Below are 56962 nucleotides of genomic sequence, written 5' to 3'. Positions count from 1 at the left end.
GAACGCATCGCGCGCCGCTCGTTCGAACTGGCACTCAAACGCCGCAGCAAAGTGACGGCTATCCATAAGGCCAACAGCTTCTACATGACGGATGGCTTGTTCCTGCAAGCCGTACGTCAGGTTGCTAAAGAGTTCCCACAAGTGGCCTATGACGAGCTGTTGGTAGACGCATCGACCGCCCATCTGGTGCGCACGCCGGAGCGCTTCGATGTACTGGTCACCACCAATTTCTATGGCGATATCCTCAGCGATCTGGCCAGCGAACTCTCGGGTAGCCTCGGACTGGCCGGTTCCATCATGGCCGGCGACTGTCAGTGCTGCGCTCAGGCCCAGCACGGCTCGGCACCGGACATTCAAGGGCTGGACAAGGCCAACCCGACCTCGATGATCCTGTCGGCCGGCATGCTGTTGCGCTGGCTGGGCGAGCATCACCAGCGTCCGGCTCTGCAGCGAGCAGGCGATGCGATTGAAACCGCCGTCGATAACGTGCTGCGCAATCCGGCCACCCGTACCGCCGACCTTGGCGGCAACATGGGGACACGTGCCTTCAGCGCAGCCGTCGCCGCCGAGGTGCGTCAGGCCAGCGCCGCCTGATTGCACTGGCGTACGCAGAATACAGGGTGGCCTAAACGCCGCCCTGTCAGCGGCACAACATCCCGATATACCCAAGCTCACCGTGGCTGGCGCACTTAGCCGCGTTGGCGTCGCTCGACTATACATAACAGACAAGGAGACATTCATGCATTCCCTCAACCAGCCCAGTACGTCCGACTACCATGACGCACCACCAGCCAAGCAGCACCGAATCCCCACCTTACTGACCGCCGCCGTCGCGATGCTGGCGAATCACGGCGCAGCACACGCGCAATCAAATGTCCAGATCTATGGACTGATCGACAGCGCTGTTGTGGTCGAAAGTGGCGGTCCTAAAGGCCGTATCACAAAGCTGGAGAGCGGCGTCTCGAATGGCAGCCGGCTCGGCTTCAAAGGTGAGGAAGATCTCGGCGGCGGCACATCAGCCTTCTTCCTGCTCGAAAGCGGTATGCTGGTCGATACCGGCGGCATGGATCAGGGCGGACTGCTGTTTGGTCGTCAGGGCTACGTGGGGCTGCGTCAAAAGGATATCGGTGCTTTGTATATGGGACGGGTGTACGTGCCTATCTATCAGACCCTGACCACGATCGACCCCATGGCCAACCAGTATGCTGGCGCCGCAGGTCAGCTGATGTCGGGTGCCAAAGCGGGCGCACGTCAGAACAACACCGTCATGTTTATCTCCGAAGAGATGCAAGGCTGGACCACACAACTGGCCTATGGCGCCGGTGAAGTCGCCGGTAATGCAGCTGCATCGCGCCAACTCGGCGGTAGCCTGACATACAGCCGCGGCGATTTTACTGCTCGCATAGGCTACAACCAGACTAACAATGCCACCGCTACAGACAGCGCGCACAATACGCTGATGATCGCGAAATACAACTTCGGCCCAGTGATTGCCGGCCTCGGCTACGCCATCAATCACGGTATCGGCAGCATCGATAGCCGCGACAGCATCGCCGCGCTAACTATTCCGCTAGGCAAACATACACTGATGGCCACGTATATCGATAAGAACGATCGCGCCACTAGCCATAAATATCGTGCGCACCAGTACGCCGGCGCATATTCGTACGCGCTCAGCAAACGTACCGCCTTATACGCCTCCTTTGCCTACCTAAGTAACACCAACTTTACCACCACCCGCTTCGGCTCAGGTAATCGCGAATACGACCTCGGCATGCGCTTCTCGTTCTAAGACGAACCAAGCCACCCATTTGCGCGACAATTTGAGTACGCCGTCCTTCTTTGATCCATGTGCTCATGGAATGGACGGCTTTGCAGGCCAGACACATCTTGAATCACCATGAATTTTACATGCAGCCGCAAACTAAATTGTCACCAGTGTCATCACCTTGCCGGTTAGCCTGATGAAATGCCTGTAATTGCTTTAAGAGCTACGGCAACGCCAATTGCACGGTATCCCACACCACATCCAGATTGATGTCGGAATAGCCGTGGGCTATCCGGTTACGCATCCCCCGCGTAGCACACCATGGTATTTACGGATGCGCTAGTGAAAATTCAACAAAACCATTCATAACCTTGGTCGCTGCTTCACTCGTTATGATGACGCTCATAATGACAGCCTGCTGCGTCCGCTTATCGGCCAGAAACCCATCTTTACTCATGCCGTCAACAAAACTACAGGCATCGGATGCGGCCTCCCACATGTGTTCCAAATAGTCAGAAAGCCTATTTTCGCTCATACCGGCAATGCTTCAGCGAGCACGCTGTCACGGAATTTGACGGGCAAGTCAGCTGGCGTCAGCAGATCAACCTGAATACCCAACAAGGATTCCAGCTCGTCCTGCAATCCGCCCAGATCAAACAAGGTCACACCGGGCAAAGCGTCTACCAGTAAATCCAGGTCACTGCCATCCATATCCGTGCCGTGCAGTACCGATCCGAATACGCGCGGATTTACCGTACGGAAGCGGCTTGCGGATTGGCGTACAGCGATTCGGTGCAGTTCAAGTGCGGTAGATGGTCGCATGGCTTTGTTCACAGCGTTGGGAATTGTCACGGCCATTTTAGCGCAAGTAAAAGGACGTCTTGCACAATTGGGCTTTCGATATCCTGACGGACTTAATTCGGTCCTACAAGGCCAGATAAACTACATGAGCCCGCAACCCTCAAATTGACCCTCAAAAGTGTTTGCTAGGCCTATCCCTCAAAGGGAGACATCATCTGGAAAGGGAGAATTCGGGATACCTATTGGCGACACAAATTTTCCGAACCAAAACAAAAAAGCCCGCAGCTTCATAGCTAGCGGGCTTCTTTGATTGTTAAAGATTCTCTCTAACAAAGTTTCCTGGCGGAGACGGTGGGATTCGAACCCACGATACAGGTTTTGCCCGTATGCTTCCTTAGCAGGGAAGTGCCTTCGGCCACTCGGCCACGTCTCCTAGTCGATTACTCAACTATGTCTGCTTTGCTAACTGCGCTACAGCAGACGACCGCTATAGTATAGACCGCACTGGGTTTGGTCAAGGCTACTAGGCGATTTTTTTGAAAAAATTATGCTTTTTCCAGTTCGAACGCTTTGTGCAGTGCGCGCACAGCCAGTTCCATGTATTTCTCGTCGATCAGCACCGAGATTTTGATCTCAGAAGTCGAGATCATCATGATGTTGATGCCCTCTTCCGAAAGGGTACGGAACATCTGCGATGCCACGCCCACGTGGCTGCGCATGCCCACGCCCACCACCGAGATCTTCGACACTTTGGCGTCGCCAGTGATGCTGGCTGCGCCCAGTTCGGCCTTGGTGCTGTTCAGCACGTCCACAGCGCGCTGGTAGTCATTGCGCGAAACGGTGAAGGTGAAATCGGTTTTACCGTCAACCGACTGATTCTGTATGATCATGTCGACTTCGATATTGGCATCGGCCACCGGGCCCAGAATGTGGTAGGCCACGCCCGGACGATCCGGTACGCCCAGCACGGTGATTTTGGCCTCATCGCGGTTAAACGCGATACCGGAGATGACTGCTTGTTCCATGTTTGTATCTTCCTCAAACGAAATCAGGGTACCCGAGTTAGCTTCGACATTGATGTCCAGCATAGGGTCGGTCAGTGACGACAGCACGCGGGTCGGCACGCGATAGTTACCGGCGAATTCCACCGAACGGGTCTGCAGGACTTTCGAGCCCAGCGACGCCAGTTCCAGCATCTCTTCGAAGGTAATCGCCTTCAGGCGACGCGCTTCCGACACCACGCGCGGGTCGGTGGTGTAGACGCCATCGACGTCGGTGAAGATCAGGCATTCGTCGGCCTTCATCGCGGCCGCAATCGCCACGGCCGAAGTATCCGAACCACCGCGACCCAGCGTCGAGATGTTGCCGCCCTCGTCCACGCCCTGGAAGCCGGTGATGATGACGATCTTGCCGTCATCCAGATCACGGTTCACCTTCTCGTTGTCGATCGATTGAATACGGGCTTTAGTGAAAGCGGAATCGGTTTTAATCGCAACTTGCCAGCCGGCGTAGGACACCGCCTTCTTGCCAATAGCCAGCAGGGCCATCGACAGCAGGCCCACCGACACCTGTTCGCCGGTCGAGGCGATCATGTCGAGTTCACGTGGGTCAGGCTGCTCTTGAATTTCTTTCGCCAGCGCGATCAGGCGATTCGTTTCGCCGGACATAGCCGAAGGCACCACAACAATGCGGTGACCTGCGTCATGCCACTTGGCGACACGCCGCGCCACGTTCTTGATACGGTCCGTCGAACCCATCGACGTACCGCCGTATTTGTGCACGATTAAAGCCATAACAGTGAGTTTTTCCGCTCAAATAAAGGTAAATGGAACCCTAAACTCTACATGCCGCACTGCAAAATAACAAGTCAAAAAACAGATAAAGTCATACCGAATAAGCATATCTACATACAAAATTCGGCAGAAACAGACAAATGTCTATACTGCTTGCCAGCGCAGACGGATACGATCAGTGCCTGTAGTCAACTTATTGCAATCCATGCCTATGCCCGCCGCGAATAGCAACTGTTGCGGCGCGCTCACAACGGGCAGGCGGCCACGTTCCCACGCGGGGATGTTCAGCGCCTGATAGTGGTATTTGATGCCGCGCGTAGGCCGGTTCTCGGCCAGTTTCAAGCGCTCACCGCCGCGGCGGAACTCGATCACCAGCGCCTGCTGCTGCAGCCATTGTGGGTCCAGCCCCTGCTCGGCGCGATCGAAATGCAGCACGCCGCCGTACGCAGGAAACGCCAGTTCCGTCTCGCCGTTCCAGCTAAACGTGGTGCCGGGCGACTGGTCGAATTGATCTTCCCGCTCTCCTTCCAGTGCTGCCAGCTTGGGCGTCAGATATAAGCGGTCGCGATGACGGCGCACATGGCAGTCCGGATGAGTCACCAGCAACTGAGCGTCGTAACGGGCTTCCAGCAGCTGGGTCAGCATTTCGCTCAGCCATGCCGAACTCGGCATGCGCAACTGGCGCACCTTGAACCAGTGGCGCAGCAGATTGGCACAACGGTCGGCGCTCAGGCTGCGCAGTTTGGTCACATCCAGACTGTCGCCGTCCAGGCACTGGGCCAGATCCTGCTCGGCCAGTTCGGTCAGCAGGCGCTGGGCCGACTGGGCGTGCTGGGCGCTGCGCGCGAAGCGTTCCTGAAAACCGGGGAAGGCCGCGTCCAGCGCCGGCATCACCTTGTGGCGCAGCGCATTGCGGGCAAAACGCGCATCGTCATTCGATTCGTCGTGTATATGGCTGATCTGCTGCACTGCCACATATGCGTCGAGCTGCTTGCGCGACACAGGCAGCAAGGGACGCGCCATGACCAGCACCGGATTGGCCAGCAATTCCGGCGCCGCATTGGCCGCATCCATGCCGGACAGGCCGGCAGTGCCGGAACCGCGCAGCAGTTGCAGTAGCACGGTTTCAGCCTGATCGTCGAGGTGGTGTGCGGTCAGCAGCAAACGGACGTCGTGGCGCGCGCACAGGCCGCCTAAAGCTGCGTAGCGCACTTTGCGCGCGGCGGCCTCGGTGCCCGTCTTGCCCTGCTCCGTCAATTGCACCCGCTGCGCCTCGAACGTTACGCCTAGCGCGGCACAGGCCTGCTCACAGTGCGTCAGCCAGTGATCCGCATTCGGGCTCAGACCATGGTGGATGTGGAACGCAAACAGTTCTAAGCCATGCTCGCGCGCGTAGCCGTGCGCCAGATGCAGCAAGGCGGACGAATCGAGGCCGCCGCTGAGCGCGACCGCCATGCGCGGCCTTGCGCTGCTGCCATCGGCCTGTACGCGCGCCAGTGCAGCGCTGGTGGCCTGAGCAAAGATGCTGCTCAGGGTAGGAATCTGTTGCTTCTTCAATGCCTGCTCCAAAAATGCAAATCGGGGGCAGCGCCCCCGACTCTTGTTGATGCCGCGCCCGCTTATTCCTGCGGCGTGGTCTCTTTGAACTTACCGTAGCTCATCAGCTTCTCGTGACGCGCTTCCAGCAGGTCCTTGGTCTTCATGCCGTGGAACTGACGCAGCGAATCAGCCAGCGCACGCTTGAGCAGCGTGGCCATCTGTTTCGGATCGCGGTGTGCACCACCCAGTGGCTCGTTGACGATCTTGTCGATCAGGCCCATGGCTTTCAGACGGTGGGCCGTCAGACCCAGTGCTTCGGCCGCATCGGCTGCACGCTCCGATGTCTTCCACAGAATCGAGGCGCAGCCTTCCGGCGAAATCACCGAATAGGTCGCATATTGCAACATCAGCACGGCATCGCCCACGGCAATCGCCAGTGCACCGCCAGAACCGCCTTCACCGATGATGGTGGCGATCAGTGGCACTTTCAGTTCGGCCATCACGTACAGATTGTGGCCGATGGCTTCCGATTGGCCGCGCTCTTCCGCGTCGATGCCGGGGAATGCACCCGGGGTGTCGACGAAGGTGAAGATGGGAATACCAAATTTTTCCGCCAGCTTCATCAGGCGCATCGCTTTGCGGTAGCCCTCAGGCTTAGGCATGCCGAAGTTGCGCATCGCGCGTTCCTTGGTGTCACGGCCCTTCTGGTGGCCGATGACCATACAGGCCTGACCGTTGAAACGGGCCAGACCGCCGACCACGGACAGGTCGTCCGCATAGGTGCGGTCGCCGTGCAGTTCGTGGAAGTCGGTGAAGATTTCGTTCACATAGTCCATGGTATATGGACGCTGCGGATGGCGCGCAATCTGCGCGACCTGCCATGGGGTCAGCTTGGCGTAGATATCTTTGGTCAGTTGCTGGCTCTTTTTGGCCAGACGGTCGATCTCCTCAGAGATATCGACCGCCGAATCGTCCTGGACGAAACGCAGTTCTTCGATTTTGCCATCAAGTTCGGCGATCGGTTGCTCAAAGTTGAGGAAAGTCGTTTTAGTCATTGTACCTCCGTGTTTATTCTCCGCCGTGGGGTCTTGCAGACAAGCATGATAAGACCTCGCTCAGCGATTAGAGTGTCTATTCTACAGCAAGCGGATCGAGACTACGCCATAAATACCATGTCGCCACCGTACGCCAGGGCTCCCAGTTGGCCGAAACTTCGCGTGCATCGCTGCGCGAAACCGGCTCGCCGGAGAAGTAATTCTGGCTGATGCCCTGGATCAGACCGGGGTCGTCGAGCGGCAGAACATTAGGCCGCAGCAGGTTAAAAATCAAAAACATCTCGGCCGTCCAGCGGCCGATGCCACGAATTTGCGTGAGTTCCGCAATCACCGCTTCATCGTCCATCTGGTCCCACTGGGCAGTATGAACGCGCTTGTTTTTGAAGTGGTCGGCAAGATCAAGGATGTACTCGGTCTTGCGCTTGGACAAACCGCAAGCAGCCAACTGCTCGGCACCAGCCTTGATGATCTGAGCCGGCGTGCATTTCGGGCTCAGCAGCAATAGCTTGGCCCAGGCAGCATCGGCCACCTTGGCCGTCACCTGCTGCCCTACAACGGAACGGGCCAAGGTCGTGAACGGGTCGCTATGGCCGACCAGATACAGGTCGCCAAATTGCGGAATCAGCTTTTTCATGATGCGATCACGCTTCATGAGCTCGATTTTGGCCTGCTCCCAGTACGGCGGTACTGCCGTGACCGGGCCTGCGCCCCCGTTATCCTTGGCCGTGACCATTATGCGCGGCGCCAGTTGGTCGTGCCGTCAGGCTTGTCTTCGAGGATGATGCCAGCAGCCAGCAGTTCGGCACGAATCCGGTCGGATTCGGCGAAATTGCGGGCCTTCTTGGCCGCAGCGCGCTGTGCGATCGCATCAGCAATCGCTGCATCGCCTGCGCCGCCCGCTTCGCCTACCGAAGCCTGCAGGAAGGCTTGCGGGCTGCGTTGCAGCAAGCCCAGCACACCGGCCAGCGCTTTGAGCTGAGCCGCCACGCGCGGCGATTTCGACTTGTTCAGCTCGGTTGCGAGTTCGAACAGGGCCGCTACGGCCAGCGGGGTATTGAAGTCATCGTCCATCGCTTCGGCGAAGCGGCGGGCCTGCTCGCCCTGCCAGTCCAGCGCCGAACCATCGTCGGCCACGCCATCCAGCGCCGTGTACAAACGGGTCAGTGCGCCACGCGCGTCGTCGAGGTGAGCGTCCGAGTAATTGAGCGGGCTGCGGTAGTGGGCGCGCAGAATGAAGAAACGCACTACTTCGGCATCGTATTTTTTCAGCACATCGCGGATGGTGAAAAAATTGCCCAGCGATTTGGACATTTTCTCGTTATCCACGCGCACAAAGCCGTTATGCACCCAGTAGTTCACGGGAGGACGGCCAAACGCGCCTTCCGACTGCGCGATTTCGTTTTCGTGGTGCGGGAACTGCAGGTCGGCACCGCCACCATGGATGTCGAAGTGTTCACCGAGCAGTGCCGAGCACATGGCCGAGCACTCGATGTGCCAGCCCGGACGGCCCTTGCCCCACTTGGAATCCCATTTCACTTCTTCCGGTTCGGATTCTTTCGAGGCTTTCCACAGCACGAAGTCGAGCGGATCACGCTTGCCCGTGTTGACATCCACGCGCTCGCCCGCGCGCAGATCGTCCAGCGATTTGCCGGACAGGCGGCCATAGTTATGGAAGTTACGCACGGCATAGTTCACATCGCCGTCTTCACCCTGATAGGCCAGATTCTTGGCCTCGAGTTTTTCGATCAGGGCCAGCATCTGCGGCACATACTGGGTCGCGCGCGGCACCAGCGTCGGCGGCAATATGCCCAGCGCCTGGGTATCTTCATCCATGTACTGGGTGAAGCGGGTGGTCAGCTGCGAGATAGTTTCGCCGTTTTCTACGGCGCGCTTGATGATCTTGTCATCGATATCGGTAATGTTACGGGCGTAAGTCACCTCGTAGCCGGAAGCCATCAGCCAGCGGTACATCACGTCGAACGCCATCATCATGCGCGCATGGCCGATGTGGCAGTAATCATAGATGGTCATACCGCATACATACATGCGGACTTTGCCAGCTTGAATCGGTACGAAAGTCTGCTTGTCACGCGCTAGCGTGTTGTAAATCTTTAAATTGCTCATCGGCTCTTGCTATGTTCTCTTTATCGGCGCGACCGGCAGGTACACCCGTTTAATCTTTCCACTCTGAAGGAGTAGAATGGGCAAGTATAGCATTGATAAAAACCGCATAGTCCCGATATGCCTTATGATTTTTTGGCAATTCGATCTACACAACACCGCCTATAACTAGACAAGGAAGTAACAATGCAAGTATCCCAGCCTACCCTGTTCGGCAAACTGATGTCCCTGTTCGCAGGCGTGGCCCTGTCCGGCGCCGCACTGGCTGCTACGCCAGCGGCCGCTCCAGCCACCCCGCAGGTAGAAATCAAAACTACCATGGGGGATATCGTGGTGGAACTGAACGGTGAAAAAGCCCCTAAAACCGTGGATAACTTCATCAACTATGTGAAGGCAGGTTTCTATAAAGGCACGATTTTCCACCGCGTCATCGATGGTTTCATGATTCAGGGCGGCGGCTTCGACGAGAAGCTGGTGCAGAAAAAAACCAACAAACCCGTGCCCATCGAATCGCAGAACGGCTTGACCAATAACACCTATACCATCGCCATGGCGCGCACCGGCGACCCGAACTCGGCCACTTCGCAGTTCTTCATCAACGTGGCCAATAACGACGCCCTCAACTACCCGGGCCGCGACGGCTTCGGCTACACCGTGTTCGGCAAGGTGGTGAAGGGTCAGGAAGTGGTGGACCGCATCAAAGCCGTGCTGGTGGACGACAAGGGCAGCTTCCAGAACATCCCTGTGGTACCCGTCGTGATCAAGTCGGCCACAATTTTAAAGACGCCTATCGCGCCAAAACAGTAAAATAGCGCCCTTATGGCTATTTCAAAATGCGCGCAGCGAGGCGCGGCGACGAAGACAGTGCACTTGCACGGCGAGGAGCCGCAACGAAGCTGCGGGCCTTTTGAAGTAGCCTATTAGCTTCATTGTTCACTCAGGATAAACATATGACCAACGTAATCATCACCACCAATCTGGGCAACATCACCGTTGAACTGAACGCGGAAAAAGCCCCTAAAACCGTTGCCAACTTCCTCGCCTACATGGAAGCCGGCCACTACAGCAACACCATCTTCCACCGCGTGATCGACGGTTTCATGATCCAGGGCGGCGGTTTTGAACCAGGCATGAAACAGAAGCCGACCGAAACCACGGTAGAGAATGAAGCCAAGAACGGCCTGAAAAACGAGCCGTACACGCTGGCCATGGCCCGTACCTCGGCACCGCACTCGGCTTCGGCACAGTTCTTCATCAACGTGAAGAACAACAGCTTCCTGGACTACCCAGGCCAGGACGGCTGGGGCTACGCTGTGTTCGGCAAAGTTACCGCCGGCACCGAAGTGGTTGACCAGATTAAGAAAGTCAAAACCACCCGCGCCGGCATGTTCGCTGACGTGCCAGTGGAAGACATCATCATCGAGAAAATCGAACTGGCTGCCTAATTCACTAGGCTGACAAGTCGGATTCCTTATGACGACTCACAACACGCGCGCCGGCCAGACCGGCGCGCTGTTTATCTCCGATCTGCATCTGCAGTCCGGCCAGCCCGCCACCACGGCGGCGTTTCTGCGCTTTCTGGAGCAGCAGGCTAGGCACACGCAACAACTCTATCTGCTGGGCGACCTGTTCGAATATTGGGCCGGTGACGACGACCTGCACGACGATTATCATCAACAGATTATTGCCGCCCTGCGCGCGCTGAGCGACGCTGGCGTGGCCATCTACTGGATCGCAGGCAACCGCGATTTCCTCGTCGGTGCCGAATTCGCCCGGACTGCCGGTGTGACCCTGCTGACCGAACCTCACGTTGCCACCATCGCTGGTCAGCGCGTGGTGCTGCTGCATGGCGACGCCCAGTGCACCGAAGACACCCAGTACATGGCTTTCCGCGCCATGGTGCGCCAGCCCGCATGGCAGCAGCAGTTCCTCGCCACGCCGCTAGCCCAGCGCAAAGCCATCATAGCCGGCATGCGCGAAAGCAGCCGCAAGGATCAGGGCAACAAAAGCTACGACATCATGGATGTGACACCGGCCGCGATTGCTGCCGTGTTTGCCGAAACGGCATGCGACGTGATGATCCACGGCCATACGCACCGCCCAGCCCTGCACGTGCAAGACGGCAAGCGCCGCTACGTGCTGCCCGACTGGGAGCCGGAAGCCACGCCTGCGCGCGGCGGCTGGATCGCCATCGGCCTCGATGGCGCCATCACGCGCCACGCGCTGGATGGCACAGCGCTGGTGGACTAGGTTTTTTTTCCGGTTTTCTAATCCCGACTAGAACGCACTAGTCCACACTAAAGCACACTAGCCAGCCCTAAATCCCGCCCGCCTTAACGTGGCAGCGCGGCCATGGCCGCCTGCAGCCGCCGTATCAGTTCCTGATTCATGTCGCGCGTATGGCGGTTCCAGCGATCCATGGTGCGCTGCAGTTCCGCATACAACTGGTGCGCTTTGGCAGCATCGCCTTGCCCTGCCGCCCAGATCGCATACTCGGCTTGCGTAGCAAAGCTGTTGTAGCGCGCCAGCGCATGATCGAACTCGGCACCCGCCTCGCTGGCACGGCCAGCCGCCGCCAGCGCCTGTGCCAGCAGCAAGGTCACCTGTTCGCCACGGAAGCCGGCATCACTGGTGCGTATGGTCTGCAGATGCGTCACTGCCGCGCCGGCATTACTCGCCGCCAGACTGGCACGGGCCGCACCGAAACGGATTTCCAGATCGCCCGCAAACGGCCCCTGCAAACAGGCTTCATAAGTGGCCGCTGCCTCAGCAGCAGCGCCTGCCGCCAGCTGGGCCGCCGCCAGCCGCATCTGGTTCTGTGCCGTCGGCGTGAAATCATAGGCTTCGCGTGCTTCGCGCAGTTCGCGTCCCGGGTCCATCGCGCGTGCGGCCACGGCCACTGCCTGCCGCGCCCCATGGTGCAGCTTAGAATCAGGCAGGTAGATGGCGATGAAATACACCACACTCCCCAGCAGCGGGAACATAAACAGGATCATCAGCCAGTACAACTGCTGACCGCTACGGATCACATGCACGGCAAAAAACAGTGCTATCAGCACATGCAGTCCAACACCAAATATCGTCATTACGCTTGCTCCCCTCTAGGCGAATCTCGCGCATTGTAGAAGTGTTTGCCCGCGCCCACAAGAAAGCTTGCCTATTATTTAAGGTAGCTGCCACTGCGGGTAACGGTACGTTACAAAAAACCGATGGCGGACTGAGGTAAATAGGCATAAATTACCACGGAGCAATACCACGTACACCCAGACCAGCGCGAAGGACGCCGCCATGCCCACTCTCACCGCGAACGCTGCTTCGCGCTTTCTCGCACAAGCGTCCATGGGCGCCACGCGCGCCGAAATCTCCCGCGTTCAAAGCTCGGGCTATGCGGCCTGGATAGATGCCCAGCTGGCTGCGCCGCGCTCCGGCACGCGCTGGGACTGGCTGGTGGACAAAGGTTATAGCAACGCCAGTTTCCGCAATTCCGAACATGGCTTCGACGCCTGCGCATGGCGCAAGCTGATCAGCGCCCCCGACACCTTGCGCCAGCGCGTGACGCTGGCCCTGTCCGAAATCTGCGTAGTAGCCATCAGCGGGCTGGTGGGGGCACCGTGGCGCAGCTTCTCGGCCGCTGCCTATCTCGATCTGCTGGAAGATCACGCTTTCGGCAACTACCGCAACTTGCTGGCCGCCATCTCGACCAGCGCACCCATGGGGCAGTATCTGACCTTCCGCGGCAACGCCAAGCAGAACCCCAGCACGGGCGCGCTACCCGACGAAAACTATGCGCGCGAAATCATGCAGCTGTTCAGCATCGGCCTGATCCAGTTGAATCTCGATGGCACGCCAAAACTGGTGAATGGCAATCCGCAGGAAACCTATGGCCTCAGCGACATCACGGGGCTGGCCCGCGTCTTCACGGGCTGGGACTTCGACCTGACGGGCACCAGCAAAGACACGCCGGACTTCCTGCGCCGTCCTATGCTGCAGATCGCCAAACGCCATGAAACAGGGGCTTCCACCTTCCTCGGCAGCACTGTGCCGGCCGGCCTGTCCGGGGCCGATGCGCTCAAGGCTGCGATCGACATCATTTATGCTCATCCCAACGTGGCGCCATTCATTAGCCGCCAGTTGATCCAGAAGCTGGTCACCAGCAATCCTTCGCCAGCCTATGTGGCCCGGGTTGCGGGCGTATTCAATAACGATGGGCGTGGCGTCAAAGGCAATCTGGCCGCCGTCGTCAAGGCGCTGCTGCTCGATCCCGAAGCGCGCAACGAAGCCTATATCAACGCCAGCTACGGCAAGCTGCGCGAGCCCATGCTACGTCTGGTGGCCTGGGCACGCGCCTACAATGTCAGCTCGGCCGGCGACAACTGGGCCATCGGCAACACCAGCGATGCGGCCACACGGCTGGGACAGAGTCCGCTACGCTCACCCTCCGTATTCAATTTCTACCGGCCCGGCTATGTGCCGCCGAACAGCGCGATCGCCAAGCTGGGGCTGGTGGCGCCCGAGTTCCAACTGACCAATGAATCGTCCGTGGTCGGCTACGTCAACTTCATGCAGCGCATGATCAGCAAAGGCATAGGCGACGTGCTGCCCGACTACAGCAGCCTGCTGCCGCTGGCCGCCAATGCGCAAAGCCTGCTGGCCGAAATCAATCAGGTGCTGGCGGCCGGCCAGCTCGGCGGCGCCACGCTGGGTCTGATCCGCGGCGCGCTCGACACCATGCCGGCGAATAGCCCGAACGCCTTGAATAACCGCATCTACGCCGCACTGACCATGGTCATGGCCGCGCCGGAATACCTGATCCAACAATAAGAGGCCGCCATGACTACCGAACTCTCCCGCCGCGCCTTCCTGCAACGCGCTTCTGCACTGGCCCTGAGCGGTGTAGCCTCGCCGCTGGCCATCAATCTGGCCGCGATGGCCGAAGCCTCGGCAGCCAATGCCAACGATTACAAAGCTATCGTCTGCGTGTTTCTGTATGGCGGCAATGACTACGCCAACACGCTGGTGCCCTATGACGCCAGCAGCTTCAACAACTACTTCAATCTACGGCCGAATCTGGCCTACCAGCGCAGCGCACTCGGCAGCACCGTGCTGAGCACCGCCAACGCGCCCGTCGACGTCAACGGTGTGGCGCACCAGTACGCGCTGGCACCCGAACTGGCGCCGCTGATGCCGATCTACCATGCCGGCAAGCTGGGCGTGCTGCTCAATGTCGGCACGCTGGTCCAGCCCACCACCAAGCAGCAGTTCGCCAACAAATCCGTGCCGCTGCCATCCAAGCTGTTCTCGCACAACGACCAGCAATCGGAATGGCAATCGTCCATGCCGGAAGGCGCTTCGACGGGCTGGGGCGGCATGCTGGGCGATCTGTTCGCCGCCGGGAATGGCAATGCGACCTTCACCTGCGTCAACGTTTCCGGCAACGCCGTTTTCCTCGCCGGGAAGCAGGCGGTGCAGTATCAGGTGTCGACCAGTGGCTCGGTACCGTTTGCGGCGCTGCAGAAACCCCTGTTCGGCTCGGCCTCCTGCAGCAACGCCCTGCAAACCCTGATGACGCAGGCCCAGCCGCACCTGATGCAGTCCGACTATGCCCGCATCACCCAGCGTGCGATCGCTGCCAACGATGTGCTGACCTCGGCGCTGGCCGGCAGCAGCGCGCTGAATACGCCCTACCCGGCCAGCAACAGTCTGGGCGACCAGCTCAAGATGGTGGCACGCATGATCGCCGCCGCACCGGCACTGGGCGCCAAGCGGCAGGTGTTCTTCGTTTCACTCGGCGGTTTCGATACCCATGATGGTCTGGTGACCCAGCATCCGGTGCTGATGAAAACCGTGGCCGATGCGGTGGCAGCGTTCTACCAGAGTACGGTAGAACTGGGCGTGGCGAATCAGGTCACCACCTTCACGGCGTCCGACTTCGGCCGCACGCTGAGCGGCAATAACGATGGCTCCGATCACGGCTGGGGCAGCATGCATTTCATGCTGGGCGGCGCCGTCAAAGGCGGACGCTATTACGGCACGGCGCCCGTGGTGGCAGCCGATGGTCCCGACGATGTGGGTCAGGGCCGCTTGCTGCCCACCACTTCGATCGCCCAGTATGCGGCCACGCTTGGTAGCTGGATGGGCGTATCGAATAGCGACTTGCTGGCCATGCTGCCCTCGCTAGCCAACTTCAACGCCAGCAGCCGCAATCTGGGTTTCCTCTAAAGCCTACTGGGCCGGCTGCACGTTGGCCAGCAGCGCGCCGGGGCGGGTGCTAATCCCCGTCAGCACAAACTGCACACCGCCGTAACGCAGTTCGTCAGGGCGGAAGGTGTGCACCGGCACATCGCGCAGCGACGATTCCGCCAGCAGATTGGCCACGCTGGCCACCTGATTCTGCTTGCCCTCATCCATGCCGCGCATGGCGAAGCGGTCCACGTGTGCATCGCTCAAATACACGGTATTGCGCGCCGTATCCACTTTCAGCCGTCCCGACAGCACCATGCTGCCCTGCCAGTTCTGGCGCGCCAGCAGCGGCGTCACCTGCACATCAAGCGAGAGGGAAACGCGGTCGTTCTCGGCCAGGATGGCCAGCTGCGGGTGGCTCAGTTCCAGTTCAAAGATACCGAGCATGCGCTGGTGCACAGGGAATTTACGCTCCAGACTCTGTTGCAATTTACTCTGGGGTAGCTCCAGCTGACGCGGGCCTATCAGGGTGGCGCAGGCAGCCAGCATGGCGCCGCAGATCAGGGCTATGGCCCAGCGGGAATAAGAGGTCAGTACAGGCATACGCAGTCCGGTGAGTCTATCGTGCCGCCATTATGCCAGCGCCACAGGCAAGATCCTGCTCTTGTAAAAAATGCTTGCAAATTCAAAATCTAGTGTTATAGTTCACTACAACACCACTCCATCAACACACAGCAAGGGGACTACATGTATGTCTGCGATAGGCTGGAATGACAATGCGCCGATTTATCGGCAACTCAAGGAGCGGGTTGTAGGCATGATGCTGGACGGCGTACTCAAGCCGGGCGACGCCCTGCCCTCGGTACGGCAGATCGCCGCCGAATATCAACTCAACCCGATTACGGTTTCACGCGCCTACCAGGAGCTGGTAGACGAAACGCTGGTAGAAAAAAGAAGGGGACTAGGTATGTATGTGACTGAAGGCGCCCGCGACAAATTGCTGGCCACGGAACGTGAACGCTTCCTGCGCGAAGACTGGCCCGCCATGCTCGAACGCATCCGCCGGCTGGGGCTGGATGTTGCCACCCTGCTCAGCGTACCGGCAGCGGACACGGGAGCAGCATCATGAGTGCCATCATCACTGCCAGCGGCCTACGCAAACAGTATGGCAAGCGCGCCGCCATCGACAACCTCAGCTTCAGCATCGCAGCTGGCCGCATCGTCGGCCTGATCGGTCCTAACGGTTCCGGCAAGACCACCACGCTGAAAGCCATCCTCGGCCTGACCCGCTTCGAAGGCGAACTGTCGGTACTGGGCATGGACCCGCGCCAGCAGCGCGATGCGCTGATGAACGATGTGTGCTTCATCGCTGACGTGGCCATCCTGCCCAAGTGGCTGAAGGTAAAGCAGGCGCTCGATTTCGTCGAAGGCGTGCATCCCCGCTTCGACCGCAGCAAGGCGGAAAAATATCTGGCCCAGACCAAGCTCGATCCGGAGATGAAGGTCAAAGCCATGTCCAAGGGCATGGTGGTGCAACTGCATCTGGCGCTGGTGATGGCCATCGACGCGCGCCTGCTGGTGCTGGACGAACCCACGCTGGGGCTGGACATCCTGTACCGCAAGCAGTTCTACCAGCACCTGCTGGAAGACTACTTCGACGAGAACAAGACCATCCTGATCACCACCCACCAGATCGAGGAAGTCGAACACATCCTCAGCGATCTGATGTTCATCCGCGACGGCAAGATCGAACTGTCTGCTTCAATGGACGAAGTCAGCGAACGCTTTACGGAAGTGATGGTGGAAGCAGCCAGCATCCCTGCTGCACAGGCACTGCAGCCTATCCACCAGCGCGCCGTATTCGGCAAAAGCATCATGCTGTTCGACGGCGTACCGCGCGCACAGCTGGCCAATCTGGGCGAACTGCGCACGCCAGCGCTGGCCGATCTGTTCGTCGCCACCATGAAAGGAACCTACGCATGAACACCATGAAATGGCTACTCAAGCGCGAAATGTGGGAAAACAAAGGCATGCTGCTGTGGACACCTGTCGTGGTGGCTGCCGCGGTGGCGATACTGGCCATCACCTCTATTTTGCTCGGCAAAGATGCCAGCTTCGCCGAAGCGCAGGAAGCCTTCTCGATCGGCACCATCACCATCGAAGGCAAGGCCCGCACGGTGATGATAGAGACCATCGCGCAGGGCTATATCATGGCCGCCCTGCCCGTGCTGGCCTTACTCAGTCTGCTGGTATTCTTCTACTGCCTGGGCGCCCTGCATGACGAACGGCGCGACCGCAGCCTGCTGTTCTGGAAATCGCTACCCGTTTCCGATACTGCCACGGTGGCCTCCAAAGCCATCCTCGCGCTGGTAGTGGCGCCGCTGATCACCATACTGGTGGCCATCGTGCTGGCTCTGGCGATACTGGTAACGGGCTGCGTGCTGCTACTCAGTCACGGCACCAATCTGTTCGGCGGCCTGCTGCTCAGCCCCGACCTGTATCTGTCGCCATTGCGCCTGCTATCGCTGCTGCCCGTGTACATCCTGTGGGCCCTGCCCACCGTGGGCTGGCTGCTGATGGTGTCGAGCATGGCCCGTTCCAAAGTGTTCCTGTGGGCCGTCGGCACGCCTGTCATCACCTCGCTGCTGCTGCTGTGGGCCGACCGCATGCTGCATCTGGGGCTGGATGCGGGCTGGTTCACGGCCAACGTCACCAACCGCATACTGCTCGGCGTAATCCCGGGTAGCTGGATGGGCTTCGAGGCGCACAATGTACAGCAGCACCTGAGCGCGCAGCACCTGCCGCCCCTCGAATCGGCCTACTACGCTTCGTGGCATACCTTGACGGGAGCATCGGTCTGGCTGGGCGCCGTCGCCGGCCTCATCATGCTGGCCATCGCGGTGCGCATGCGCCAGCGCCGCGAGGAAGTGTAAGCCCTGCTGCAGTGGCGGCCAGATGCTGCGCCGCCACTGCAGCCTCAGCTTCTAGCTGACAGCTCTCCCGCTTACGCAACAGATTGTGCAGAAAGTTCTTCTAAGCAAGCTATTCATGTTAGAATGATCGCAACATCGTTTTTCTGACAAAAAAGTCGTATGCGGCTACCCATCCTGGCAGCATTCTGTCTGGTCCTGTTCCAGCTACCGGCACATGCGGAACTGGTGCGCGCCTGCGCCGATCAGGCCGAAATGCCGCCGTTTGTCTACGCCGAACGCAACGATGGCCGCAAGAGCGAACACATTACCGGCGCCAGCGTAGACCTGCTGCGCCGCATCGCCGAACGACATGGCTGGCAGATCGAAGTCCAACTGCTGCCGTGGGCACGCTGCGTGGCGCAAGTGGCCAGCCAGCAGATCCAGATCGCCGTCAACATCAGCGCCAGCGATGGCGTCTCGAATGCGCTGCAGACCAGCGCACCCTACTACACGCTGCACAATGTCTACTACACTTCGCGCCGCGCGCGTCCGGCCGGGATCAAGCTGGCCAAACTGGCCGATCTGAAGAACTACCATGTGTGCGGCATGGGCGGCTACCGCTTCGAAGCCTATGGCATCAGTACCAGCAGCGTCGATCGCGGCACCACCATCGGCTACGAACAGCTAATCAACAAGCTACATCTGGGCCGCTGCGACCTGTTCATTTCCAACCGCGAAACCATGGCCGGACAGTATCTGATCAACCCCAGATTGCGCGGCATGCTGGTCGATGGCACGCTGGTCCAGCAGGCTCTGCCCGGCGTGGCCACCCAGGAGCTGTATTTCGGCGTGGCCGCCGATAGTCCGCAAGCGGCCAGCCTGCTGCAGAAGCTCAATGCTGGACTGGAACGCCAGGAAAAAAACCATACTTTCGAGACCTTGCTGGAGCGTTATCTACAATGACTGCCCACTCTGCCCGTCTGGCCGCACTCGCCCTCTGCCTGCCATTGGCAGCGAGTAGCTGTGCCGAGGAAGGCCTGCTGGCCAGCAGCGCCAGCCCCGCCATGCAGGTAGCACCGGCCGCACTGGCACTCAACGGTTTCGGCACGCTGGGCTTTGCCCGTTCCAGCGAACGTGGCGCCGACTTCGTGTTCGACAATCTGCAGCCCAAAGGCACGGGGCGCAGCCACGAATGGTCCAACGATGTGGATAGCCGTCTAGGCTTGCAGCTGACGGCCAATCTGCAGCCCAACCTATCGGCCGTGTTGCAAGTGGTGAGCGAATACCGCTGGGACGGCACCTACACCCCCATGGTCAACTGGGCCTATCTGCGCTACGCCGTTACACCGGCGCTGAGCGTGCGGGTGGGCCGCATAGCACTTGACAGCTTCATGGCCTCCGATTCGCGCAAGATAGGCTACAGTAATATCACGGCGCGCCCGCCCACTGAAGTCTATCGCCTGCTCGCCCTGCGCGACAGCGACGGCATCGATGCCACCTACCGCTATAGCGACCGCGACTTCGTCAACACTGTCTCGGTGTTGTACGGCAAACGCACCGTCACCAACACCCGCTCCGTCAACGTCCATTCGACGGATGTGGCGGGGCTCTTCGAGCGCTTCGAACAAGGGCCGCTCACCGTGCATGCGGCCTACCAGCAGCGCCGCGTGGATAACCAGAATCCGCCGCTGGGAAAATTCATGTCGCTGGGAGTGGCGTGGGACCCGGGGCCGTGGTTTGCTTCGGCCGAATGGGTCAAGGCCATCAACTACAATGCCAGCAATCTCAAGATCACCCGCGCCGCGTGGTATCTGAACGGCGGCGTGCGGGTGGGTGACTTGTCGCCCTATGTCACGCTGTCCGAACTACGCCCCATTTCCGATACGGGGCAGGCGCCCGTAGGCCAGCATACCTATGCCGCCGGCGTGCGCTGGGATATCCATCGCAACATCGATGTCAAATTCCAGTGGGATCATCTACGCCTCAACGACCATTCTTTCGGCACCCTGCAGAACGTCGCACCAGGCACCAAGGCAGGCGGCAAGGTCAACGTCGTCAGCGTGCTGACGGATTTCGTGTTCTAGGGTGGCCTCCATGAAAACCCTGCCTACCCTGCTCGCCCGCCTCATCCTGCCGTTGCCATTGCTGCTGGCCCAACCTTTGCCTCTGCACGCAGAGATCATCGTCATCGTCTCGGTGAAAAATCCCGTGCGCACGCTGAGTAACGAACAGGCTGTCGATCTTTTCCTCGGCAAGAATAACGACTTCCCCAACGGCAACAAGGCCGTGCCGCTGGACCAGAGCGAAGGCGCCGGCATCCGCGATAGCTTCTACCGCAAGACCACGGGCAAAGGACCAGCCCAGATGAATGCCCACTGGGCGCGCATGCTATTTACGGGACGCGCACAGCCCCCCGTCGCCGTGGGCGATAGCGAAGCGGTGAAAAAACTGGTGGCGGCCGATGCCAGCCTGATAGGCTATATCGACCGTGAGGCACTGGACAGCAGCGTACGCGCCGTGCTGTCCATTCATTGAAGGGCTTATTCGAACTGGCGGCGGAACTCGGCAAACTGCGCACTCAGTTCTTCGAACTGCTGGCGTAGTTGCTGCACTTCCTGCTCGAGTGCAGCAACGCGGCTACCCTGCCCGCCCGTGCTGACCGAGCCACCCAGACTGGCCGCCGTTTCTTCGCGCGCCAGTGCAGCTTCGCCAGCCAGCAGATGGCCATAGCGCGGTTCCTTGGTACCGGGTGCGAGCGGCAGGCGCGATACCAGCGGCGGATATTTATCGATCAGGAACTGCAAAGCCTGTTCCACATCGGCCACGCTCTTGAATTCGTGCAGGCGCCCGCTGCGGTTGCGGATTTCACCGGCCGTCTGCAAACCGCGCAGCATCAGCATAGTCAGCACCGCCAGCTTGTCCTGTTCCAGCGACCACTTGATGCGCATGCGGTGCTCATACTTGGTCACGCGCGCACCGGCCTGCGTAATGCCGTTCACATACTTGGCCTGCATCAGCCGCTGCAGCACTTCCGCCACCATCTCTTCCGACAGCGACATCACGGGATCGCGGCTCGATAACTGGTTACAGCCATTCACCAGCGCATTCAGCGACAGCGGATAGTTATCCGGCGTGAGCGCTTCTTTTTCGGCCAGCACAGCCAGCACGCGGATTTCGTAGGGGTCCAGCAGTTCTACCCCGTCAGGCGACAATTCCATCCATACTCCCTTATTCCACCAGCTTGTTGAGTTGATCGGAATTCAATTTATCACATTCGGCCAGACCCTGACAGTGCAGGCCCGCCGCCTTCAGCGTGGCCAGTATGCGCTCGATCTGCTGCTCCTGCGTGACGGCGTGATTGATCAGGCCATGCAGCGCCTTGCTGAGCGGATCATCGCCATTCGGCGTCACGCCGTAAGCGCTGAATAGCTGCGCAGTAGAACTCAGATTGGTTTCCTTTTGCACGATGTGGGCCGGATTGCCCACGGCCGTAGCGCCAGCCGGCACAGGCTTGAGCAGCACCGCATTCGAGCCCACCTTGGCATATTCGCCCACCGTGAAAGCGCCCAGCACCTGCGCACCGGCGCCGACGATCACGCCGCGCTCGAGTGTCGGATGGCGCTTGGCGCCCGTGTGCAGCGAAGTACCGCCCAAGGTCACGCCCTGATAGATGGTGCAGTCGTCGCCGACGATGGCGGTTTCACCGATCACTACACCGAAGCCGTGATCGATGAACACGCGCTGGCCGATCTGTGCACCCGGGTGGATCTCGATGCCGGTAATAATGCGGGCAAGGTAGGAAATGAAGCGGCCCAGCCACTTCATACCGTGATGCCAGCACCAGTAGGCCCAGCGATGCATGACGATGGCATGCAGGCCCGGATAGCAGGTCAGCACCTCCCAGGCGTTACGGGCTGCGGGATCGCGTTCGATGATGCTGTTAATGTCTTGGCGCAAACGATGGAACATAGGGAAAGCCGGAAAAACCACTGAAACGACGATGGTAGCGTATTCAGTGCAAGGTTGCTGGACAGGCGAAAAAAGCGGGGAGGACGCAGCAGGGAGAGACGGCGGCCTCTCCACTGGAGCGCCGCCGCAGGCAGAACGGGAAGCTTAGGCTTCCTGTGCCATACGCTGACGGCGCGCTTCGTACAGACAGACGCCCGATGCGACGGACACATTGAGACTTTCGACCGAACCGAACATGGGGATATTCACCAGCACATCGCAAGTTTCGCGCGTCAGGCGGCGCATGCCCTCGCCTTCGGAACCCATCACCAGCGCGCACGGGCCAGTGAAATCGGCTTCGTACAGGCCTTTGTCGCCATCGTCGGAAGTGCCGATCAGCCAGATGCCGCGGTCTTTCAGCTCGCGCAGGGTACGGGCCAGATTGGTCACGGTAATGTAAGGCACGGTTTCGGCTGCACCGCTGGCCACTTTGGCGGCCGTCGCGTTCAGGCCTACCGCGCGGTCTTTCGGCACGATCACTGCGTGTGCACCGACACCATCGGCCACGCGCAGGCAGGCGCCCAGATTGTGCGGATCGGTGATCCCGTCCAGCACCAGCAGCAGTGGCGGGCCGTCGATGGCATCGAGAAGCTCGTCGAGGTTACGGGCCAGCGACAGTTGCGAGGCAAACGCGATCACGCCCTGATGGCGGCGCGTGCCGACGATCTTGTCGAGGCGCGACGAGTCCACCGGCATCACACGCACACCGGCGGCCTTGGCATTGGCCACCAGATCCTGCATGCGGCGGTCGGTACGGCCCGCATCGATAAAAATCTCTTCCACGGACGATGCCTCGTGACGCAAACGCGAGGTCACAGCGTGGAAACCAAAAATCATTTTATTCTTCATTGTTTATCGCTTCTTCTTACTTTTTGAGGCAGCTTTGGCTGCCCGGGGTGCTGCCGCAGCACTCGCTCCGGCATGTGTTTTATGGCCACTCTTGGCCTTGCTCCGGCTGCTGGCTGGCTTAGTTGCTGGCTTAGTTGCTAGCTTATTGGCCGGCTTGGCCGCAGCCTTGCCTTTGCCCTTGGCCGCTGGCGCAGCGACAGCCTTGCTGGCCGCCTTGAGCACGATCTTCGGACCGGGACGTGCTGCCGGCACGCTAGGACCGGGACGCAGATTGGTCTTGTCGGCCTTGGATGGCACGGCCGCCTTTTCTGCTGGCGCATCAACGCCGGCCAGACGCAGATCGATCTTGCGGCTTTCCAGATCCACCCGCACCACCTGCACATGCACGCGGTCGGTCAACTGGAAAGTCTTGCCGCTACGTTCGCCGCGCAGTTCATGACGCGCATCGTCGTACTGGAAGAAATCGGCGCCGAGGTCAGTCACGTGCACCATGCCTTCAACGAATAGCTGATCGAGCTGGACGAAAATGCCGAAGCTGGTCACGCCGGTAATCAGGCCGGTATACTCCTCGCCCAGCTTGTCCTGCATGAAGTAGCACTTGAGCCATGCTTCCACATCGCGCGACGCTTCGTCGGCGCGACGTTCGTTGGCCGAGCAGTGTACGCCCAGCGCATCCCAAACGGTCAGGTCGGCGGCTTTCTTTTCCTTGCCTTCGGCCTTGTCCTTGGCCTGCTGCTTGCGGGTGGCGTTCGATACGCTGGTGTTGAGCACACTGGTATCGGCCACTTTCGGCTCGTATTTCTTGCCCAGCAAAATAGCCTTGATGGCGCGATGGGTCAGCAAGTCCGGATAGCGGCGGATCGGGCTGGTGAAGTGCGCATAAGCTTCATAGGCCAGACCGAAGTGGCCGATATTATCAGGGCTGTACACTGCCTGCTGCATGGAGCGCAGCAGCATGGTCTGCAGCAGCGATGCGTCAGGACGCTCTTTCACCTGCCGCATCAGTTCCGCGTAATCGGCTGCCGCCGGCTTGTCGCCGCCGTTCAGATTCAGACCGACCTGCTTGAGGAAGGTGCGTACCTGCTTGAGCTTTTCCACCGTCGGACTGGCGTGGATACGGTAAGTACCCGGATGCTTGTGACGGATCAGCAGATCAGCCGCGCAGACGTTGGCCGTCAGCATGCACTCTTCGATCAGCTTGTGCGCATCATTGCGGGTACGCGGGATGATCTTCTCGATCTTGCCAGACGGGTTGCAGACGATATAGGTTTCGGTGGTTTCGAAATCGATCGCGCCGCGTTCCGTGCGCGCCTTCAGCAGCGCGTGGTACACCTCGCACAGATTCAGCAAATGCGGCACGATCTGCGGACGGCGCGCCGCTTCCGGGCCCTTGGTATTACCGAGGATCTCGGCCACTTCCGTGTAGGTCAGACGGGCGGCCGAGTGGATCACGGCCGGATAGAACTGGTAAGCCTTGATCTCGCCTTTGGCCGTGACGACGGCATCGCACACCAGCGTCAATCGGTCGACGGCAGGGTTCAGCGAGCACAGACCGTTGGACAGCTTTTCCGGCAGCATGGGAATCACGCGGCGCGGGAAGTAGACCGAAGTACTGCGCTGCAGCGCATCGGCATCGAGCGCATCGTTGGGTTTGACATAGTGACTCACGTCGGCAATCGCCACGATCAGACGGTAAGCCTTGCTGCGGCCGATCTTGATCGGTTCGCAGTAGACCGCATCGTCGAAGTCGCGCGCATCTTCGCCATCGATGGTCACCAGTGGCACATCGCGCAGGTCGACCCGTTCGCCCCAGTCGGATTCTTTCACCACGTCAGGCAGCTTGTTGGCCTGCTTGAGCGCAGCGTCCGAGAAAATATGCGGCACGCCGAACTTGCGCACAGCGATTTCGATTTCCATGCCGGGATCGTCGAGCGAACCCAATACTTCCACGATCTTGCCCACCGGCTGCTTGAAGCGCATAGGCTGTTCCGTCAGCTCCACGCTAACCACCTGCCCTGCCTTGGCCTTGCCGATAGAACCTTCCACCAGCACGTCGTGGGCAATGCGCTGGTCTTCCGGCGCGACTATCCAGGCGCCGTTCTCGTTGAGCAGGCGGCCGATGATGTGGGTATTCGCGCGCTGCACCACCTCGACGATGGTGCCTTCCTTGCGGCCGCGGCGATCCGTGCCAACCACGCGGGCCAGCACACGGTCGCCGTGCAGCACTTTCTGCATTTCCTTATCGGGCAGGAACAGGTCCTCGCCGGGCTCATCGGGAATGACGAAGCCGAAGCCATCCTTGTGGCTGCTGACACGGCCGGCAATAAAGCCCGTTTCCGTGACCAGTGCAAAGCGGCCTTTGTCATCGATATCGAGTTGGCCATCGCGCTGCATGGCATTCAGGCGGCGCGACAGCACGGCCTGCGCATCGGTGGCGACTTTCAGCGCTTTGGCGACAGCGCGCAGATCGAGCGGGCCCTTGGCGCTGCGGAAAATGCCGAGAATATCCTCCCGGCTAGGAATGGTATGGGTAATCTGATTCAAAAGTATTTCTGTGGTTATATTGACAGTATTCAGAGGGAATCCGGCCTGGCAAAATCATCGGGTGCATATATATGGCGCGACGACAGCCGTAGTGTACTTGGAAACGCCCTGAAAGACTAATTTGCCCCCGGTTTCAGCCGGAGGGGCTAAAAAATTTTTTGCGCGAGCCTTTGACAAGCGAAAAATTTCCTCTATAATCTTGGTCTCTTGCAGCGACAACGTTGAAAAACAAAGTCAAAGCAGGAACTGCTAGACAGGGTTGATGTGCAGTAAGGAACGAAAGTTCATCTGGCGCGATACTCTCCCCGTCGTTATAATAGCAGAGTTGTTGAGCAGCATCAGTGCCCACGTGGCGGAATTGGTAGACGCGCATGGTTCAGGTCCATGTGCCGCGAGGTGTGGGGGTTCGAGTCCCTCCGTGGGCACCACAGAATTCCGCAAAAGCCTTCTTCAGTACTTGACGCGATCTTGATCGTGTTGTGACTGAAGAAGGCTTTTTTTATTGGCGCGCCTCCTTCGACACGACACCCAGCGCAGCCTGCACGTCCGGCTGGTTTTTGATCAAGCTCGTAATGGCATCAATCACCACCGCTGGATATTGCTCTTGTATCCGATGATTAGCGGACAGTGAGCGCACTTCGGCCTGCGGGTAGTAGCCGCTCATACGGCCTTCTGCGATATCGGGATCGATCGCCCACACACCGAAATCTTCCGCATAAATAACACCACTCAGAAGGTCTTTGATGAGGCCTTGCGGTTTGTGCTGTTGCGGCGAGGACTGTGCGACGATACGTATCACCGGCTTGCGATAGAAATCAGCCGGCTCCATCACATACTTGCCCATCAAATCGATGTTGGCGATTTCCTGTCTGGCAGCCTTGGACGCAAATATCCATAAACCGAACCGGGTAAACCAAGGGAACTCGCTATACGGCTTAACCACACCTAGCGGTAAAGCATCCACCAAAACCATTCCATCCACTTGCTCAGGATATCGTTTGGCATAGGCTTGAACATACTGCCCACCCAGTGAATGCCCCACCAGTACATAAGGCGGGCTGAACCCGCGCTCTTTTAGCAATTGGTGCAAGCGCAGGCTCTCCGCCTCCGGACTTGGGTCGACATCGCCGCGCACGCTGCGCCCAACACCGGGCCGATTGTAGAACAGCAGATTGCAGCATTGCTTGAGCCCGGCCGCGACAGCATTCCAGGTAGAAAAATCTAACAACAAGCCATTTTCAAACACGATAGTCGCTCGCGCATTGGGGGAGCGATGCTCTGCATATTCGATGATCGTGGAATCAAACTGGCCAAGCTTCGCGCTCAAGCCCACCGCTCCCGCAGGGTCTGGCTGCGCTGGCGTTTGTGCGCGTTCTTGTGCCATGCACGTCCAATTGAGACCGAGCGTGAGCAACAGCAAGGCGATAAATCGGCAGTGTCGAATCTCGATAAAGGGCGGCATTAGTTTTTGGTCCTCGACTAGTTGTGAATTGCCATGGGTTTGCTGGGTGTTCAACAGCTTGTCAATCGGCGACGAGCATAACAGCGAAGGGCACGCTGAAGATCGGTGGTCAGATTTTGATTTCCCCTTTGGCGATCACTTTAATGCACGCGTCTACAACCGACTCATCATATTGCCTACCGCGACCTTTTCGAAGTTCTTCAAGTGCTGCGTTGATACCTAAGGCGCTACGATACGGGCGATGCGAGGCCATGGCGTCTATCACATCCGCGACCGCGATGATCCTTGCACCGATTAGTATTTGTTCGCCTTTGAGACCACGCGGATACCCAGTCCCATCGATGCGTTCATGGTGCTGCCTGACCATTTCAGCGATAGGCCAAGTGAAGTCGATGCCCTTCAGTATTTCGTATCCGGTATCGGGGTGAGTTTGAAGCATGCCACGCTCAAGTTCAGTTAACCGAGTCGGCTTCGTTAATATCTCTGCGGGAATCCGAATTTTCCCGATGTCGTGCACCTCCGCCGCCAGTACTATCCCTTGAATTTCTGTGCCAGGAAGTCCAAGTTCGCGCGCGATAGCTTCGGCTAAAGTTGCAACCTTGCGCTGATGCCCACCCGTGTAAGGATCGCGCATTTCGAGCGTACTCGCAATTGCCCGAACTGTTGCCTCCAGACTTAGTCCCAGCCGTACGGCAAAACCATCACGCGTCTCGCGATTGCGCAGTGCTCGAATCCCAAAGCTAACATCACGCGCCAGATCCGAAAGTAACTGCATTTCGTGAGGAGTGAAGTGATCTTTCGACGACGAGTAAATTGTGAGGGCGCCGAATGCGTCACCATTTTCGTCAATAAGCGGCAATGCGCTGCTCGAACTGAATTGGTGGTCGATTGCCATTTTGCTCCACGGCGCAACCGCAGGATTCGATTTGAAATCCCTATTGAATTGCGCCTGCCTCAGACGTATCGCCAATCCGGTCGGACCCTGTCCATATTCGTCATCCGCCCAAGATACTTTAATACCTTCCAGATATCCATTATTTTGGCCGCCGAATGCAACTGGCCTCACTTGCCTGCCATCGCCAGAATCACAATAGCCTATCCAAACCATACGGTAACCACCTACACGAACAAGCGTTTCACAAACTCTGCTCAGTAGAGATTTTTCTGTCTCTGCAGAACTGATGGTGCGCCCACATTCAATCAGTACTTGCAGTGCCCGATTTAATCGCACAATTTCACTTTTCGATTCCAGCGAGATCGCCATCTGACTGATAGTGCGTGCGAGAACGCCAATCTCGTCATCCCTGCGCGTGAGCTCGGGGTTATTAAAGGTTTGCCCTTTGCCCAAGCCCTCGGCGGTCTTGGAGATACTTCTAAGTGGGCCTAATAAATAATGCTCCGTTCCAAACCATGCAAAGACAAGTATTAATGCCCCGAGCAATACCACCGGGGCGCTATAGATAAGCAATTGCCGATCCGCGCTTTGAGTAATCAGCGGCAAGGGAATGGACGCCCACCAGTAGACCGCTCCGCTGGCCGTCTTTGCGACGGGAGAGTAGCTATGTAGCGTCGATTCGCCACGTTCGTTATCGACAATTGCATCGCCCTCCCCGCCTTGACGGAGTAGTTGCGCAAAACCTAGCTCCTTGGACGCAATCCTGCCGGCGTGAAGTGTATCGGTCGGAAAATTAGCGACCACCGTCCCCGACTCTGTTACGAGAGCGACATTAGTCCCATGGGGAAAGAGCAACGCAAGCGACTCGCGGTTGATGCGCTCCAGATCCAGCGCAGTAACAATTATGCCTTCTGTTTTTTGCGCTTGATTTTTGAATCTATGCGCAAACGGCAGTACCCATTTTCGCGTGAATTTTCCAATGATCGGCTGACCAATCACAGCCTCGTCAGACTCAAGTGCCGCTCGAAAGAAATCTCTGTCTGAAATATTGATCGGTTCTTCGGACGAACGGGCCGAACATATAACCTCACCAGCCAGATTGGCAATGAAGATATTGGCGAAATTCGGATCGAAATCCACTAACGTTTTCAATGTCCGCGGACATGTGGCCGATTTTGCGAAATGGATCAGCGCAGGGTCGCTGCCTGTCTGGCTGGAGAGTGTATGGGCCTTGCGCACGGACTCTACTTGTTCTTTAGCGATCGCTTTTGAAAGCAATTGCAACTGCTGACGGGCATTCTGCAAATCGCTGTGTCTGCGTTCGACTGCAGAAAACACCAGTGCCGTTGATACAACCACGAAGATTGCGCACATCAATGCCAGCAATCTAAATCGAATACTTTTCATGGGATTTGATTAAATAGACGTCATAGGCAGGCAAACTATCCTCCTCTACCCAGTTGGTTATTCCGGCACAGGCATCGTGACATAATCGATCAGGCGCGCAAAGGACTCAGGCTCCATGGAATGAATACGCGCACCACAGCGAAATAAGCCCGTCGCCTCATGCAAAGCACTGTAAACAACTTCTATCCTGACTGAGTCAACAACATTCTGACCTGGAAACCGGAACTGTAACTCATAGAATGCCGAGGGTCTCAACTGTCCATTAGAAAGAAAGCCCACCCCGTTACGAGACAGATCGATTAGGTGAGCATTGGTCGGTGGGCTGCCATCGAGTGAAATCACCGTACTTGGAACAGTAAGGAGTCTTCTGGCATGTTCGCGACGGCTGTCCATTTATTTTGACGATGTATTAAGTAATTTAAGGAATACTTATGCTCTAAGTGGAACCACGCTGTCCGGCCGACGTCTCCCCAAATTCGCCAGCACCTAACTTTACAGTCGGCAGCTTAATATTACCGCTTTATCGATCAGTTTCTAAGCATAGTTTGCCTAGTAAGTCCTACCGGCGGTCTCGTCGGCCAACTATCGCCGCATTGCCGCCGTCATGACTGAATGAGCACCTGAACCTTAGCCTGGCCGGAAATCCAGTATTCACTCCGTTATGCGGCCAGATGAGCATCACTTAACCCTGGGTGAAATGCGGGGCCGTGACAATTAGAGAGCTTTCTCTGCCCTTCAGTCGCTATGCTGGCGTCTGTGTGTGGGCGCTGGTCCAAAACGTTTTTATTGCCTGCACTGTCTCGGAATTAACCATTTTTAGTCAGAGCGTCAACTCTTGTTGAAGTTAGCTACATGAAAAGATTCGCTTTCCTTGCCTGTTTTTTAGCCTCGCTGTGGTGTCATTCTGCATTGGCCGACGAGCTTAAAAATTTCGGGACACAGGTGTCATATTTTTATTTAACTCCTACACCTGAGGCATTCGATGTCTTTCAGAAAAATGCTGAAAGATTCCGCAACGAGTTCGAAAAAGCAGGCAAAGGTTACGATGTACTTGTAGCCGTGATGATTGCGAGGATTTCGCAACAGAACAACTGGCCAATCAGCGCAGGCATTATCGGCCTGCGTGCCAAAGAAATAGTCGATGGCCAATCGCGGCTGGCTAAGTATGTGGCTGATGATACTCAGGTCAATGCAGCAAAGCTCGATATATGGTGGGCAAGCTTCTTTGCCACGGGCGATGAAGTGTACTTGGCCAACATTTTGCAATACGCTGGTCTGGAATTGCCGAAGGCCGACGTAGAACGGATGCTGATAATTCAGGCTGCAAGCTGGTCGTTCAAAGCCAATTGCCGACAACATCCCAAAGTACTGGCGTTTGCAAGGCAACGCCTGGCATCGCCCCACACTTCCGAAGCGCAGACCAAGTTTATTCGAGACGCCATAGCCTTCGCAGAAATAGCCAGTCCAGCTCAATAAAAAATCAACTCGCTGCCTTGTTGTTAGCCGGTTCTTGGGCGGCACAAGCACAGACTGCAATTCCTCAGATTGCCCCGACGCCACAAGGGCCTGGTCCCAAGTCACTGGTATTATCCAATCCGTCACAATTCCAAGACGTCGGAGTACAAAACCCTAGATTGTCCAACAGCATAGTCAACTGGCACGATGAGCAACATTCTTAAATCCGTAAAACATGCAGTGGGAATAGTGGGCTTGGCCGGCAGTCTGCAGGCTGGCGCAGCGCCCACGTGGCAGGTGTTTGAGTGGCTTGAAACTGAAGTGGTTCCAGGAGCTGGCGTGGTCAAGTCCAGCGTAATCCTGCCGATCAAGGTCAATGGCGTCGATTGCTACGCTCAACTTGACACGGGTGCTCCGAATACGCTGATCTGGCACCAGCCGGCCACCACGGAGCAGCCACTCAAGGAGTTCGATATCGAGATTGCGGGCCGACATCAGCTGGTCAAGGGCAGCTCGGTACAGCTTGATATTCTTCGCGCCTGCAAGAAGGCGCTCATCGCAACCATCGGTAATGCTTTTTTTGACGATGGCACCTTGACCCTGGATCTGAAGAACGCGCGCTTTAGTTTCTCATCAGGCTCGACGCTCGAACGAGAGCCCTTGTCCCATCCGTTTGCGTATCCGCGCTGGTCGGGCTATGAAGGCGGCCACATCATAGTGCAGCTAGTCCTACCGAATGGCCAGGAGGGTGACGTTCTTTTCGACACGGGCGCCGCATCGTTTGGCTTGTCCGCGCTGACCGAGAACGACTGGCGCATGATGACTGACAATGTCCCCCTGCGCGCCTCGGCAACCGTGCGCGCATATTCTGTCAATAGCTGGGGCAAGCAAATCCCATGCTTTGACACGACTTTACCAGGCAACCTGCAAATTATTCCAGGATTGTCCATCGCAAACTCGAGAATTGCTTATTGCGCACAAGAGTCGTTCAAACCCGGCCAGAAACTGGTCGCTCTGCTCGGCCTGCGTGACCTGAGTGACCGCGTGGTCACGCTGGATTATCCCGCGCGCCGCTGGATGATCAGCCAATAGCCCATCCTTGGTGCCTTGCCCCGCTGCTGACATGCGTACTGATAGAACGACCTCAGAGCCGTGGCTATCCGACTGCGCAAAATTAGGTTGTAGGCCGCCTCGAGGCTAAAGCAGGTGGTGACCGAAAGCGAACTCCGCAAGCCCAGGCGTCGACAGCTTTGCCGCGGTGGCAGATGCAAAGGAAATGAAATAATTTCACAAAAGCATGGAATCACCCTTGACGGGGGCGAAAGTCTTCTTTAATATGCAGGCCTCTGTTGCAGAACACGCAGCAGTAAGTAGCAAGTAGCAGTACAGTGCCCACGTGGCGGAATTGGTAGACGCGCATGGTTCAGGTCCATGTGCCGCGAGGTGTGGGGGTTCGAGTCCCTCCGTGGGCACCACAGAATTCCGCAAAAAGCCTTCATGAGCGTAAGCGATTGAAGGCTTTTTTCATTTCCGCCCTCCTCCACTTACGGACGACCGAAGTGCCATGCTCAGGCTGGACAATGCAGAAATAGACTGGATATCGAAATTTGAAATAATTTCACAAAAGCATGGCATTACCCTTGACGGGGTCGGAAGTCTTCTTTAATATGCAGGCCTCTGTTGCAGAACACGCAGCAGTAAGTAGCAAGTAGCAGTACAGTGCCCACGTGGCGGAATTGGTAGACGCGCATGGTTCAGGTCCATGTGCCGCGAGGTGTGGGGGTTCGAGTCCCTCCGTGGGCACCACAGAATTCCGCAAGAGCCTTCTTCAGTACACAACGCGATCTTGAGCGCGTTATAACTGAAGGAGGCTTTTTTCATTTCTGGCACCCAGTTCTGGCACCCAGTTCCGTCACCCTGTTCTGGCGCCGCCCTGCTACACGGCGCCAGTCGGCGAGCTTACTTAGGCCAGCGCAGCGCGCACAGCCTGTTCCAGCGTCTGGGTCGGACGCCCCAACAAGCGACCCAGCACCCCACTATTATCATCCAGCGCACCGTGGGCTGCCCGGGCATCCGAGTCAGCCACCAGCTGCGCCAGTGCTGGCGGCAGGCCTACGTTCAGCAACAGGTCGAGATACGCCTGCTGCGGCATGTTCGCATACGGAATCTGCTTGCCCGTCTGGCGCGACACTTCGGCCGCCAGCTCGGTCAGCGTGAACGACTGGTCGCCAGCCAGTTCGTAGATCGCCTGCGGCGCCGCCGCGCTGGCCAGTACGATGGCCGCTGCTTCGGCATAATCGGCCCGGGCCGCGGCGGCAATGCGGCCATCCGCTGCTGCGCCAGCCAGCGCACCATGTGCAATCGCCGCACCCAGGCTGCCCGTATAGTTTTCCACATACCAGCCATTGCGCAGCAGCGTGTATGGCAGGCCGGAGGCCAGTATCGCTGCCTCGGTTTCGCGGTGTTCGGCAGCCAGGCCCAGCGTCGAGGTATCGGCATGCAGAACGCTGGTATAGGCTAGCAGACCTACTTTGGCGCGTGCGGCTGCATCGATCACATTGCGGTGCTGGGCAACGCGCTGCCCCAGATCATTCGATGAGATCAGCAACACTTTGCTGGCGCCGGCCAGTGCGCGATCGAGCGAAGCGGGATCCGTGTAGTCGGCCTGACGCACTTGCACACCCTGCGCCGCCAGATCGGCCACCTTGCTGACATCGCGCACAGCGGCCACGATGTGCGCAGCAGGCACGCGTTTGAGCAATTGTTCGATCACCAGACGGCCCAGCTGGCCACTTGCTGCAGTAACGATAATCATGTTTTTTTCCTTTGAGTAAGTTCGCGGGGAACTTTCCGCGCGAGTTCAGCCATCATAAATGCTATACTTACGAAATGTAAGTACGCACATTTTAGTTAGTGCCTATGTGCTAGCTGCCGTTCTGACCGGTAAAATAGCGCCAGCACGCCACCTTTGTAACTGGATAGATCATGAACAGCTCCGGCAGTAGCCGCTCCCTACGCAAGGCCATCGCCCGCCTGAATGACCAGCAACCGGCCCAGTTGCTGGCGGCCGAGTGCCCTTCGCGCGCTGTACTGGGGCATATCACCAGCCGCTGGGGTGTGCTGGTGCTGGTGGTGCTGCTCGATGGCACCCATCGATTCAGCCAGCTGCGTCGCGCCATCGGTGGCGTCAGCGAGAAGATGCTGGCTCAGACGCTCGATGGGCTGGTTTATGACGGGCTGGTGCTGCGCGTCGCCCAGCAGGTGGTCCCGCCTCATGTGGAATACAGCCTGACGCCTCTGGGGCGCGAGGCGGCCACCCGGCTGGAGGTACTGGTGGACTGGATAGAAGACAATTTCCCCCTGATACGCGCTGCGCAAGAGGCGGCGGAACAACAAGCGGCTTGACCCCAATGCGCCATCCTGTGACACTGAACATGCGCCCAACTTCCGGTATCTAATCCTTGGCAACTATCATGGCAGCGCTACTCCCCTCTAGTGAGCATCGCCGCATACTGATCGTCAGCGATCCTGTGTATGCTGTAGCTCCGCTGAACACCATGCTGGTACGGCATGGCATGTGGGCCGACAGCCGTGCGGCCACTGATACGCAAGCCGCCGAGGGTGCGGCCGAACATACTGCCCTGCTGATATTTGACCAGACGCTGGACGCCGGGCTCTGCGCGCCATGGCAGCAAGCCGGCATATTGCAGGTGGTCCACTGGGACCTACAACTGGCGCCCGATCTGCTGGCCGAAAAAATCCTGCTGCACCTGCGCATACTCAGCCCCGCCCCCGTCCGTCCGGGCCTGCCCGACAAGGACACGCTGCAAATCAATTACCACCACATGCTGGCCCACTCGCCCGATCCCGTGCTGCTGCTGCACGCGGCCGATCTGGCTATCATCGACAGCAACCAGCATGCGCGCCGCCTGTTCGGCCTGACGGAAGCGGAATTGTTGCAAACCCATTTCGATGCACTCTGCCCGGCCAGCCAGCCCGATGGGGAGGCCACGCAAGTGCGCCTGCAAATCTGTCAGCAGAAAAACGCCAGCGCCACGCCACAGCGCTGCAAGATCACCATGCTGGGCCACCAGAATCAGCCGCTCGAATGCGATGTCGCGCTGGTGCCCGTGACAGTCGATGGCCACGCACTGCTGCATACGCGCATCGTCGATATCAGTTCGGGCCGGCTGGCGGAAGAACTGCGTGAAGGCAAGACCCAGCTACTCGAAATGATCGCCAGCGGTGTGCCACTCAGCACCACGCTGGACCGGCTGATGTTGCTGATCGAGTCGCAAGCGCCACCGGTGCTGTGTACCATCATGCTGGTCGCGGACGACGGCGTGACGATGCAGGCAGTTTCAGCGCCCAGCATGCCGCCAGACTATATGGCCAGCATAGACGGCCTATTGGCCGGCCCCAGCGTAGGCTCCTGTGGTACAGCCATCTACCGCAAGCAGAATGTGGTGGTCAGCGACATCATGACCGATCCGCTGTGGGCGCCCTACAAGGAAATACCGGCCCGATTCGGCCTGCGCGCCTGCTGGGCCACGCCCATCATGGCCACCCCCACCACCGTGCTGGGCAGCTTCGCCATGTATTACCGCGAACCGCGCAGCCCCACGGAGAACGACCAGCAACTGATTGCCGCTGCCACCCAGATCGCCCGCATCGCCGTCAGCAGCACGCGGCGCGAAGCCGAGCTGCAACGCCACCGCGAACATCTGGAAGTGCTGGTGCAGGAACGCACGGCGCAATTACAGCAGGCCAAGGAAGAAGCCGAACACGCCAACGAAGAACTGACCGTAGCGCTGGAAAACCTCAGCATGACGCAGGAAGAGCTGGTCCGGCGCGACAAGCTAGCAGCACTGGGCGCGCTGGTAGCAGGCGTCGCCCATGAACTGAACACGCCGATAGGCAATTGCCTGATCATGGCCAGCAGCATGAGCGAGCGCACGGCCAGCTTGCAGGCCGAACTGGTCAACGGGCTGCGCCGCTCCACCCTGGATAACTATCTGCAGCAGGCCAGCGATGCCGATGCCGTGGTACTGCGCAATCTGAATCGTGCGGCCCAGCTAGTGGCCAGCTTCAAACGCATCGCCGTCGATAGCGACAATGCCCAGCGCGAGCGCTATCTGCTGGCTGACGTACTCCATCTGATACGCCCCGTCATCGAAACAAAACTCAAGCAGCATGGCATCGAGCTGCAGGAAGACGTAGCGGCAGGGCTGGTACTGGACGGTTATCCGGGCCCGCTGGGGCAAGCGCTGGAAAACCTGATCGACAACTGCGTGGTGCATGCGTTCAAAGGGCGCAGCCATGGCACCATACGCTTCCGCGCACAGGGCGGCAGCCAGGATGAAATCATCCTGACCATAGAAGATGACGGCGTGGGCATACCGGAAGCCAGCCTGTCGCGCATCTACGATCCCTTCTTCACCACCCAGCTGGGCGCCGGTGGCTCCGGGCTGGGCCTGTACCGCACGCACAACATCATTACCGGTTTGCTGGGCGGACGCATCGATGTGCAAAGCAGCCCGCAAGGCACACGCTTTACCATACATCTGCCGCTGGTTGCCCCTAACTGAGTGCGCGTAATTTATTCCTATCTGCAAAGAAGTTGCAGCCGTATAATTAGTTCAGGCAGTTAAGCTTCGTGTACCCAGCCCGGAGAACCATACGCTGTGTCCTTACCCGACTCAAAAAAAAGCCCGCCCCTGGCAGCCTGGCGCTGCGAATTCCAGTCCAGCGCCGACGAGCAAGCGTTCCTGCGCCACCATCTGGCTAGCACCCAACGGCAACTCCGCGTCACGCTGGTGATCTGCACGCTGGTCTATCTGGGCTTCAATATCACCGACATCATCTGGCTGGGCTATTCGAGCCAGACTGCCATGCTGGCCGGCGTGCGGCTGGCTGTGGCCGGCGCGGCCATGGGCGGCATACTGGTGCTGCGGCGCTGGCGCGATTCCGTTGCCACCACCCAGCTGGTGGCCAGCATGGCCGAGCTGGTCAGCGGCGGCGGCTTCCTGCTGATCGCGGCGCTGCGCTCCGGCCAGTTTTCCCTGCACGCCATTTCGATGGCCATCGTCATCATTGTGTTTTACATCTATATTCCCAACCGCCTGCTGTATTCGGCGGCGATCGCTATTAGCTGTACGCTGGGCTTCGTGCTACTGGCAGCAGGCATGGGCCATTTGCGGCCGGTCGAGCTGGGCACTATTGCAACCATGTTGGCGCTCACCAATATGTTCGGCTATGTCGCCGCCCAGCGTTACCAGCTGCTGATGCGGCATGAATACACGGCGCAGAATGTGCTCAAGAATCTGTCCATCCGCGATCCGCTGACGGGCTGCTACAACCGGCGCTATCTGCACCAGCAATTGCTGGAAACGGAAATCTCGCGGGCCCAGCGCTATCAGCTGAGCCTGACGGTCATCATGTGCGATCTGGACCACTTCAAGCTCGTCAACGACCGCTACGGCCACCATGGCGGTGATGCAGTCTTGCAACACTTTGCCAGCCTGATGCAAGCCATCACGCGCGAAGGCGTCGACAGTGTGGTGCGCTACGGCGGCGAAGAATTCCTGCTGATCCTGCCGGAAACGGATCTGGCCGGCGGCGAACTGCTGGCGCAGCGCCTGCGGCTGGCCTTGAGTGCCCAGCCCGTTCAATATCAGGATCAGCAGATCAACGCCACCGCCAGCTTTGGCGTGGCCAGTATCAACTTTGGCCGCAGCAGCACAAGCGCCCATATGAATATGATTACGGTGGCGGACGACATGCTGTACGCTGCCAAGAACAGCGGCCGCAACCGTGTGTGCAGCCGCCAGCTCGGATAAATCATGCGCCATATCAAACCCTGGTCGATACTCTGTCTGCTGTGCCTGCTGGCTGCCGCCGTGCAGGCTGGCCCTGCCCCGTGGTATCTGTGGCGCAGCAAGATAGACGGTCAACTGGCCTGCTCGCAGACGCCGCTAGGCCCCGGCTGGGTGCAGGATGCGGGCCCGTTTAAAGATAGCCGTTGCGAAAAGCGCCTGCTTGCTAAATAATGGTTTGCCCGTATGCGGTAGCAAACAATCCGTAGCAAAGTATCAAGCCACACAGAACAAGTCACGCTGCATCCCAACTATCCGAGGAGACTGTATGTTCACCAACCCAGAGCAATTTGCGAACGCCACCAAAGCCTTGTTTGAATTCCAGCTAGAAACCTTTAACACCCTCACCAGCAAAGCCGTGCAGGGGGTAGAACAGGTCGTTGCGCTCAATCTGGCCACGGCCAAAGCGCAGATGGAAGAACAACTGGCGACCAGCAAAGAGCTCAGCCAGAGCAGCGATCCGAAAGCCGCCATGTCGCTGGCAGCGGCCAAGGTACAGCCGGGCATGGCCGGTGCTGCCGCCTACAACGAACAACTGGGTGCCATCATTGCCGAAATCCGCGAAGAATTCAGCCGCGCAGCCGACGCCCACATGACGGAAGCCAAGAGCACGCTGAGCGCCCTGATCTACGACGTAACCAAGAACGTGCGTCCCGGTTCGGAAAATGCCGTACAAATCGTCAAAACCGCGATCGACAACGCGTTTGCCGGCTACGAGCAGGTCACTAAAGCCACCAAGCAGGCCGTCGCTTCGGTGGAAGAGCAAATCGCCAAAGCCAGCGCCTTGGTCGAGCAGAACACGGCCACGCCAGCCAAACCAGCCAAGCCTGCGCGCAGCCGCAAAACGGCCAAATAAGGCCAGTCCCTGCAGTGCGGCCGCGCCTGACGCGGTCGCCTGCCACTGTTCACTGCGCGCGCAACAGGTTTGCCGGATACGAGCGGAAGCGCTACACTGTATATAAAAACAGTTATCGCTTTTAGCGCCCGTCATGAACCGCGTGCTCGACAATCCCCTGTATTACCTCGACAACTTCGAACTGGTGCTGCGCTGGATAGGCGAGCGCTACGACGACCTACTGGCGCAGGACGAGCGGGATTTCCTCGCCACCTACCATAGCCTGCCCCAGGCTTCGCGGGCCCTGCTGGTGCGCATGGTGATGCGCAAAGGCACGCTGTTCCGCGCCTCCAAACTGGTGTACGAGGAAATCGGCGACACCCAAGACGCCGCACTGCCGCTGGTGCAACGGGGCTTGGTGGCCACCGATCCCCTGCTCTCGCTGGAAGAACTGTTTGAACTGCTGCAGAAGCCCGAAATCACCGAGGTATTCCAGCTAACGCCGGCCCTGCGCCAGCTGCGCAAGGCCGACCAGCTGGCAGCACTGCAGCCGCAGTTCGATAGGCCGCAGCACTATACGGACTGGTGCGGCGCAACCAGCGACCCTTGCTACCGCAACCTGATCCAGCCCCTGTGCGACCGCCTGCGCCTTATCTTTTTCGGTAACTTCTATCAGGACTGGACCGAGTTCGTGCTGTCCGATCTGGGTATCTACCAGTATGAAAAAGTCGACTTCTCGCCGGCTGCGCGGGGCTTTCGCAACCGCCGCGACATCGACGATTTCCTCGCCCTGCACAACTGCTACGAACGCTTCAATGCCGGCGCGGACTACAGCGACGTGATCGCCGACCTGCCGCCCTGCGCCGACGATAACGAGTGGCTGCGCAGCCGGCGCCACAAATTCCTGTTCCAGATCGCCCAGCATCTGGAAAAGCAGCAGGACTGGCCCGCCGCCTACCTGCTGTACGCCGACAGCCTGTATCCGGGCGCCCGCGCGCGCGCCATCCGTGTGCTGGAAAAAGATGGGCGCAGCGGCCCCGCCTATGCGCTGCTGCAGCAAGCCATGCAGGCGCCCGAAAGCGCAGCCGAACGCCAGCAACTGCTGCGCATGGCGCCACGACTCGCGCGCGCCGTGGGCCAGCCAAAACCGGCCCGCGTAGAGCAGGCCCAGCCGCAGCGCATCGATCTGCAGCTAGCGCCACCGGCCGTCGCCACCTATGTGGAGCTGGTGGTGCGCGAACACCTGCATCAGGATGCAGCGCCCGTGTACTACGTGGAAAATGCGCTGATCAACTCACTGTTTGGCCTGCTGTGCTGGGACGCCATCTTTAGCCCCATCCCGGGCGCCTTCTTCCATCCCTACCACCGCGCGCCGGCCGATCTGCATAGCGCCGATTTCCGCCAGCGCCGCCGCAGCCAGTTCGAGGCGGCATTAGGGCAACTGGAAGATGGCCGCTACCGCGCCACCATCCTGGCCAACTACAGCGCCAAGGCCGGCATCCAGTCGCCCTTCGTCTACTGGGAAACGCTGGACGAAGAACTGCTGCAACTGGCGCTGGACTGCATTCCGCCATTGCATCTGCGCCGCGCTTTCGAACGCATCCTCGACGACATCAAGGCCAACCGCAGCGGCTTCCCCGACCTGATCCAGTTCTGGCCCGAACAGCAGCGCTACACCATGATAGAGGTGAAAGGCCCGGGCGACCGGCTGCAGGACAACCAGCTGCGCTGGATCGAATACTGCACCGAACACGCGATGCCCGTCGCCGTGTGCTATCTGCAATGGACGCAATGAAGCGCTACACCATCGCCGTGCGTGCGCTGTGCGAGTTCACGGCCAAAACCGGCGACCTCGATCTGCGCTTTACGCCCTCGCCCACGGCGCAGGAAGGCATGGCCGGACATGCCACCGTTACGGCACGGCGCGGCAGCCACTACCAACGCGAACTGGCGCTGGCCGGCGACTTTGGCCCGCTGCATGTGCGCGGCCGTGCCGATGGCTACGACAGCGCGGCGCAGCGGCTGGAAGAAATCAAGACCTATAGAGGCGATCTCACGCGCATGCCCGACAACCAGCGCCAGCTACACTGGGCTCAGGCCAAAGTATATGGCCATCTGCTGTGCGCGAGTCAGGCTCTGACCCAGATCACGCTGGCACTGGTGTATTTTGATGTCGGCAGCCAGAAGGAGACCATGCTGCAGCAGGAGTACAGCGCAGCAGAGCTCAAGAACTATTTCGAACAGCAGTGCGAACGATTCCTGCAATGGGCCGCACAGGAAATGGCTCACCGCAGCGCCCGCGATGCCCAGCTCGAGCAACTGGCCTTTCCCTATGCGGGCTTCCGTCCCGGCCAGCGCGAACTGGCGGCCGCCATGTACACCGCCAGCAAACGCGGCGTATGTCTGCTGGCACAAGCCCCCACCGGCATCGGCAAATCCGTCGGCAGCCTGTTCCCCATGCTCAAGGCCGCCGCCCAGCAGCAGACCGACAAAGTATTCTTCCTGGCTGCCAAAACGCCGGGGCGCCAGCTCGCGCTCGATGCCGTTCAGGTGATCCGCGCCAGCGCCGCGCTGCTGCCGCTACGCACACTGGAACTGGTGGCGCGCGACAACGCCTGCGTCCATCCCGAACTGGCCTGCCACGGCGAATCCTGCCCGCTGGCGCGCGGCTTCTATGATCGCCTGCCGGCCGCCCGTCAGGCCGCGCTCGACGTCTGCCTGCCCGCGCAGCAGCAGCGCATACTCGACCGCCAGACGCTGCAAGACATCGCGCTGGCACATCAGGTCTGCCCCTACTATCTGGGCAGCGAGCTGGCGCGCTGGTGTGACGTCATCGTGGGCGACTACAACTACTATTTCGATCAGAGCGCCATGCTGCACGGCCTGACAGTGATGAATGACTGGAAGGTCAGCGTGCTGGTGGACGAAGCCCACAACATGGTGTCGCGCGCGCGCAAGATGTATAGCGCCGACATGAGTCACAGCAGCTTGCGCGTGCTGCGCAAGATCGCGCCGGAAGCCTTGAAGAAACCGCTGGACCGCGTGCAGCGCCAGTGGAATCAACTGGTCAAGGAACAGCAGGCCGACTATCAGGCCTATGCCGAACTGCCGGAAAAATGGCTGGGCGCCTTGCAGACGGCGGCCAGCGCCATCAGCGATTACCAGAACGAACACCCCACTTATAACGAACCGCTGCTGCAGGAGTTCTATTTCAACGCCCTACAATTTACCCGGCTGGCAGAAAGCTTTGGTCCCCATGCCTTGTTCGACATCGAAAAGCGCGCGGGCCGCAGCAGCGCGCACAGCGACAGCACGCTGTGCATCCGCAACATCGTACCCGCACCGTATCTGGCGCCGCGCTTCCAGCTCAGCCACTGCAGCGCCCTGTTCTCGGCCACGCTCAGCCCGTGGAACTACTTTCACGATCTGCTCGGCATGCCCGACAGCACGGCATGGGTGGATGTGGAATCGCCGTTCGTGGCCGAGCAGCTCAGCGTCAAAGTGGCCGCCCACATCTCCACCCGCTACCAGCAGCGGCAGCAATCGCTACTGCCTATCGCCCATCTGATGGGACAGCAGTACGCCACGCAGCGCGGCAACTATCTGGCTTTCTTCAGCAGCTTCGACTACATGGAAAAAGCCGCGCAAACTCTGGCCGAACACTACCCGGATATCCCGCAGTGGTCACAGACGCGCCGCATGGACGAAGCGGCACGCGCTGACTTCCTCGCCCGCTACACGCCGGATAGCTGCGGCATAGGCTTCGCCGTGCTCGGTGGCGCTTTCGGTGAAGGGGTAGACCTGCCCGGTGCTCGGCTGATCGGCGCGTTCGTCGCCACGCTGGGCCTACCGCAGGTCAATCCCGTCAACGAGCAGATACGCGAGCGCATGGACAGTCTGTTTGGCGCCGGCTATGACTACACCTACACCTATCCCGGCATGCAGAAAGTGGTGCAGGCTGCGGGCCGCGTGATCCGCACCCAGACTGACCGCGGCACCGTCTACCTGATCGATGACCGCTTCGGCCGCCCTGAACTACGCGCACTGCTGCCCGCATGGTGGCACGTCGAATAGCTCGTATTGCGGCACGGCGCAGCAGCTTATCCGCAGCCAGCGATCAACTGCGTTCCGGCACTGCGCTGGCCGGTGCAACGCACAGTACCAACAGCCAGAGCGCAAACGACAGGGCGCGCTGGATGCCGACAAAGGCCAGCACATACAGCACCCATTGGGCGCTGTTGTAAGGCTGGATCAAGCCCGCAGCGCCGACCAGATAATTGGTCAGGATGGCCGCCAGTGCCGTTACCGGTGCAATGAACCACCATTTACGCTCAAGTTTGGAATACATATGTGATACTCAAAAAGGAAAGTTGAAAAAAGCCGCCGGCAGCAACGCTGCTGCCCGCTTGCGCCACGCGGCCGGCTACTGCAGCACCGCCCGTATCTTCTGGTAGCCGCTACGGCTGACCGGCACCTTGCTGCCATCACGCAGCACAGCCACATAACTATCGCGCGTGGCCTGTTCTATCCGCTCCACGCAGGCGATGTTGACGATCCACGAACGGTGGATGCGCATGAACTGCTCGCCGTCGAGCTGCTCCTCCAGTTCGGCCATGCGCTGGTTCTTCAGGTAGTTGCGCCCCTCCGAACGGATCTGCACATAATCATCCTGCGCTTCGATCACGTCTATCTTGTCGCAGGTGATCACATGCACCTTGGCGCCATCGCGTATCAGCACGCGGCCCAGCGGCCGCTGGCGCGCCACCGCTTCCTTCACCATATTCGCCACGGCCGCATCGCCCGCAGCGCCACTGGCGGCCAGATTCGCGCGTGCATGGGCCAGTGCCTGATCGAAGCGCTGCTGGCTGAAAGGCTTGAGCAGATAGTCGAGCGCATGGAAATCGAAGGCCTTGATGGCATACTGATCGAACGCGGTGGCAAAGATGTAGCGCGTCTTGTTCCCGGCCAGTTCCGCCACTTCAAAGCCATCCAGCTTGGGCATCTGGATATCGAGGAACACCAGATCCGGCGCCAGCTCCGTAATCGCCTTCACGGCTTCGAAACCGTTGGCACATTCGGCCACCACCTCCACATCGGGGTGCTCGGCCAGATACTCGCGCACCACCCCGCGCGCCAGCATTTCATCGTCGACGATAATGATACGCATCGCTGTCTAGTCTCCCTCGCCTGTCTGTGCAGGCATCGTAATCTCCACCGCAAAGCGCTGGTCCTGCTGGCCCCAGTGGATGCTCGCTTCATGTTTGTAGACGCCCGCCAGACGCTGGCGCACATTGCTCAGACCTATGCCATGTCCGTCGCGCTGCACAGCCCCGGCGTCGGGATCAACCGGATTCTCCACCCGTATCTGCAGCATGGAACCGGAGCGCCTAGCCGTCAGCACAATCACACCGCCTTCCGGCAGATTGCAGATGCCATGCTTGACGGCGTTTTCCACCAGCGGCTGGATGATCATGGGCGGCACCAGACAGTCATCGGCCTGTTCGCCCACCTGCTCGCTGATCTGCAGGCGCTCGCCGAAACGTATCTGTTCGATCGCGAGGAAGTGGCGGATCAGCTTCAGTTCCTCGCCCAGCGTAACCTTTTTATGCGCTTCCATGCCCAGACTCTGGCGGAAGAAGCTGGCCAGTTCCAGCGTCATGCGGCGCGCGGCCTTGGCGTCCTGCGAAGTCAGCGCACTGATGGAATTGAGGCTGTTGAACAGGAAGTGCGGATCGATCTGGGTGCGCAGCATGCGCAGCTCGGCTTCCTGCGCCATCAGCAGCGATTCCAGTTCGCGCTGTTCGGCCTGTTTGGCACGCACAAACTCGATCACCAGATAATGCAGCGCGGCGGCAAAGCCATATAGCAGCACGCCCAGTCCTACCACGGTGGCCGCCAGTTGCGGCCCCAGCACGATGCCGGCCCAGCTCACGCCCAGTGCCAGACACGCGCTATTCCACAACTGCCCGGCCCCCAGCCACAGCAGGCCCGACACCATGGCCGCCATCAGCAGCACCAGTACGATGGCGCCCTCGCTACGGCCGCTGAGCGGATAGGCGCGGCACAGATAGTGCGCCGAGTAGCCCGCCACAAACGCATACAGCACATGCATGGGAATCGCGAACAGCAGCGCATTGGCCAGCGGTGCCACCTTGGCCAGCACCAGCACGCTGCCGAACGCGCTACCGAGGCATAGCCAGACCAGCAGATAGATCTGGCTACCGCGCCGGTTGAGGTTTAGCCCCTGCATGCTCAGTTACGCACTTCCAGACCGCCCATGATGGCGTAGCCGCGTACGATCAGACGTTTCTCCTGGGTCGGCGGTACGATGGTCTTCTCTTCGAAGCCGCCCATAATCGGCGTGCCTTCGAGTTCCACCGTCCAATCGGCCGGCACCTTGATAGTGATGCCGCCAAACATGGCAAACACATTCAGCACAGCCACACTGTTGATCGAACTCTGGCGCAGGTCCAGCTCGCAGCCACCGAATACGGCCGTCACTTCACCGCCACGGAAATCCGGCGTGGTGACGCGGCGCTGGAAGCCGCCCAGGATGGCGGTGATATTCAGCAGCGCATCGTCGCTACCCTTGTCCAGACTGATGCGGCCATCTTCGAACAAGGACTTGCCCGTGCCCGATTTGAACACGACCGACAGCCCGGCCAGAATCAGCATCAGTGGCCAGAGCGCGCGCCAGCTTAGCTGGATAATGCCTATGTCGTGCAGGAAGATCACGCCGCCGAACAGGATCAGACCGCCGCCGACGATGGCGCCACCGGCCGTACGGGTCTGCAGCATTTTGAGGATGCCGAAGAAGATCAGCGCCGTGGGCCACAGGTGCAGCGTGAAATCGAGATCGAGTAGGCCGATATTATCGAGCAGGAAAATCAGGCCGATGACGATGACGAACAGGCCTACCACCATTTGCGAGGCCGGATTACGTGGACGCGGGGTTCTCATGCTTGCTCCTTGATCGAGGCGTGGATATTGTCCAGCAGGGGGCGCAGCATCAGGCACACACCCCAGGCGATCAGCAGTGCCGGCCAGGTCTCACCAAAGCCTACACCCCAGATGCGGTTGAAGGAAACATACCACCAGCCAGCGAAGAAAATCTCCCACAGGCCGTTGGAAAAATGCTTGGCCGTGGTGGGCGGAATCATCTTGATCACGCCGCTGATCACCAGCAGCCATGGCCAGTAGCGCCATAACTGGGCCAGATTGAATTCGAGCTGGATCAGTTCGATCTGGTCCAGCAGCAGGACGGCGCCGGCGGCGATCATCACGATGCCCCAGATCATCTGTTTGCGCCAGCGATAAGCAGTGTGTACAGTCATGTCAGTCTCCTGTTGCGGTATGGTTAGCACGATACCGCGCCGCCACTGGCGGCGAAACCGCTATTCGGCCAATGACGGAAATCCACCGGTGAATGACGCAGACTTACAGTTTTTCCCGTAAAAAGCCAAGGAAGCACTGGATGCGCTGGGCGAGCTGGGTATTGCGGAAGTAGACCGCGCAGATCTGCCGGGTCTGGCCATTATTCGCCTCAGCCAGTAAGGGCACTAGCCGTCCGGCCGCCACATCGGCCGCCGTCAGATAATCGGCCAGGCAGACGATACCCTGACCGCGCAACGCCAACTGGCGCCGCGTTTCATCGCTGGAAGCCACCAGTGCCGCCACGATGGGCAGGCTGTTGCCGCCGCCATGGCGCAGCGGCCAAAGCTGCTCGGCGCCATGCTGGCCTTCGCCTATCAGGGTATGGCCGGCCAGATCTTCCGGCACTTGGGGAGTACCGTGTTCAAGCAGGTACTCCGGGCTGGCCAGCACCTGCAGCGGCGAATTGGCCAGCACTTGCGCGTGCTGGGCCGGATCTTCCGGCAGGCCGACGCGGATCGCAATATCGGTACGCTGCTCAAACACTTCGCTGAGCTGCTCATTGCTATTGAGCTCGAGTCGGATGTCGGGATAACGCTGGCGGAACTCGGCCAGATGGGGCACCACGCAATGCAGCATGAAGGCCGAATCAGCCGATACGCACAGCCGCCCGGCCGGCTTCTGCTGGCGGATGCGGATGGATTCTTCTGCTTCTTCCATGGCGCCGAGGATGGCGCGCGCCTGATCGAGGAAAATCTGGCCTTCTTCCGTGAGTTCCATGCGGCGCGTGGTACGGGTCAGCAGCGAGGTCGCCAGCTTGTCTTCCAGCCGCGATAGTGCACGGCTCACGCCAGAAGTAGTCTGGCCCAGATGAACGGAGGCAGCGCTCAGAGTGCCGCTGTCGATTACGGTAATAAACGTCTTCAGATCATCGGAATTGATTTCCACGTGCACTCTACCCTAGAAAATTACTGTTACCGGATATGCTCAGGCGACATACAGTAGCACCGCCCCATAGTGGCAGGCACTGCCGCCCAGCACAAACAAATGCCAGACTCCATGGCCATACGACCATTTGTGGTCCGTCACGAAAAACACGATGCCCGCCGTGTACACCAGACCACCAGCGGCCAGCCAGGCAAAACCATCCCAGCCCAGCGCCTGTACCAGCGGACTGGCGCCGATCACGGCCACCCAGCCCATGGCGACATAAATCACCAGCGACAACACCCGCGCGCCGCGTGCAAACAGCAACTCCTGCACGATGCCCACTAGCGCCAGCGTCCACACCACGCCGAATAGCGACCAGCCCCACGGCCCGCGCAGGCTGACCAGCGTGAACGGCGTATAGCTGCCGGCGATCAGCAGGTAGATAGCGCAGTGGTCCATCTTGCGCAGTATCTGCTTGGCACGCCCGCGCAGGCTGTGGTACAGCGTCGAGATCAGATACAGCGCCAGCAGCGTGACCGCATAGACACTGAAACTGACCACCTTCCACGCGTCGCCGCTGCGCGCTGCCAGCACCACCAGCAAAGTGCCGCCTATCGCAGCCAGCGCCGCGCCGACTGTATGGGTGATGCTGTTAAACCGTTCGCCGTAGTACATGCCAATTCCAATGAGTGCAGTCGATGGCCTGATTGCCATCGCTAGTTCATTGTATTGCACTGCACCAGCCGTGCCCCGAGCACTCCTTCTAAAACGCCCGCCAGATTGATACTTAGTAAAAAACTAAGCATATCATAATAAAAATTGAAATAAAACAATGTTACAAATTTTTATACAAAAACTGGGGCAAGATCTTTGCGCGGAGCGCAAGCATGGGAGCGTGGCGACGGATGTGGTAAGGTGGTCGCCATGAATCCGTTTGCCCAGCCCGACCCGCTCAGTGCGCCTGCAGCACAACCCTATCAACGTTGCATGGTGCTGGGCGGGGGCGGCTTCCGTTTCGGCATCTATATCGGCATGTATGCGGCCCTGCGCGCGGCCGGGCAGGCGCCCGATGTGCTGCTGGCCAGTTGCGGTGGCGCGATTGCGGCCACCATCATCCACCACCTGCCTGATCCGGCGGCCCAGCGCGCGTGGCTGTCGTCGCAGGCCATGTACCAGTTCTGGTGCAGCCTGCGCTCGACGCCGCAAGCCAATCTGGCCGGTACGCTGCTGGCAGCCGCACGGCGCAAACTCTCGAGCGCCAACGCGCCCGTGATACCCGATCTGTTCGGCGACTATCTGTTCGAAATTCCGCCCCAGCTGCCCTTCCCGCCCGACAGCGGCCAGCCCGAAGTGGCGGTTGCCATCATAGGCGGCAAGCTGCTGTTCGATGCCAGCGAGATCGGCCAGCCGCGCCGCGAGCGCAAACTGTTTGCCGAAACGGTGTTCTGCGATGCGCGCAGCGCCGCCCTGCTGGCGCATATGAAGGCCCCGCTCAGTTCAGCGCGCTGGGGCCAGCATGCGATCGCCAACGAATTGCTGCTGGAACAGGGCGCGACGCTGGATCAGGCCGCGCGTATTTCCATCGCCGATATGTATTACTTCCGCTGCCAGCCCTACAACGGCGACGAATACATAGGCGGCGTACTTGATCTATTTCCCGTCGAAATAGCGCGCCGGCTCGGACATGAAGTGATTATGGAATTCAAGGAAGCGTTTGATCAGGTGTTTTCCATCCCGGCATGGCGCGCCGTGCTGGGCATCAACGGCAATGCCCGTCTGCGCTATGCCAACACCCATCTGGCCGATATCCGCATCGACAGTTCCGACGTGTCGCATACGCTGGCACGCCAGCAGCTGCAGCAGAAGCTACACTGGCGGCGCAACCGCATCGAGCTGACCATGCCGCCCACCTACGAGGAATTTGTGCGTTTCATGGATGACCAGTGGCAGTTTGGCTATGACCGGGCCGAGGAAGCCCTGCGCCACCCGCGTGGCCAGCATCCGCCCGGCATCCGCCGCGCCACCCGCCACAGCAAGCCGCTGCGCAGTGTGCGCAGCTAGGCGCTAGCGACACAACTGGCGCCAGTTCTGCTCGAATTCTTCCGGCGCCACATCCTGCGCCAGCAGGGTCAGGTCGCGTGCTACGGCGATATAGCGCTGATAGCCGATGTAGCCGCCAAACGCATCCTTGGTATTGACTTCGCCGCAAGGAGCACCGCCCTTGCCGATGAACTGGTTGCGGAACTGGGCCGCAGCGGGCTCCAGCACCTTTTCTTTCACGTATTTTTCACCCTGACTGGTGAGCGTGGCCACATCTTCCTGATGCTGCTGGGCAGCACTCTTGCCGCAGGCTGCCAGCGTCAGCATCAGGGCCGACGCCAAAGCGAGCCGGCTCAGACCTCTCATGACGTTTATTAACATCATCATATTTTCTCTTTTATAACAGTTTCAGGAAAATTATCCACGAAAACACTGTGTCCCGCCAGACATAACGCGGCAGAGGCTTGCATTGTTGACAGGCCGGGTATTTGTTACTATCACCAGCTTTACAGCCAGCTCAGGAGAACCCATGTCCCATCCGCTACCCGCCCGCCTGCTACAGGCACTGTTTGCTTGCGCCATGCTGCTCACCAGTGCCGCCCAGGCCGCCGCTGCCAGCGCCGATAAGCTGGCCCATGTCACCATCCTCGCCACTGGCGGCACCATCGCCGGTAGCGGCGCCACCAGCACCACCACGGTAGGCTACACGGCTGCCACGGTAGGCGTGGACCGTCTGATCCAGGCCGTGCCCGAGCTGGCCAAAGTGGCGCAGGTAAAAGGCGAACAGGTATTCCAGATCGCCAGTGAAAACATGAGCAACGAGCACTGGCTCACGCTGGCCAAGCGCGTCAACACTTTGCTGGCCCAGCCTGACGTGGATGGCATCGTCATCACCCATGGCACCGATACGCTGGAAGAAACCGCCTACTTCCTCGATCTGGTGGTGAAGAGCAAGAAGCCCGTGGTGCTGGTGGGCGCCATGCGTCCGGGCACGGCCCTGTCGGCTGACGGCCCTATCAACCTGTACAACGCCGTGCTGCTGGCTGCCAGCCAGGACGCAGTCGGCAAAGGCGTGCTGGTGGCCCTGAATGACCAGATCCATGCGGCGCGCGACGTGACCAAAACCAATACCTCGACGCTGGACAGCTTCAAGACGCCGGAACTGGGCATGCTCGGCTACATTCAGGGCAACAAGCCTTATTTCTACCATGTGTCGACCCGCAAGCACACGGTCGATACGGAGTTTGATATCAGCAAACTGGATGCCCTCCCGCAGGTCGACATCGTCTACGGCTACGCCAACATGGGCCCGGCCGCACTGAATGCCGTGGTAGCCAGCGGCGCCAAAGGGGTGATCCATGCCGGCGTGGGCGATGGTAGCCTGGCCGGTAAAGTGCTGCCGGCGCTGAAAGCGGCGCGCCAGCAAGGCGTGCTGATCGTGCGCGCCAGCCGCGTCGGCCAGGGCATCGTGGCCCGCAACGGCGAAGCCAATGATGATGAACTGGACTTCGTGGCGGCCGATACGCTGAACCCGCAGAAAGCCCGCATCCTGCTGATGCTGGCCCTGACCCGCAGCACGGACAGCAAGGAAATCCAGCACATGTTCTACCGCTACTGATGCTGCAGTAACTAGCTGTCTGATCCGCCGCCGGCGCCCGCCGGCAGCGGATATTCCGGCCGCGCCATGCGGAACAGGCTGTCGGGCTGGATCTCAAAATAATCGGCCGGGCCGCCACCGCGCAAGATGGTCTGCGAACCGGACGTGTCATACACGCCATCCTTGAGCAAGGCCCGGGCGATATGCACGCCTACCACCTCCCCCAGTATCAGCCAGGCGTCGGTGTCCTGTCCGGCCGCCGTTTTGAGCCGCACGATCTGGCTGCAGCGGCACTCGAACGCGACCGGACTTTCGGCCACGCGGGGCGGCTGCACCAGTTGTGACGCCAGCGGCGTGACGCCAGCCAGCCCAAACTCATCCACTTCCGGCGGCGCTGCGGCGCAGCTCAGGTTCATGGCCTCGGCCAGCGGACGGGTGGCCAGATTCCACACGAATTCACCGCTGTGCTCGATATTCCGCAGCGTATCCTTGCGCCCCAGACTGGAAAAACCGATCAGCGGCGGCGTGTAATTGAAGGCATTGAAAAAACTGTAGGGCGCCAGATTGCGTACGCCATCAGCCCCCAGCGTGGAAATCCAGCCTATCGGACGGGGGCCGATGATGGCGTTGAACGGATCGTGCGGCAAGCCATGGCCGTGCGCAGGCTGGTAAAAGTAGCTGTCGTGCATGTACTCATCCTCTCAAGCAAATATGATCAGCCGAAACCGCCACCGGTACGACTACGAGTATGATACCCATATGAAACGGCTTTTCTTACTATTCGTCACCGTCTGTTGCCTTGGCCCAGCCCAAGGCGGTGAGCTGGTGTTTGTCGTTTCTACCGGGACCGCCATGCCCCACACAGAGTTCCAGCAAGGCCAGCTGACCGGCGGCCTGATCAAGGCCTTGGGCGACGCACTGGCGCAGGAACTGGGCCTGAGCGCGCGCTACCTGCTAGTGCCGCGCAAGCGGCTGGAAGCACCGCTGCGCGATGGCAAGGCCGATGTGGTGTGCGATATGCGTCCCGAATGGCTGGACGGCAAGGACTGGCAATGGTCGGAAACCGTCTTTGCCAACCATGAAATCGTCGCCACACGGCGCGATACGGCGGCCATCCGCAGCATCTACGAATTGCGCCGCCAGCGCGTCGGCACCATCCTCGGCTACCGTTATCCCCACGTGGAGCAGCCGTTGGACGATGAATTCACCCGTGACGATGCCGCCAATAACGACCAGAATCTGGCCAAACTGTTGCGCAAACGCTTCACCTACATGATCACCAACAGCCTGTATTACGACTACCAGCGCAAAGTACATCCGGAACGGGCGGCCCTGAATCCGCTCACCTACACCGTGTGGAGCTTCGACACCTATTGTGCCCTGCCGGCACAGGGCAAGCTCAGCCTCGCAACTTTGGACCACGCCCTCCAGTCACTCAAAAAGCGCGGGCGTATCCAGGCCATACTCGACCATTTCCGACCACCGCGCCGTACGGCACAATAATCTGCACTGACGACCGTGATGGCAAACTTACGCTTGCCATTCAGAAAATCAAGCGCTTGCTCGGTATTGAAAATGCAGCAATAATGACTTCCATAAAAAATATGGGAGACTGCCAGCATGACGGAAGCCGACGTAAGTTTGATCCAGCGCACTTTTGCAGCACAACAAGCCACCGCCCTGCGCTGGCGCCTGTCCACGCTAGCCGAACGCAAGGCCCGCCTGACGCGCCTGCGCGACGCCATGATGGCCCAGCGGGAAGCGTTCTACACGGCGTTTGCGGCCGATTACCGCAAATCGCCGGCCGAGGTGGAAGCATCCGAATTCCTGCCCGTGATGGACGAAATCCGCCACGCACTCGGTTCGCTCAAGCGCTGGATGAAACCGCGCGGCCACTGGCCCACCAGCACCATGCTGGGCACGCGTGCCTCGGTAGAATACCAGCCGCGCGGCCGCGTGCTGATCATCGCGCCGTGGAACTACCCGCTAAGCCTGTGCTTCGGCCCGCTGGTCTCCGCACTCGCTGCCGGCAACACGGCCATGATCAAACCGTCCGAAATGACGCCCGCCGTCTCGGCCCTGATGGCACGCATCATTGCCGACATTTTCCCGCAGGAAGAAGTCGCCCTGTTCGAAGGCAGCCAGCCAACCGCACAGGCCCTGCTCGATCTGCCGTTCGACCACATTTTCTTCACCGGCTCGCCGGCCGTGGGCAAGCTGGTCATGGCTGCCGCCGCGCGCCACCTGAGCAGCGTCACGCTGGAACTGGGCGGCAAATCGCCTACCATCGTCGATGCCAGCGCCAACCTGACGCTGGCCGCCGAAACCCTGATGTGGGGCAAATTCCTCAACAACGGCCAGACCTGCGTGGCGCCCGACCACGTCTACGTCCATGCCAGCGTGAAGAGCGCCTTCGTGCAAGCCTGCCGCAACGTCCTGCAGCAGCGCTACGGCGCTGATGGCAGTGCACGTCTGAACAATCCCGACCTGACCCGCATCGTCAACCGCCGCCACACGGAACGCGTGGCCGGCCTGCTGACCGATGCGCTACAGCGCGGCGCCGTGCTGAGCACGGGCGGGCTGACGGATCTGGACCAGTGCTATGTGGCGCCTACCCTGCTGGAAGATATTCCGGCCGATGCCAACATCATGTCGGAAGAAATCTTTGGTCCGCTGTTGCCCATCATCGCCTATGACGACATTGATCAGGTCATCGCCAGCATCAATGCCGCGCCCAAGCCGCTGGCCCTGTATGTCTGGAGCACGCACAAAGAACAGATCCGCCAGATCGTCGCGCAGACCAGCTCGGGCGGCGTATGCATCAATCACTGCGTGGCGCATTTTGCCCATGGCAACCTACCCTTCGGCGGCGTCAATAATTCCGGCATAGGCAGTGCACACGGCGAATACGGCTTCAAAGCCATGTCGCACGAACGCGCCGTGCTGCGCGCGACCCCGCTGATGCTGATCAAGCTGTTCTTCCCACCCTACACGGCGGCGCGCCAGCGCCTGATCCGGCTGGTGGTCGATACGCTGCGTCTGCCGAAACTGTAATCGGCCGGTTGTTAACAAATTCTGTGGATAAGGCTGTTAACAAAGCCAACCCGACCAGAATAACTCGCTGTTTTCAAAAGGAAAAATCTCGCTGCGTAAAAATTTCGCAGTCAAAGTTATCCACTGCGATTACACTAGTCGGGTTCGCCTTACTTGACGCAAGGAACCCATGACACTGCGCGCCCGCCCCCTGCTGACCACCCTGACACTCTCGCTCGCGCTAGGCCTCGCGCTGGCACAGCTACCCGCCGCTGCTGCCGCAGCCGATGCCGCTGCGCCACGCTACAGCCTGCGCGAGCACTACACCAAATACGAATTCCGCATCCCCATGCGCGATGGCGTACGCCTGTTCACGGCCGTCTACGTGCCCAAGGATGCCAGCAAAACCTATCCCTTCCTGATCCAGCGCACGCCGTATAGCGCCGGCGTGCAGGCCGACGGCCAGCTGCACTACGGCGTGGACTACTACCCCGAGCACATCGGCCCGGCCCAGGAGTTCGAGGACAGCGGCTACATCTTCGTCAAGCAGGATGTACGCGGGCGCTACATGTCGGAAGGCAAATGGGTGGAAATGACCCCGCACGCGGCCAGCCAGCGTGCCGCCGGCCAGGGCAATGAAAGCCAGGACATGCACGATACGGTGGAATGGCTGCTGAAAAACGTAGCCAACCACAATGGCAAAGTCGGCATACTGGGCACCTCCTATCCCGGCTTCTACACTTCGGCCAGCATCATCGATTCCCATCCGGCCATCAAAGCTGCCTCGCCGCAGGCGCCCGTCACCAATCTGTACATGAATGACGACTCCTACCATGGCGGCGCCTTCATGCTGGCGGCCAACTTCGATTTCTATTCGGCGTTTGTGGAAGCCCCCAACCCCACTCCGCTGCCCAAGACCTGGGAGCGCTTCGACTATGGCGAGGCGGATGGCTACGATTTCTTCCTCAAGCATCTGACCCTGTCGAATATCACGGCCACCCTGAGCCCCACCCAGCGCGCGCTGCTGATGCCCACCATCGAACACAGTACCTATGACGAGTTCTGGAAGCAGCGCGACATCGTGCCGCACCTGAAAAACATCAAGGCAGCCGTGCTCACCGTGGGCGGCTGGTATGACGCGGAAGACCTGCAAGGGCCGCTCAGCACGTATAGCGCCATCAAGCGCAACAACCCCGCCATCTACAGCGGTCTGGTGATGGGGCCGTGGTCGCACGGCGCCTGGAACCGCGCCGATGGCCAGAGCCTCGGCTATGTGAAATTCGATGCCAAGACGGGCGCCTACTTCCGCAGCAACATCCTGTACCCGTTCTTCGAACAGCATCTGAAAGGCAAGAACAACAAGGGCGTGGCCGAAGTCTATGCCTTCGAGACGGGCAGCAATGTGTGGCGCAACTACCCTGCATGGCCGCCCCAGCAGGCCAAAACCCGCACCCTGTATCTGGCGCCGGACGGCAAGCTGGGCTGGACTCAGCCGGCCGCCGGTGCCGAGTTCGACGAATACGTGGCCGACCCGCTCAAGCCCGTGCCCTACACGGCCTATCCGGCTCAGGGTGTGCCCAAGGAATACATGGTGGGCGACCAGCGCTTTGCCGCCTCGCGTCCCGACGTGCTGACCTACCGCAGCGAGATTCTGGAAGAGGATGTCACGCTGGCCGGCCCCATCAAGCCGCGCCTGTTTGTCTCCACCACGGGCACCGATGCCGACTGGATCGTCAAACTGATAGACGTCTATCCGGCCGAGTATCCGCACAGCGACGATGGCGCAGCGCGCCCCAACGACGTGCCGAAACCGGCGCTGACCATGGCCGGCTTCCAGCAACTGGTGCGCGGTGATCCGCTGCGCGGCAAATTCCGCAACGGCTACGAAACGGCGCAGCCCTTCACGCCGGGCAAGGTAGAGGCCATCAACTTCAGCATGAGCGATGTCAACCACACCTTCCGCCGTGGCCACCGCATCATGGTGCAGATCCAGAGTTCATGGTTCCCGCTGGTGGACCTGAATCCGCAGACTTTTGTCGACATTCCAAAGGCCAAGCGGGAAGACTTCCGCAAAGCCACCCAGCGCATCTACCACGCGCCTTCGATGTACTCCGGCATCGAAGTACAAGTACTGGGCAAATAAGCCCATTCCCGCCGGAACGGCAGCCAGCCTGCCCGCTCCGGCCCCGCCTCCGCTTCCGCCCAAGTATGCGCACGGTACGCCAGCAGCCTCCCCTTATGGCGCGACTCGCTGTATGCTGCGAGCAATACAGAAATATTTGATCCACATCAATGAACTGGACACCCCAAAACAGCGACACTGGGCACCGTCTGACGCACACGGCGCAGTGAGAAAACAGTAGCGCACAACGGGGGCAGTTCCCCACCACCACCGCACCATGAAACAACGCTTGAACCAGCAAGCCCGTCACGTCCCGAATTCCCGCCTGCCCGCCCTGAACCGCCGGCAGGCTAAGGCTGTTTGCAGCCGCACTTTGCAACTGGCCGCAGGCCTGAGCCTGGCATTTGCCGCCATGACGGTGCAGGCCACGCCCGCCGGCAGCCTGCCGCCCGCGCCAGCGCTCAGTTCCGCCACACCGGCGATGCTGGCCAGCGTCACGCTGGAACAACTGAGCAGCAGCGAACTGCGCGAACGTATCGCGGCCGGCAGTACCACCGTCATCGTCCCGGTCGGCGGCACGGAGCAGAGCGGCCCCTATCTGGTGCTGGGCAAACACAATGTGCGCGCGCTGTATCTGGCCCAGCACATTGCCCTCAGACTGGGCCACACCATCGTCGCGCCCGTCGTCGCCTATGTACCGGAAGGCGAGATCAAGCCGCCGGCTGGCCACATGCGTTTTAGCGGCACCATCTCGATCCCGGAAGCCACTTTCGAGTCGCTGCTCGAAGCCACGGCGCGCAGCCTGCGCCAGCACGGCTTCCGCGACGTCATTTTCATCGGCGACCATGGCGGCTACCAGAAGAACCTGAGCAAGGTAGCGCAGAAACTCAATCAGAGCTGGGCCGCCGATGCAGGCTGCCGTGCCTATGCGCTGCTCGACTACTATCAGGCCGCCCAGTCCACCTATGTGGCCGAACTGAAAAGCCGCGGCTATAGCGAAGCCGAAATCGGCACCCATGCGGGACTGGCCGACACCGCGCTGACGCTGGCCGTCGACAAGTCACTGGTACGCAGCGACGCCATGGCACGTCAGCCCAAGCCGGGAGCGGCCGATGGCGTGCAGGGCGACCCGCGCCGCGCCAGCGCCGAACTGGGCCAGCTAGGCCTGCAGCGCATCGTCGACAGTTCAGTCACCCGCTTACGTAACTATTTAAACGAGCGCGAATCGCGCGCCTCCACCTCCAGCCATAGGAACTAATGTGAACACTCCAACTACCATGCGTGCCGCAATCATCGTTGCACTGGCTGCCGCCGGCGCCGTCGTCGCCGCCGATAAAGTCAATGACAAGCCGGCTGCACCAGCCGCTGCC

54 protein-coding genes, 4 tRNA genes and 1 pseudogene (2 of these 59 running past the window's edge) are annotated in these 56962 nt (G+C 59.6%); 32 read left to right on the top strand and 27 right to left on the bottom strand.

Going from position 1 to position 56962, the window contains the following annotated elements; translation table 11 throughout:
- Positions 1–594: the 3' portion of an isocitrate/isopropylmalate dehydrogenase family protein gene (locus tag GM655_RS06480; protein ID WP_155433723.1), read on the top strand. It extends 489 nt beyond the left edge of the window; 594 of the gene's 1083 nt are visible here — the last part of the coding sequence; its start codon lies off the left edge, out of view; its stop codon occupies positions 592–594.
- Between the two features lie 145 nt (positions 595–739).
- Entirely contained in the window at positions 740–1792 is a 1053-nt protein-coding gene (locus tag GM655_RS06475) for a porin (protein ID WP_155433722.1), read from the top strand.
- 199 nt (positions 1793–1991) lie between these two features.
- On the opposite strand, the pseudogene GM655_RS06470 reads toward GM655_RS06475, so the two are convergent.
- From GM655_RS06470 to cysS, 8 genes and pseudogenes are all read right to left on the bottom strand, one after another.
- A pseudogene (locus GM655_RS06470) lies at positions 1992–2267 on the bottom strand (HepT-like ribonuclease domain-containing protein).
- A 32-nt stretch (positions 2268–2299) separates the two neighbouring features.
- Positions 2300–2590 (bottom strand): nucleotidyltransferase family protein, encoded by a 291-nt coding sequence (locus tag GM655_RS06465; protein ID WP_155433721.1) that lies wholly within the window; start codon positions 2588–2590, stop codon positions 2300–2302.
- A 319-nt stretch (positions 2591–2909) separates the two neighbouring features.
- Positions 2910–3002: transfer RNA gene (locus tag GM655_RS06460), tRNA-Ser, on the bottom strand.
- 112 nt (positions 3003–3114) lie between these two features.
- Complete coding sequence (locus GM655_RS06455) at positions 3115–4362, bottom strand: aspartate kinase (protein WP_155433720.1); 1248 nt, start codon at positions 4360–4362, stop codon at positions 3115–3117.
- 144 nt (positions 4363–4506) lie between these two features.
- Positions 4507–5919, bottom strand: coding sequence for a tRNA lysidine(34) synthetase TilS (tilS, locus tag GM655_RS06450; protein WP_155433719.1), 1413 nt, complete (start codon positions 5917–5919; stop codon positions 4507–4509).
- Positions 5920–5981: 62 nt separating this feature from the next.
- Positions 5982–6956, bottom strand: a complete 975-nt coding sequence (locus GM655_RS06445) for an acetyl-CoA carboxylase carboxyltransferase subunit alpha (protein ID WP_155433718.1) — start codon at positions 6954–6956, stop codon at positions 5982–5984.
- A 76-nt stretch (positions 6957–7032) separates the two neighbouring features.
- Entirely contained in the window at positions 7033–7689 is a 657-nt protein-coding gene (locus GM655_RS06440; protein ID WP_155433717.1) for a DNA-3-methyladenine glycosylase family protein, read from the bottom strand.
- Positions 7689–9080, bottom strand: coding sequence for a cysteine--tRNA ligase (gene cysS, locus GM655_RS06435; protein WP_155433716.1), 1392 nt, complete (start codon positions 9078–9080; stop codon positions 7689–7691). Before cysS ends, GM655_RS06440 begins: the two co-directional genes overlap by 1 nt.
- Before the next feature lie 183 nt (positions 9081–9263).
- On the opposite strand from cysS, the gene GM655_RS06430 reads away from it, so the two are divergent.
- From GM655_RS06430 to GM655_RS06420, 3 genes are all read left to right on the top strand, one after another.
- Positions 9264–9884, top strand: coding sequence for a peptidylprolyl isomerase (locus GM655_RS06430; RefSeq protein WP_155433715.1), 621 nt, complete (start codon positions 9264–9266; stop codon positions 9882–9884).
- A gap of 143 nt (positions 9885–10027) precedes the next feature.
- Entirely contained in the window at positions 10028–10522 is a 495-nt protein-coding gene (locus GM655_RS06425) for a peptidylprolyl isomerase (protein WP_155433714.1), read from the top strand.
- Positions 10523–10550: 28 nt separating this feature from the next.
- Positions 10551–11327 carry a UDP-2,3-diacylglucosamine diphosphatase gene (locus GM655_RS06420; RefSeq protein WP_155433713.1) on the top strand — a complete coding sequence of 259 codons (777 nt, stop codon included), beginning with the start codon at positions 10551–10553 and terminating at the stop codon, positions 11325–11327.
- Positions 11328–11410: 83 nt separating this feature from the next.
- On the opposite strand, the gene GM655_RS06415 is transcribed toward GM655_RS06420, so the two are convergent.
- Positions 11411–12163: a hypothetical protein gene (locus GM655_RS06415; protein WP_155433712.1), complete on the bottom strand. Its 753-nt coding sequence runs from the start codon at positions 12161–12163 to the stop codon at positions 11411–11413.
- A gap of 202 nt (positions 12164–12365) precedes the next feature.
- On the opposite strand from GM655_RS06415, the gene GM655_RS06410 reads away from it, so the two are divergent.
- Positions 12366–13898, top strand: a complete 1533-nt coding sequence (locus tag GM655_RS06410) for a DUF1800 domain-containing protein (RefSeq protein ID WP_155433711.1) — start codon at positions 12366–12368, stop codon at positions 13896–13898.
- 9 nt (positions 13899–13907) lie between these two features.
- Positions 13908–15296 carry a DUF1501 domain-containing protein gene (locus GM655_RS06405; protein ID WP_155433710.1) on the top strand — a complete coding sequence of 463 codons (1389 nt, stop codon included), beginning with the start codon at positions 13908–13910 and terminating at the stop codon, positions 15294–15296.
- A gap of 3 nt (positions 15297–15299) precedes the next feature.
- Here GM655_RS06405 and GM655_RS06400 read toward each other — a convergent pair whose 3' ends face one another.
- On the bottom strand, positions 15300–15860 hold the full coding sequence (locus GM655_RS06400) for a DUF1439 domain-containing protein (protein ID WP_155433709.1): 561 nt from the start codon (positions 15858–15860) through the stop codon (positions 15300–15302).
- Positions 15861–16008: 148 nt separating this feature from the next.
- Between GM655_RS06400 and GM655_RS06395 the strand changes: the two genes are divergently transcribed.
- From GM655_RS06395 to GM655_RS06370, 6 genes are all read left to right on the top strand, one after another.
- Positions 16009–16386: a GntR family transcriptional regulator gene (locus GM655_RS06395; protein WP_155433708.1), complete on the top strand. Its 378-nt coding sequence runs from the start codon at positions 16009–16011 to the stop codon at positions 16384–16386.
- A complete protein-coding gene (locus GM655_RS06390; protein ID WP_155433707.1) occupies positions 16383–17240 on the top strand; it encodes an ABC transporter ATP-binding protein in 858 nt (285 codons plus the stop codon). Before GM655_RS06395 ends, GM655_RS06390 begins: the two co-directional genes overlap by 4 nt.
- A complete protein-coding gene (locus GM655_RS06385) occupies positions 17237–18190 on the top strand; it encodes a hypothetical protein (RefSeq protein WP_155433706.1) in 954 nt (317 codons plus the stop codon). The genes GM655_RS06390 and GM655_RS06385 overlap by 4 nt, the downstream gene beginning before the upstream one ends.
- Positions 18191–18349: 159 nt before the next feature.
- Complete coding sequence (locus tag GM655_RS06380) at positions 18350–19132, top strand: substrate-binding periplasmic protein (protein WP_155433705.1); 783 nt, start codon at positions 18350–18352, stop codon at positions 19130–19132.
- Positions 19129–20253, top strand: a complete 1125-nt coding sequence (locus GM655_RS06375) for a porin family protein (protein WP_155433704.1) — start codon at positions 19129–19131, stop codon at positions 20251–20253. Before GM655_RS06380 ends, GM655_RS06375 begins: the two co-directional genes overlap by 4 nt.
- A 10-nt stretch (positions 20254–20263) precedes the next feature.
- Positions 20264–20704: a type 2 periplasmic-binding domain-containing protein gene (locus GM655_RS06370; RefSeq protein WP_155433703.1), complete on the top strand. Its 441-nt coding sequence runs from the start codon at positions 20264–20266 to the stop codon at positions 20702–20704.
- A 5-nt stretch (positions 20705–20709) separates the two neighbouring features.
- Here the strand turns inward: GM655_RS06370 and GM655_RS06365 are convergent, their stop codons facing one another.
- The 4 genes from GM655_RS06365 to rnr form a co-directional block, all read right to left on the bottom strand.
- Entirely contained in the window at positions 20710–21387 is a 678-nt protein-coding gene (locus tag GM655_RS06365) for a YceH family protein (protein ID WP_155433702.1), read from the bottom strand.
- Between the two features lie 10 nt (positions 21388–21397).
- A complete protein-coding gene (gene cysE / locus GM655_RS06360) occupies positions 21398–22138 on the bottom strand; it encodes a serine O-acetyltransferase (RefSeq protein ID WP_155433701.1) in 741 nt (246 codons plus the stop codon).
- A gap of 144 nt (positions 22139–22282) precedes the next feature.
- Complete coding sequence (gene rlmB / locus GM655_RS06355) at positions 22283–23026, bottom strand: 23S rRNA (guanosine(2251)-2'-O)-methyltransferase RlmB (RefSeq protein WP_155433700.1); 744 nt, start codon at positions 23024–23026, stop codon at positions 22283–22285.
- A gap of 3 nt (positions 23027–23029) precedes the next feature.
- Positions 23030–25570 carry a ribonuclease R gene (gene rnr / locus GM655_RS06350; RefSeq protein WP_155433699.1) on the bottom strand — a complete coding sequence of 847 codons (2541 nt, stop codon included), beginning with the start codon at positions 25568–25570 and terminating at the stop codon, positions 23030–23032.
- 343 nt (positions 25571–25913) lie between these two features.
- Between rnr and GM655_RS06345 the strand changes: the two genes are divergently transcribed.
- Positions 25914–25998 (top strand) — tRNA-Leu (locus GM655_RS06345).
- Between the two features lie 71 nt (positions 25999–26069).
- On the opposite strand, the gene GM655_RS06340 is transcribed toward GM655_RS06345, so the two are convergent.
- From GM655_RS06340 to GM655_RS06330, 3 genes are read right to left on the bottom strand one after another with little or no spacing between them, the layout of a single operon-like run.
- Positions 26070–27086 carry an alpha/beta fold hydrolase gene (locus tag GM655_RS06340; RefSeq protein ID WP_229632393.1) on the bottom strand — a complete coding sequence of 339 codons (1017 nt, stop codon included), beginning with the start codon at positions 27084–27086 and terminating at the stop codon, positions 26070–26072.
- Positions 27087–27141: 55 nt separating this feature from the next.
- Complete coding sequence (locus tag GM655_RS06335) at positions 27142–29334, bottom strand: HD domain-containing phosphohydrolase (RefSeq protein WP_155433698.1); 2193 nt, start codon at positions 29332–29334, stop codon at positions 27142–27144.
- A 57-nt stretch (positions 29335–29391) separates the two neighbouring features.
- Positions 29392–29727, bottom strand: coding sequence for a PilZ domain-containing protein (locus tag GM655_RS06330; RefSeq protein WP_155433697.1), 336 nt, complete (start codon positions 29725–29727; stop codon positions 29392–29394).
- 459 nt (positions 29728–30186) lie between these two features.
- Between GM655_RS06330 and GM655_RS06325 the strand changes: the two genes are divergently transcribed.
- The 4 genes from GM655_RS06325 (at position 30187) to GM655_RS06310 (ending at position 32595) form a co-directional block, all read left to right on the top strand.
- Positions 30187–30810 carry a hypothetical protein gene (locus GM655_RS06325; RefSeq protein ID WP_155433696.1) on the top strand — a complete coding sequence of 208 codons (624 nt, stop codon included), beginning with the start codon at positions 30187–30189 and terminating at the stop codon, positions 30808–30810.
- Positions 30811–30996: 186 nt separating this feature from the next.
- Entirely contained in the window at positions 30997–31881 is an 885-nt protein-coding gene (locus GM655_RS06320) for a hypothetical protein (protein WP_155433695.1), read from the top strand.
- A 298-nt stretch (positions 31882–32179) separates the two neighbouring features.
- Positions 32180–32264 (top strand) — tRNA-Leu (locus GM655_RS06315).
- Between the two features lie 246 nt (positions 32265–32510).
- A tRNA-Leu gene (locus tag GM655_RS06310) sits at positions 32511–32595 on the top strand.
- Positions 32596–32752: 157 nt separating this feature from the next.
- Here the strand turns inward: GM655_RS06310 and GM655_RS06305 are convergent.
- Complete coding sequence (locus GM655_RS06305) at positions 32753–33604, bottom strand: NmrA family NAD(P)-binding protein (RefSeq protein WP_155433694.1); 852 nt, start codon at positions 33602–33604, stop codon at positions 32753–32755.
- 170 nt (positions 33605–33774) lie between these two features.
- Between GM655_RS06305 and GM655_RS06300 the strand changes: the two genes are divergently transcribed.
- The 7 genes from GM655_RS06300 (at position 33775) to GM655_RS06270 (ending at position 42573) form a co-directional block, all read left to right on the top strand.
- Positions 33775–34194: a winged helix-turn-helix transcriptional regulator gene (locus GM655_RS06300; protein ID WP_155433693.1), complete on the top strand. Its 420-nt coding sequence runs from the start codon at positions 33775–33777 to the stop codon at positions 34192–34194.
- Positions 34195–34262: 68 nt separating this feature from the next.
- Positions 34263–36377 carry a GAF domain-containing sensor histidine kinase gene (locus GM655_RS06295; protein ID WP_155433692.1) on the top strand — a complete coding sequence of 705 codons (2115 nt, stop codon included), beginning with the start codon at positions 34263–34265 and terminating at the stop codon, positions 36375–36377.
- 96 nt (positions 36378–36473) lie between these two features.
- On the top strand, positions 36474–37628 hold the full coding sequence (locus GM655_RS06290) for a GGDEF domain-containing protein (protein ID WP_371866719.1): 1155 nt from the start codon (positions 36474–36476) through the stop codon (positions 37626–37628).
- A gap of 3 nt (positions 37629–37631) precedes the next feature.
- The gene (locus GM655_RS06285) at positions 37632–37838 is read left to right on the top strand and encodes a hypothetical protein (protein ID WP_155433691.1); all 207 of its coding nucleotides are present in this window, start codon (positions 37632–37634) and stop codon (positions 37836–37838) included.
- Positions 37839–37932: 94 nt separating this feature from the next.
- Positions 37933–38520: a phasin family protein gene (locus GM655_RS06280; protein ID WP_155433690.1), complete on the top strand. Its 588-nt coding sequence runs from the start codon at positions 37933–37935 to the stop codon at positions 38518–38520.
- Between the two features lie 133 nt (positions 38521–38653).
- Positions 38654–40294 carry a VRR-NUC domain-containing protein gene (locus GM655_RS06275; protein ID WP_155433689.1) on the top strand — a complete coding sequence of 547 codons (1641 nt, stop codon included), beginning with the start codon at positions 38654–38656 and terminating at the stop codon, positions 40292–40294.
- Positions 40282–42573 (top strand): ATP-dependent DNA helicase, encoded by a 2292-nt coding sequence (locus tag GM655_RS06270; RefSeq protein ID WP_155433688.1) that lies wholly within the window; start codon positions 40282–40284, stop codon positions 42571–42573. The genes GM655_RS06275 and GM655_RS06270 overlap by 13 nt, the downstream gene beginning before the upstream one ends.
- 43 nt (positions 42574–42616) lie before the next feature.
- Here the strand turns inward: GM655_RS06270 and GM655_RS06265 are convergent, their stop codons facing one another.
- The 7 genes from GM655_RS06265 to trhA form a co-directional block, all read right to left on the bottom strand.
- On the bottom strand, positions 42617–42847 hold the full coding sequence (locus tag GM655_RS06265) for a hypothetical protein (protein ID WP_155433687.1): 231 nt from the start codon (positions 42845–42847) through the stop codon (positions 42617–42619).
- 75 nt (positions 42848–42922) lie between these two features.
- Complete coding sequence (locus GM655_RS06260) at positions 42923–43666, bottom strand: LytR/AlgR family response regulator transcription factor (protein ID WP_155433686.1); 744 nt, start codon at positions 43664–43666, stop codon at positions 42923–42925.
- A 6-nt stretch (positions 43667–43672) separates the two neighbouring features.
- Positions 43673–44749, bottom strand: coding sequence for a sensor histidine kinase (locus GM655_RS06255; RefSeq protein ID WP_155433685.1), 1077 nt, complete (start codon positions 44747–44749; stop codon positions 43673–43675).
- A gap of 2 nt (positions 44750–44751) precedes the next feature.
- Positions 44752–45459, bottom strand: a complete 708-nt coding sequence (locus GM655_RS06250; RefSeq protein WP_196308712.1) for a LiaF transmembrane domain-containing protein — start codon at positions 45457–45459, stop codon at positions 44752–44754.
- On the bottom strand, positions 45456–45833 hold the full coding sequence (locus GM655_RS06245; protein WP_155433684.1) for a LiaF transmembrane domain-containing protein: 378 nt from the start codon (positions 45831–45833) through the stop codon (positions 45456–45458). The genes GM655_RS06250 and GM655_RS06245 overlap by 4 nt, the downstream gene beginning before the upstream one ends.
- Before the next feature lie 103 nt (positions 45834–45936).
- Complete coding sequence (locus GM655_RS06240) at positions 45937–46818, bottom strand: LysR family transcriptional regulator (protein WP_371866718.1); 882 nt, start codon at positions 46816–46818, stop codon at positions 45937–45939.
- Between the two features lie 39 nt (positions 46819–46857).
- Positions 46858–47475, bottom strand: coding sequence for a PAQR family membrane homeostasis protein TrhA (trhA, locus tag GM655_RS06235; RefSeq protein ID WP_155433683.1), 618 nt, complete (start codon positions 47473–47475; stop codon positions 46858–46860).
- Positions 47476–47724: 249 nt separating this feature from the next.
- Between trhA and GM655_RS06230 the strand changes: the two genes are divergently transcribed.
- Positions 47725–48861 (top strand): patatin-like phospholipase family protein, encoded by a 1137-nt coding sequence (locus GM655_RS06230; protein ID WP_229632392.1) that lies wholly within the window; start codon positions 47725–47727, stop codon positions 48859–48861.
- Positions 48862–48864: 3 nt separating this feature from the next.
- Here GM655_RS06230 and GM655_RS06225 read toward each other — a convergent pair whose 3' ends face one another.
- Positions 48865–49227, bottom strand: coding sequence for a hypothetical protein (locus tag GM655_RS06225; protein WP_229632391.1), 363 nt, complete (start codon positions 49225–49227; stop codon positions 48865–48867).
- Between the two features lie 142 nt (positions 49228–49369).
- Here GM655_RS06225 and GM655_RS06220 point away from each other — a divergent pair, with 142 nt between their 5' ends.
- On the top strand, positions 49370–50458 hold the full coding sequence (locus GM655_RS06220; protein WP_155433682.1) for a type II asparaginase: 1089 nt from the start codon (positions 49370–49372) through the stop codon (positions 50456–50458).
- A gap of 11 nt (positions 50459–50469) precedes the next feature.
- On the opposite strand, the gene GM655_RS06215 is transcribed toward GM655_RS06220, so the two are convergent.
- Positions 50470–51126 (bottom strand): flavin reductase family protein, encoded by a 657-nt coding sequence (locus GM655_RS06215; protein ID WP_155433681.1) that lies wholly within the window; start codon positions 51124–51126, stop codon positions 50470–50472.
- Positions 51127–51289: 163 nt separating this feature from the next.
- On the opposite strand from GM655_RS06215, the gene GM655_RS06210 reads away from it, so the two are divergent.
- The 5 genes from GM655_RS06210 to GM655_RS06190 all read left to right on the top strand — a co-directional run.
- A complete protein-coding gene (locus GM655_RS06210) occupies positions 51290–51940 on the top strand; it encodes a substrate-binding periplasmic protein (protein ID WP_229632390.1) in 651 nt (216 codons plus the stop codon).
- Between the two features lie 117 nt (positions 51941–52057).
- Complete coding sequence (locus GM655_RS06205; protein WP_155433679.1) at positions 52058–53491, top strand: aldehyde dehydrogenase family protein; 1434 nt, start codon at positions 52058–52060, stop codon at positions 53489–53491.
- 169 nt (positions 53492–53660) lie between these two features.
- Positions 53661–55613, top strand: coding sequence for a CocE/NonD family hydrolase (locus GM655_RS06200; RefSeq protein WP_155433678.1), 1953 nt, complete (start codon positions 53661–53663; stop codon positions 55611–55613).
- Positions 55614–55869: 256 nt separating this feature from the next.
- Positions 55870–56850, top strand: a complete 981-nt coding sequence (locus GM655_RS06195) for a creatininase family protein (protein WP_229632389.1) — start codon at positions 55870–55872, stop codon at positions 56848–56850.
- Between the two features lie 19 nt (positions 56851–56869).
- Positions 56870–56962, top strand: partial view of a YncE family protein gene (locus GM655_RS06190; protein ID WP_155434168.1) — the 5' end (the start) only. Its footprint extends 1149 nt past the window's final position; only the first 93 of its 1242 coding nucleotides appear in the window; it begins with the start codon at positions 56870–56872; its stop codon lies beyond the right edge, outside the window.

The sequence above is a fragment of the Pseudoduganella danionis genome, assembly GCF_009720775.1.
In the GTDB taxonomy this organism is placed as follows: Bacteria; Pseudomonadota; Gammaproteobacteria; order Burkholderiales; family Burkholderiaceae_D; genus Rugamonas; species Rugamonas danionis.
The sequence above is the reverse complement of the archived record's forward strand: the minus strand, read 5'-3'. Positions and strand labels throughout refer to the sequence as shown.

Bases quoted from the DNA above. Each gene is read 5' to 3' on its own strand.
- GM655_RS06475 (WP_155433722.1), top strand. From the start codon at position 740: ATGCATTCCCTCAACCAGCCCAGTACGTCCGACTACCATGACGCACCA.
- GM655_RS06465 (WP_155433721.1), bottom strand. From the start codon at position 2,590: ATGCGACCATCTACCGCACTTGAACTGCACCGAATCGCTGTACGCCAA.
- GM655_RS06455 (WP_155433720.1), bottom strand. From the start codon at position 4,362: ATGGCTTTAATCGTGCACAAATACGGCGGTACGTCGATGGGTTCGACG.
- GM655_RS06445 (WP_155433718.1), bottom strand. From the start codon at position 6,956: ATGACTAAAACGACTTTCCTCAACTTTGAGCAACCGATCGCCGAACTT.
- GM655_RS06440 (WP_155433717.1), bottom strand. From the start codon at position 7,689: ATGGTCACGGCCAAGGATAACGGGGGCGCAGGCCCGGTCACGGCAGTA.
- cysS (WP_155433716.1), bottom strand. From the start codon at position 9,080: ATGAGCAATTTAAAGATTTACAACACGCTAGCGCGTGACAAGCAGACT.
- GM655_RS06430 (WP_155433715.1), top strand. From the start codon at position 9,264: ATGCAAGTATCCCAGCCTACCCTGTTCGGCAAACTGATGTCCCTGTTC.
- GM655_RS06425 (WP_155433714.1), top strand. From the start codon at position 10,028: ATGACCAACGTAATCATCACCACCAATCTGGGCAACATCACCGTTGAA.
- GM655_RS06420 (WP_155433713.1), top strand. From the start codon at position 10,551: ATGACGACTCACAACACGCGCGCCGGCCAGACCGGCGCGCTGTTTATC.
- GM655_RS06415 (WP_155433712.1), bottom strand. From the start codon at position 12,163: ATGACGATATTTGGTGTTGGACTGCATGTGCTGATAGCACTGTTTTTT.
- GM655_RS06410 (WP_155433711.1), top strand. From the start codon at position 12,366: ATGCCCACTCTCACCGCGAACGCTGCTTCGCGCTTTCTCGCACAAGCG.
- GM655_RS06405 (WP_155433710.1), top strand. From the start codon at position 13,908: ATGACTACCGAACTCTCCCGCCGCGCCTTCCTGCAACGCGCTTCTGCA.
- GM655_RS06400 (WP_155433709.1), bottom strand. From the start codon at position 15,860: ATGCCTGTACTGACCTCTTATTCCCGCTGGGCCATAGCCCTGATCTGC.
- GM655_RS06395 (WP_155433708.1), top strand. From the start codon at position 16,009: ATGTCTGCGATAGGCTGGAATGACAATGCGCCGATTTATCGGCAACTC.
- GM655_RS06390 (WP_155433707.1), top strand. From the start codon at position 16,383: ATGAGTGCCATCATCACTGCCAGCGGCCTACGCAAACAGTATGGCAAG.
- GM655_RS06385 (WP_155433706.1), top strand. From the start codon at position 17,237: ATGAACACCATGAAATGGCTACTCAAGCGCGAAATGTGGGAAAACAAA.
- GM655_RS06380 (WP_155433705.1), top strand. From the start codon at position 18,350: ATGCGGCTACCCATCCTGGCAGCATTCTGTCTGGTCCTGTTCCAGCTA.
- GM655_RS06375 (WP_155433704.1), top strand. From the start codon at position 19,129: ATGACTGCCCACTCTGCCCGTCTGGCCGCACTCGCCCTCTGCCTGCCA.
- GM655_RS06370 (WP_155433703.1), top strand. From the start codon at position 20,264: ATGAAAACCCTGCCTACCCTGCTCGCCCGCCTCATCCTGCCGTTGCCA.
- GM655_RS06365 (WP_155433702.1), bottom strand. From the start codon at position 21,387: ATGGAATTGTCGCCTGACGGGGTAGAACTGCTGGACCCCTACGAAATC.
- cysE (WP_155433701.1), bottom strand. From the start codon at position 22,138: ATGTTCCATCGTTTGCGCCAAGACATTAACAGCATCATCGAACGCGAT.
- rlmB (WP_155433700.1), bottom strand. From the start codon at position 23,026: ATGAAGAATAAAATGATTTTTGGTTTCCACGCTGTGACCTCGCGTTTG.
- GM655_RS06335 (WP_155433698.1), bottom strand. From the start codon at position 29,334: ATGAAAAGTATTCGATTTAGATTGCTGGCATTGATGTGCGCAATCTTC.
- GM655_RS06330 (WP_155433697.1), bottom strand. From the start codon at position 29,727: ATGGACAGCCGTCGCGAACATGCCAGAAGACTCCTTACTGTTCCAAGT.
- GM655_RS06325 (WP_155433696.1), top strand. From the start codon at position 30,187: ATGAAAAGATTCGCTTTCCTTGCCTGTTTTTTAGCCTCGCTGTGGTGT.
- GM655_RS06320 (WP_155433695.1), top strand. From the start codon at position 30,997: ATGAGCAACATTCTTAAATCCGTAAAACATGCAGTGGGAATAGTGGGC.
- GM655_RS06305 (WP_155433694.1), bottom strand. From the start codon at position 33,604: ATGATTATCGTTACTGCAGCAAGTGGCCAGCTGGGCCGTCTGGTGATC.
- GM655_RS06300 (WP_155433693.1), top strand. From the start codon at position 33,775: ATGAACAGCTCCGGCAGTAGCCGCTCCCTACGCAAGGCCATCGCCCGC.
- GM655_RS06295 (WP_155433692.1), top strand. From the start codon at position 34,263: ATGGCAGCGCTACTCCCCTCTAGTGAGCATCGCCGCATACTGATCGTC.
- GM655_RS06285 (WP_155433691.1), top strand. From the start codon at position 37,632: ATGCGCCATATCAAACCCTGGTCGATACTCTGTCTGCTGTGCCTGCTG.
- GM655_RS06280 (WP_155433690.1), top strand. From the start codon at position 37,933: ATGTTCACCAACCCAGAGCAATTTGCGAACGCCACCAAAGCCTTGTTT.
- GM655_RS06275 (WP_155433689.1), top strand. From the start codon at position 38,654: ATGAACCGCGTGCTCGACAATCCCCTGTATTACCTCGACAACTTCGAA.
- GM655_RS06270 (WP_155433688.1), top strand. From the start codon at position 40,282: ATGGACGCAATGAAGCGCTACACCATCGCCGTGCGTGCGCTGTGCGAG.
- GM655_RS06265 (WP_155433687.1), bottom strand. From the start codon at position 42,847: ATGTATTCCAAACTTGAGCGTAAATGGTGGTTCATTGCACCGGTAACG.
- GM655_RS06260 (WP_155433686.1), bottom strand. From the start codon at position 43,666: ATGCGTATCATTATCGTCGACGATGAAATGCTGGCGCGCGGGGTGGTG.
- GM655_RS06255 (WP_155433685.1), bottom strand. From the start codon at position 44,749: ATGCAGGGGCTAAACCTCAACCGGCGCGGTAGCCAGATCTATCTGCTG.
- GM655_RS06250 (WP_196308712.1), bottom strand. From the start codon at position 45,459: ATGAGAACCCCGCGTCCACGTAATCCGGCCTCGCAAATGGTGGTAGGC.
- GM655_RS06245 (WP_155433684.1), bottom strand. From the start codon at position 45,833: ATGACTGTACACACTGCTTATCGCTGGCGCAAACAGATGATCTGGGGC.
- trhA (WP_155433683.1), bottom strand. From the start codon at position 47,475: ATGTACTACGGCGAACGGTTTAACAGCATCACCCATACAGTCGGCGCG.
- GM655_RS06230 (WP_229632392.1), top strand. From the start codon at position 47,725: ATGAATCCGTTTGCCCAGCCCGACCCGCTCAGTGCGCCTGCAGCACAA.
- GM655_RS06225 (WP_229632391.1), bottom strand. From the start codon at position 49,227: ATGATGATGTTAATAAACGTCATGAGAGGTCTGAGCCGGCTCGCTTTG.
- GM655_RS06220 (WP_155433682.1), top strand. From the start codon at position 49,370: ATGTCCCATCCGCTACCCGCCCGCCTGCTACAGGCACTGTTTGCTTGC.
- GM655_RS06215 (WP_155433681.1), bottom strand. From the start codon at position 51,126: ATGCACGACAGCTACTTTTACCAGCCTGCGCACGGCCATGGCTTGCCG.
- GM655_RS06210 (WP_229632390.1), top strand. From the start codon at position 51,290: ATGCCCCACACAGAGTTCCAGCAAGGCCAGCTGACCGGCGGCCTGATC.
- GM655_RS06205 (WP_155433679.1), top strand. From the start codon at position 52,058: ATGACGGAAGCCGACGTAAGTTTGATCCAGCGCACTTTTGCAGCACAA.
- GM655_RS06200 (WP_155433678.1), top strand. From the start codon at position 53,661: ATGACACTGCGCGCCCGCCCCCTGCTGACCACCCTGACACTCTCGCTC.
- GM655_RS06195 (WP_229632389.1), top strand. From the start codon at position 55,870: ATGAAACAACGCTTGAACCAGCAAGCCCGTCACGTCCCGAATTCCCGC.